Genomic DNA, 56,950 nt, shown 5'->3' with positions numbered 1-56,950 from the left:
ACCAAGATTGCCGGCAATCCTGTCGCGAATATCGGCAAACCATTGCGCGGATGCGACAGGCGACGGCGACGCCATGTCGATAAGGCGCGCGGCCTCGACCGCGGCCGCCTGAAAACCCTCGCGCGAGATGTTGTTTGCCGTTGTCGACGAAAACGAGATCTCGTCATCAGCCGGGGTCGTACGCGTCCCATAACGGTTACGCCGGGTGATCGCATCGAGCCATATGCGTCTGTCGCCACCCGTACCGAGCAGGAAGGAAACGGATGCCGGGGAACGGTGCTCATGGCTGCCCGTTTGCTGGTCCGGACCCGCCGGCATCGGTAGGGTCCCGCGCTGATTTGCAGGCATGATGGTCTCCGAAATCAGGGCGACGGCGAGCTGTTCGCGGTCAAAGCGGTTCATTGGCCGCCACGGCACCGGCCAGATAGGCGATCTGGATGTCGTGGCTGATCAGCGGTTGGAGATCACTGGCGCGCTGCGTGAATTCCAGCCCGCATCGGTCGACATAGGCACGATCGACGCGTTCGCAGAAGCCTGGATCGATGATCTTCTCGCCGTCCCAGAAGACGGCGTGACCGGTGTCGGGGACGGTCGGCGAAACCACGCCGATGATAGCCGGTTTGGCCCACAGCATGTAAATGCTGCTCAGCAGGACGAAGCCGCATTTGTTGGCAACGCCGCGCATGATCGAGTGGCTCATCGGCCCACCGAGCGGATAGGCGGGATCGCAACCGCGCGCGATGGCCTCGATCTCCTCGTAGGTTCGGCCCGTCAGCATCGCCAGGGCGCAAACCAGGCAGTCGTCATGGGTTCGCTGGTAGATGGCCGGCTTTCCCGTGTGGGCGCATGCTGTGGTCGGCGTCGGCAGCATGCGCGCCACGCGCCGCTCCAGCGCGTTTTCGAACGCAGCGAAGAGCTTGCGCATGGCGCCCTTCTTGTAGGGAAAGATACTCTCCCAATCCATGGAATGGACGATCATCGCCACATCCGCCTCGAACACCAGCAGGCGGCCGTCGGCGAGTTCGGCGCAATCGATGGCGAAATAGTCCAGCCCCAGACGCCGATGCAGCGCATCGAAGGATCGCGCGTGGCGCACCGCGAAATCATTGTCGAAATTGGCCATCCACAGCGCTTCCTCGGCACGCCTGTCTTCGTGCTGGGTCATGCCGGCGTTGAGATAATGGACCATCCAGTGCTCGGAGACCGCGAGATGGCTGGCATAGGGACGCGCATTGATGAAGGCGACACGCTGCTTGCGGAATTTGCCGTCAGTGCCGCTGTAGTCGATGAAGGGCGTGACGTAGAATTCGGTCTCGGCGTGCGAAGTCAGATAGGCTGAAAGCTCCGCACGGGTGGAGATTTTCTCCATTCCCTTGCCGGCATGCGTGCCGAGCGGGCGCACGATCACCGGAAACGAATTCCCCTCGAGGATCGCGCCGACCTCTATGTCCCCGCGAGCCAGTGTCTCGACCACGGCTCGATCGACGCGCGCGGCAGGCGGGGCAAGTATCGAAGGCTCGCTTTTCAACGCCTCCGCGACGCCGTCCCTGGACAGCGCCATGATCTGGCGCGGTGCGTTGTTCATGATCGGGCCGGTCCAGTCGCGCAGCAGCCGGTCGAGGTTCGCCAGCACCGCCAGATTTTCCGCCGACTCGCCGACCGCCACGAACGCGACATCGTGCGCTGGAATGTCCTTAAGGTCAGCGGTGTCGGCATCGACATAGTGGAGCAGCAGGTTCGCGTCGGATGTCTCGAGCAGGAACTCGATCGGCGTGTTGGCCATGAAGTCGCCTGCGGTCATGAAAACAAGCACGTTCGGCCCCGTGCCGCGACCGTTGCGGATGCGGTATTTGCGACTGATATCGAGTGCTGCCTTCTGGCTGAGCGCCGCCTTGTCTTCCTCGCCTATGGCGTGAAGCAGGATCGACACATCAAGAAACGCCGCCGCATCGGTTATATCGGCCGAAACGCGCCCGAACAGCTCGTTCCACAAGGGCGAAATATCTCGCCCCTCGAAGACCGCACGCACGATGGGCGCCTTGCCCATGATCAGATTCGGTTCGTCAAAGGCCTCAATTTGAACTGCCGCGCTTTTCAAGCCCTGAAGCCTTCTGCCACGCGGTGGTTACGGCCGGTTCAGCCTCCACGCCGCCTGCACAATGTGCGGCTTCACTGTGGCCCCCGGCGCTTGTGCGAGCCTTGTGGCGTCCTGATGCGGCATTGGGGCCAAATTTGCCCCTTTTCACGCAGCACGTTGGTGGTCCCGGTCGATGCCGAACTCCGCCTCCAGCCGGTGCGCGTCTTGACCCCGGTCTGACGTGGTCGAAAGTGCCAGGCGGGCGCGGGCACAGATTGCTGTGCCCGCCGCCATTTCATCAAATCAATTGCACTTCGGCTTCGCCGCATTGCAGGCGTCGACAAGTTCGGCCGGCGGGTCCTTGGATTTGGCATCTTACAGTGATTTTTGAATACACGATATCGGTATGGGAATGCATTGCTATTGTCGGTAATCAATGTTGAAACCATTCAATCTAGTACCAACGGGGTAGTCAATTGTCGGATGAATTGAATGCTAGGGTGCGCGCTCGGCCGTTGCGTATCGCCTTTCTTCTCAAACATTACGATGACAACGCGCATTTGGCATTAGATGGCATCTTCGCAGACTGCTACGGTCGGTGGGGTGGTCGATTCAGCCTTGTAGTTCCATGCGAGAACGGCCAGATTTCCTCTGCCTATTGGCCGTGGCTTGAAGAATATGATCCCGATATCATTTATTCTTACGTGGCGTTGTCGCGCGCGGATATTATTGAGATTCATCAGCGCCTTGGCCCTTCCGAGTACCACTATCACTTTGAGCGCGGTCAAGAACCACGACTAGATGTTCCTGGATTCAAGCCTAATCTGCAAATATCTACGCTGTCGTCTCTTTCGACGATCTTTCGTTTCGCCCGCCATGGTCAACGGCCGTGGGAAAGCGGCGCGACGAAGATCATTGACTGCTGGTACACTGAAACGCCTTCGCGACACCTCACAGACAATCTTGGTACGTACCATCGGAGCTGTGGGACTAGTATTTACCCAGCCGATGCGCGTTCCGCTGCAACGCTTCTAACCATTGTTGATCCGCACAAGCAATCTGACCGAAAGTATGCAATCCCCGACGATTTGGATGCAATTCCTGATGAGGCCACCGCTATACAAGAATTCGCGGGGCGACGCGCAACTGCACTGTCAATTTTATCAGCAATTGGTAGTACCCCGCGATTGGAAACTCGATCGCTTCGATGGAGCGATTCTCTCAACCTTGTCTTGGGAGAAAGCGTCCTTGACAGAATCCTCTTCTGGAATGCCAGGCTACTGATACCAGCGTGGCTAGATTCTGATGTATGCTGCTGGCGCTTGGAACTCGCCCAGCTAAGGGAGCCGCAGTTTTGTGCCGCCATCGCGCAACTCCTCAAAATGCGCAATCACGTAACCTCCGGGGGAGGTCAATCGCATATTACCGTCCGATCTATTTCGCATTCCGAGTCGGAATTATCGGAGGCAGTAGCCTTGTTACGTGCCCAAGGCCTCTGGGGATCAATTCGCTCGGAGGTGGTTGGCTCTCTAATTGAATTGGTCCCTGGCCCAAATGAATTAAAGCGCGCGGTAGAGACCCACAGGTTTGCATCCGGGCCGTTTTGGCATTCCAGTTGGAAACAATTCGTCTGGTCTCCGCCAAAAGCAAGGCCTCCAGCCTGCATACCAGATCACCTGTCAGATGCTCCTCCAAGACAATCATTCGCCCAAGGAAATTGGGCAATAGACTTCACTTTTCAAATGGACGCCCCCACACCCCGTTTTACTGAGGAAAACGCTTGGGTGCTATCGCGACAATGGCGCATGTCTGGCGCCTTTAGAATTGAATACGTGGCTAGCTCCAACAATCGGGACTTGCGTTTCAGGCCTCGGAGCAATCGGTACGGCAACCTAGTAACGTTCGTAAATCTAGATGCACCGGTTGCGTCGATTGTAGTGCCGACACCGCGCGAAGCTTTCTTGCATGCCTTCGTTGACGGCTCTCGGTCCCCCGAAGATGCCGAGCACGACAACGTTTGGCCGACCAACAAAGTTAGATGGCTGACCCCATCAAATGAGGCCGGATACCTAGAGGGGGTTCTTGGGATGGCTGGCGGGCTTCGGAGTGCCGCTGATTTCCTTCTTCACCCTTTCCTACGAGAAGTTTTCGCCCGAATGGGCGGTACTCCTACCGAGGACCCTAGGAAAGCGATGCCAACCATCAATCGGCTCATCAAGCGAGCAAAAAGGGCTTCTGTTTTTGACCTCAACGATGAGGCAGACATCAGGGCACTGGCATCGTTGACACTGAAGGCCGCAAAAGAACTCAAAGGCCGGATGGAGTATCTAAGCTTCGATACGCTCAAAGATGACTGGGCCTCTCACAGAGAAGCATTCTGGAAAGCCAACCCCACGCAGGGGGAAAGCGATCCTGACGTAGATTGGGACAAGCAGGAACAGAACTCCCTTGAGTCATGCCTCATTTCAATGCGACGTCAAAAAATGTTATTTCAAGGTCATCATTGGGTGTGTGAACGGTGCCACCACCGCAATTGGATCGATCTTGATAAATTGTCGGCGCAGTTATCCTGCGAGGTTTGCCATCAAGAAACAGATTCTCCTGTTAACTTGAAATGGCTATTTCGCCCTAGTGAGTTTCTTATAGAAAGCCTACGAGATCACAGCGTTCTTTCACTTATTTGGATGCTGTCAAATCTTCTGGGAACTGCACGAAAATCAATGCTCTATATAGGGCCAACATGGCTCTTCTACGATCATGAAAATTCAGAACCTGATGCGGAAGCCGACCTTCTCGCCATCGTCGATGGGGAGGCTGTAATATGCGAGGTCAAGTCCTCATGGCACTTTCCTCGATCGGAACTGAAAAAGTTCATCGATCTCACAAAACGTCTAATGCCGGCACGGGCAATCTTCGCGGTCATGGAGCATGGAACCGGTCACAAAGCAGACCTGGACGCCGCGAAGAAACTGCTGGCGACGATGGGGATCAACTTTGAGGTTGTGACGCCGGGTCCGCATTCGCTCTACGACGGGCCATACCTGCCTTCAATCTAGTTGATTGGGGCGGAACGTTCGCTACCCTTCAAAAACCAACAATGGGCGCGGGATCTCTCCCGCGCCCATGGCCTACCTCAATTGCATTTCGGCTTCGCCGCATTGCAGGCGTCGACCAGTTCGGCTGGCGGGTCCTTGTGGAAGACGGTCTTGTAGGATTCCAGCACGTTGGACTGCACCACCGGCAGCGACTGCACGCCAACCCAGGCGGGCGTGGGTTGCCCGATCAGCGCCTTCATCATCGCCAGCGCCTCGGCGACGCCCTGGTCATAGGGACGCTGCGAACCGGTTGCCTTGAGCGGGCCGCCCTTGGCGATCTCGATCGCCGACTGCAAGCCGAGATCGACCGTGGTGATCGGAATGTCGATGCCTTGCGCGCGCATCGATGACAGCGTGTCGAGCGCCGGCTGGTCCCAGACGGCGAACAGGCCCTTCACGTCAGGATTGCCGGTCAGGAAGTCGCCAGCGATCTGCGACACTTTCGAGGGATCGGTGAAGTCGACCTGCTTCATGACGATGTCGGGCCGGTTCTTCTTCATCCACTCGCTGACGCCCTTGGTGCGCTCATTGGTGCTGAAATAGTCGACGCCGAAATTCACCAGCCCGATCGTGCCGCCCTTGGGCATGCAGGACGCCAGGATCGTCGCCGCGATCTGGCCATTGCCCTGGCTGTCGGCCGAGATCATCGAGGCGAAATCCTTTGGCGATGAGAGGCCAACCGGGATAGAGTCCATGAACACCAGCTTGATGCCGGCCTCGCCCACCTTCTTGTAGGTCGGCGCTGTCGCGGTGAAGTCGACGGGGATGGAGATGATGCCGTCGGGATGCTGCTGGATGGTGTTTTCGATGTCGGCGATCTGCTTGTCGACCTGATATTCGGCCGAGGCCACGCCGGTGACGGTGACGCCATATTTGGCCAGTGTTTCGCTGATGCCCGCCACTTGCAACTGCGACCAGTCGAGGTTCACCGTCTGCATGGAAATGCCAACCTTGAACTTGCCGGCCTTGACCTTGGCGGCTTCGTCGTCAGTCAGTTTCAGCTCGTCGGGCGAAGCTGCTTTTTCACCATGCGGGCCCTGCCCGACAATGCCCTTGGGGCCGAGCGTGGCCATGTCGACGCCGGTAACGCAGGTGTCCGGCGTCTGCGCCAGGCTCAGGGATGTCGACAGCGCAAAGGCGCTGGCTGCGAGGCTCAATGTGCCGAATAGGATTCCTACCGAATGTTTCATGACTTTCCTCCGTTGATTTCTAGTGTTCGTTTGCCGTTTGGAGCCGGCGGTCTTCTGCTGATATCCGCGGATGCGCGCCTTACCTCCTCGTGAACGCGACCGCGGCGATGATGATTGCTCCCTTGATGACGAGTTGCAGCGACGAGCTGACGCCGAGCAGCACCAGCCCGTTGTTGAGCGTGCCGATGATCAGGCTGCCGAGCAGCGTGCCGAGCACGAAGCCGCGCCCGCCAAACAGGCTGCAGCCGCCGAGGATGACCGAGGCGATGACGTCGAGCTCCATGCCTTGCACGACGTCCGGCCGTGCCGCGTGAGAACGCGCCGACAGGATCAGCGATGCCAGCCCGGCAAGCGTTCCGGTCAGGACGAAGGCGAGCGTCGTGACCTGCTTGATATGGACCCCGGAATAAAGGGCCGCGGTCGGGTTGCCGCCGGCCGCGTAAACGCGCCGCCCGTAGACGCTGTAATGCAGCAGCAAGATGCCTGATATGGTGACGCCGAGCGTCCACAGGATCGGCGCCGGGATGCCCAGCACCGAGCCCTCGCCGAAGATCGCGAAATAGTATTCGTTGGTGATGATCACCGGCTTGGTGTTGGTGACCATCAGCGCCAGTCCGCGCGCACCGCTCAGCGTGCCCAGCGTCACCAGGAAGGACGGGATTTCGAGCCGCGTGGTCAAGACACCGTTGATGAGCCCGATCAGCGCACCGGTGCCCAGCCCCGCCACCGCGCCGACGACCCAGTTGTTGGCGACAAACGCCATGGCCAGCGACGCGCTCATGCCCGAGAGCGCCAGTGTCGAGGCGACGGACAGGTCGATCTGCCGGGAGATGATGACGAATGTCATGCCCACCGCGATGATCGAGACCAGCGTCGTCTGCCGGCCGATGTTGAGAAAATTGTCGATCGACAGGAACCAGGGCGATGCCAGGCTGAACACGACCAGCATGATGGCGAAGGCGACGTAGAGCATGTAGGGACGCTCGCCTTGCAAGAGATGCAGCAGCGCAAGGCGCCCGCCAGGCTGGTTGATGGCGGCTTTTGCCGGGCTTTGGGTTTCGGTCATGCCGCGTGCTCTTCCGATGGCTGCGAAATTTGAATGAGATGATGAAGGTCCTCGGCGCTGCCGAGATCTTGCCTGGCAATCGTCCTGATGATCCGGCCATCGACGACGATCGAAATGCGATCGCAGAGCTGTAGCAGCTCGGACAGATCAGACGACACCAGCAGCACACCGCTTCCCGCCGCTGCCGCCGTACGAATGACGCCGTAGATTTCCTCACGCGCGCCGACATCGACACCGACCGTCGGCTCGTCGAGCAACAGAACGCGCGGCCGTGGCTCGTTCCATTTCCCGAACACCACCTTCTGCTGGTTGCCGCCCGACAGGTTCTTCACCAGGGTCGATGCGCCCGGCGCCTTGACGCCCAGCCGGCGCATCGCCGCATTGGCGTGCTCGCTCGCCGCATGACGCTGCAGCCAGCCAAGGCGCGAGAAAGTCGGTAACCGAGGCAAGGTCAAATTGCGCTCGATCGAATGTTCGAGCACCAACCCCTGGACATGCCGGTCCTCCGGCACCAGCGCGATGCCCTGCCCTATCGCCGCCGCCGGGTCCGTGCCCTTCAGCGATACACTGTCGAGGCTGGCCTCGCCCGACTGGATGGGTCGCAGGCCGAAGATCGTCTGCAGGATTTCGGTGCGCCCGCTGCCGATCAGCCCGGCGAGCCCATGGATCTCGCCGCCGCGCAATGCGAGGTTGACGCGATCGAGCCTATCATTGCTGACATCCTGCAATTCGAGCACGGGCTTCTCAGAAGGACCGGGGGAAGCGGATGATGGCGTGCTTTGGCCGGCGCCGTCCGTCTTCAGAACCGCGTGATCCGGCCCGACGATCGCGCCGACCAGTTGCCGCATATTGGTTTGCGCGGTGACGAACGTTCCGGCGTTCTGCCCGTCACGGAACACCGTCACCCGGTTCGAAATCCGGAACACCTCGTTCAGGCGATGCGTCACGTAGATCACGCCCACGCCCCGCGCCGCGACCGCACGGATCGCCTCGAACAGGATTTTTTCCTCATCGTCGGTCAGCGCCGAGGTTGGCTCGTCCAAAATGAGCAGGCGGACATCCCCCATCAGCGCCTTGGCGATCTCGGTCATCTGGCGATAGGCGAAGGGCAGCGAGCCGACCATGGCGCGCGCATCGAGCGGGATGTTCTGCGATTTGAGGAAGGCTTCGGCCTGCGCCACCAGTTGGCGCTTTTTTAGGAAACCGAGCCGCGTCCTCGGCTCGCGCCCAAGCAGCAGATTGTCGGCGACCGAGAGCGATTCGACCAGGCTCAGATCCTGGTAGACGACCGCCACGCCGGCATCGCGCGACTGGGCGGGCGAAGAAAACGAGACAGGCTTGCCGTCGATCTCGATCGAGCCGCCATCATTGCACATGCACGCCGCTCAGGATCTTGATCAGCGTCGACTTGCCGGCGCCGTTTTCACCAAGCAAGGCGTGCACTTCACCGGACTGGATTTCGAGACTGACGCCGCGCAGCGCATTGACGCCGCCGAACCGCTTGCTGACGCCCTCGACGCGCAGCAAGGGGCTCCCGGACATCAGCGCAATCGAACCCTGTTCGACCATGGCGCCCGCACTTCCTCCCTTTGACGCGTCCCCTACCCCGGACTGTCGAGAGTCTCTTTTGAGACTTCTCTTACTTTTTTTGTGACTTTTCCATCAGCGGCAGGAAATGTCAAACGGAGTCAGACCGGCGGCTGGAATGAATCCGGTCCAACTTCACCGTGCTCGGTGACAATGGCATCGAAACCATCCATGGCTGAGAAGAAGGCGCGCTTGAGCTTGCCGATCTTGCTGGAGTCGATGACAAGGTAGTTCTCGCGCGCCAGGCTCATCACCTTCTGCTTCACCACCGCCTCGTGAAAATGCTCGCAGGTGGCGCCGCGCTTGGCATCGACGCCGGCGGCCGACAGGAAGGCGGCGTTGATGCCGACGCTGTTCAAGATGTCGAAATCATGCGTGCCCGAGAAAGACGCCGAGGCCGGGTGATAGACGCCGCCCAGCATGATGATCGTCACATTGGCCTTGCGGCTCAGCCGTTCCGCGACATTCATGGCGTAACATATTGCGGTTATTTGGTAATTGTCGGGAATGAGGTCGATCAGATGGATCAGCGTCGTGCCGCAGTCGACGAAGATCGTCTCATCGGGCCGTATCTTGCGCACCGCGTGCACGCAGGCTTCGCGCTTGGCCGCCGCATGGCTGTCGGCAGCGGTCGCCAGTTCGTAGGGAATATCGGCATCGATCTCGGCCGCGGCCAATATGTGCCCGCCGAGATAGGCGATCTGCCCCGGGTTGGTGGCGATATCGCGCCGCACGGTCATTTCGGAGACGCCAAGCAGCGCCGCCGCTTCGCTGAGATGGATCACGCGCCGCTGCGACAGCAGATCGATCAGCCGTGCCGTCCGTTGCGCTTTGCGAGCAGTCATGCGTGGGGCCTGTCGGTCACCTGAAATGTGAGGATTTTAACAACCGCTCTCATTCAGATGCAAGCGGCGTGTGTGGGCGCGTCCTGTGATGGCTAACGGACATGCCTGTTACAGGGCCGTCGCTTGCCTGCAACCGATCGTGCGAACCATCAGGCCGTGGCGGATTTTCCCGCCCCGAACCGCAGCCCATCCATCAAAAGCTTGACCAGCCGCCGCGAGCGGTCGCGCCATTCCGGCGTGTCGGGCGCGGAATAGATGCCCGACAGCGCATGCAAAACATCGGAGGCGTCGACATCGCCGCGAATGGTGCCATCGGCCACCGCCGCCTCGACCAGTTGCCGCAAGGCCTGCGACACCCTGCCCGACGTGTCGGAGAACAGCGTCGAATTGGTGCTGAGCAGGATGCGCAGGCTGGTCGCCAGGCCGCGCTTGGTGGCGATGTAGTCGACGAAGCGCCGCATCCATTCTTCCAGCGCGACATCGGAAGCATGTTTTGATGCAAGTTCGCCGGCGGCCGCGCACAGCCCCTCCGCCTCGCGCCGGTAGACCACCTCGACCAGATGCTCGCGCGTCGGGAAATGCCGGTAGAGCGTGCCGATGCCGACACCGGCGCGGCGCGCGATCTCCTCCAGCGAGGCATCGATGCCGCGTTCGGCAAAGACCGACGCTGCCACCTCGACCAGCCGGTCGCGGTTGCGGCGTGCGTCGGCGCGCAATGGTTTTTCCACTGCGGCCTTCTCTGCGGCGATGACGGCTTCTGCCAATTTTTTCTCCACGGACGAAATATGGGGGCTTGAACCCGGTCGGGCCAGCTCCCACCTAATAAACGGAGGCGCCTCCGCTTTAGTGGAGTGCTTTTATCATATAAGAAGGGGAACGGGTATGTCACGTCTTTCGAACCTGCAAGCCGACATCTCCCCTGCCCTCCTGTCTCTGGGGAGATCCGCTATCACCTCCACTCCCGCCAGCACCTGACCATAAGGTCACCTTGCCCTTCTCCGGCAAGGCACCAGTTCATTCCCATCCGCCCCATCCGCCCCATCCGCGTCAAGCAAACTTGGAGCCAGACGCCCATGACCAGCCTTCCCATCACGCTCACCATCAACGGCCATCGACACGAGCTGGAGGTCGATCCACGCGTCACCCTGCTCGACCTCTTGCGCGAGCGGCTTGATCTCACCGGCACCAAGAAGGGCTGTGACCGCGGCCAGTGCGGCGCCTGCACGGTGCTGGTCGACGGCAAGCGCATCAACTCCTGCCTGGCGCTGGCGGTCAGCCATGATGGCGCCAATGTCCTGACCATCGAAGGCGTCGCCCAGGGTGAAGAGCTGCATCCGGTGCAGGCCGCCTTCATCGCCCACGACGGCTTCCAGTGCGGTTTCTGCACGCCCGGCCAGATCATGAGCACGCTCGGCCTGATCGCCGAGGGCCAGGCCGGCGACGATCCCGAACGCATCCGCGAGGGGCTGAGCGGCAACATATGCCGCTGCGCCGCCTATGGCGGCATCGTCGAGGCCGTACTGGAAGCCCAGGAGCAACTTGCCAAATCCGACCGGAGGACCGCGGCATGAGAGACTTCGATTACATCAGGCCCGCCTCCATTCCCGACGCCATCGCGGCGGCGGCCGAGCCGGGTTCGGCCTATCTCGCCGGCGGCACCAATCTGCTCGACCTGATGAAGGGCGGCATCACCAGCCCCGAGCGCATCGTCGACATCTCGCGGCTGCCGGAACTCAACCGCATCGAAAGGCTGGAGGATGGCGGCCTGCGCATTGGCGCGCTGGTCCGCAACGCCGATCTCGCCCATGACGCGGCATTCGCCAAGGCCTACCCGATGGTGGCGGAAGCGCTGCTGTCGGGCGCCTCCGCGCAGCTTCGCAACGCCGCCACTGTCGGCGGCAATCTGCTGCAGCGCACGCGCTGCAGCTACTTCTACGACACCGCCAGCGCCTGCAACAAGCGTGTATCAGGCGCCGGCTGCGCGGCACTTGGGGGCGAGAACCGCCTGCACGCCGTGCTTGGCTGGAGCGATGCCTGCATCGCCACCCATCCCTCGGACTTCTGCGTGCCGCTGGTGGCGCTCGACGCCGTCGTCGAGATCGAGGGCAAGAAGGGCCGGCGTCATGTCACGCTGGAGGAATTCCACCTGCTTCCCGGCGAAACGCCGCAGCGGGAGAATGCGCTGGAGCCCGGCGACCTGATCGTCGCCGTGCGCCTGCCGGCGGAGGCCGCCTCCTTCGCCGCCAATGCCCGCTACCTGAAAATCCGCGAGCGCACCTCCTATGCTTTCGCCGTCGTCTCGGCCGCCGCGGCACTTGTCGTCGACGGCGGTAAGATCCGCGCCGCAAGGCTGGCGCTGGGCGGCGTCGCGGCCAAGCCGTGGCGGGCGCGTGCGGCCGAAGCCGTGCTGCTTGGTGCCGACGCCAATGAAACGACCTTCGCCGGCGCTGCCGATGCCGCATTGGCCGATGCCAGCCCCTCCGGCGACAATGCGTTCAAGATCGAGCTTGCACGCCGCATCGTGGTCCGAGCGCTGGCATCAGCGCAGGCGGGAACGCCCGAACGGCTGCCAGCCCTGCCTGCATCCCCCTTTTCCTCCATTCCCGGAGCGCGCCATGACGCTTGAACTCAGTCTCAACCAGCAACCCGCCCATACCAGGCAGGGCTCCAGCATTGGCCAGCCGCTGACCCGCCGCGATGGCTTCCTGAAAGTCACTGGAGCCGCCCGCTACGCGGCCGACAACCATCCGCCCGGCATGCTCTACGCCGTGCTCGCTGTCTCCAGCATCGCGCGTGGTCGCGTTGCCTCGCTCGATGTCGAGGCGGCCAAGGCGCACAAGGGCGTGGTCGAGGTGATGACGCCCAGGAACCGGCCGGCGCTCGCCGCCGACCCGGATGCCAAGGACCATCCCTTCATGTTCCGGCTCGACCTGCTGCAGAACGAAGAGGTTCGCTACCCCAACCAGAGCATCGCCGTGGTGATCGCCGAGACGCTGGAAGCGGCGACCGAAGGCGCGGCACTGCTCTCGCCGCGCTATGAGGCGCTGCCGGCACGCGTCGGTCTCGACGACGCCAAAAGCTTCGTGCCGCGTGGTGTCGGCGTCGGCAATCCGGCGGTGCAGCACAAGGGCGATGTCGAGGCCGGCCTCAAATCGGCAAGGACGCGGATCGAGGCCACCTACGAGACGCCGGCCCAATACCACAACGCCATGGAGCCGCATGCCATTGTCGCCGCCTGGGATGGCGACAAGCTGTCGATCGACACGCCAAGCCAGGGCCTTGCCATGGCGCAGGGCCGCATAGCCGGCCTGTTCGGCATCGCGCCGCAAAACATCCACATCCGCAGTCCCTTCCTCGGCGGCGGCTTCGGTTCGAAAGGCATGATTTCCGGGCCGCAGGTGCTGGGCGTCCTGGCGGCGCGCCTCGTTGGCCGCCCCGTAAAGCTGGTGCTGCGGCGCGAGCAGATGTACGGCCCGGTCGGCCACCGCGCGCCGACGCGCCAGACCTTGCGCATGGGCATGGATGGAGAGGGCCAGCTGACGGCCATCGACCATCACGCCAAGACCACGTCGAGCACCTTCGACGATTTCTTCGAACCGGCGGCTGACGCCTCGCACACGCTCTATGCCAGCCCAGCCATCACCACCTCGCATGAGGCGGTGCGGCTCGACACCGGGACGCCTCTGTTCATGCGCGCGCCCGGCGAAGCCACCGGCTCGATCGCGCTGGAAAGCGCCATCGATGAGGCCGCTCACGCCTGCGGCATGGACCCGCTGGAATTCCGGCTGAAGAACTATGCCGAGGTCGAGCCAATGACCGGCAAGCCGTTTTCGTCCAAGGCATTGCGTGAATGTTACAGCCAGGCTGCGAAGGCATTCGGCTGGGCGAGCCGCCCGCTGCAGCCCCGCTTGATGCGCGACGCCGACGGTTTCCTCACCGGCTGGGGCGTGGGCACGGCGACATTCCCGGCCCTCATGTTCCAGGCCGAGGCGCGTGCGGTGCTGAAGGCCGATGGCAGCGGCCTGATGGAGACCGGCGCGCAGGACATGGGGCAAGGCGCCTGGACCGCTTTTGCCCAGATCGCCGCCGACGGGCTGGGGCTCGACATCGACCAGGTCGATTTCAGGGCCGGCAGTTCGGATCTGCCCAACGCAGGCATTGCCGGCGGCTCCGGCCACACAGCGACGGCCGGCATGGCGATCCACAATGCGGGCGCCGCCGTCATCGCCAAGCTCGCCGAACTCGCCACCGGCAATGAGGCCTCGCCATTGTTCGGCGCCGGCAATGAGGGCGTTGTGGCGCGCGGCGGCCGGCTGTATCGCCGCGACGACGAGAACCGGAGCGAAAGCTATGCCGAGATCCTGACCCGCGCGGGCCTCACCGAGATCGAAGGCCATGGCAAGGGCGCTCCGGACGCAGCGTCCCAGGAGACCTACGCCAAGCACGCGCATGGCGCCGTCTTCGCCGAGGTGAAGGTCGATCCCGATTTCGGCCAGATCCGCGTCACGAGGCTGGTCGGCGCCTTCGCCGCCGGGCGGGTCATCAATCCCAGGCTGGTGCGCAGCCAGTATTATGGCGGCATGATCTGGGGCGTCTCCTTCGCGCTGCATGAGGAAGCCATCATCGACCGGCGCTCGGGCCGGATCCAGAATGCCAACCTCGCCGAATACCACGTCCCGGTGAATGCCGACGTGCCGTCGGTGGAGGCGATCCTGATCCATGAGGACGACCCTTACGTCAACGCGCTCGGCATCAAGGGCGTCGGCGAAATTGGCGTCACCGGCACGGCAGGCGCGGTCGCCAACGCCGTCTGGCATGCAACCGGCGTGCGGCCCCGCCGCTTTCCGATCCGCATCGAGGATCTGCTGGCCTGAGAAGTCGCGAACGCCCGGAGCGAAAGCACCGGACGGACAGGTGGGCCTCCACCTGTCCAAGATGAAATAATCCCACCAGCGTCAAGCAACTGGAGCCCGACGCCCATGACAAAAATCCCAGTACATCTCGACATCAACGGTCGCCATCACGACCTCCAAATTGAACCACGCGTCACCCTGCTCGACGCCTTGCGCGACCGGCTCGGCCTGACCGGCACCAAGAAGGGCTGCGACCATGGCCAGTGCGGTGCATGCACCGTTCACATCGACGGCGAGCGCGTGCTGGCCTGCCTGACGCTGGCAGCCCAGGCCGAAGGCCGCACCATCACCACCATAGAGGGGCTTGCACGGGAGGGCGAACTGCATCCCGTGCAAGCTGCCTTCCTCGAGCAGGACGCCTTCCAGTGCGGCTATTGCACGTCAGGCCAGATCATGTCGGCGGTGGCCTGCATCCGCGAGGGCCACGCCGGCTCGGACGAGGAAATCCGCGAATACATGGCCGGCAATCTCTGCCGCTGCGGCGCCTATCCGCACATTGTCGCCGCTGTCCGCCAGGCAGCGCTGGAGGTCGCATCATGAGGGATTTTTCCTATTTTCGCCCCGGCTCAGTCGATGCGGCACGCCAGGCGGCCGCCCTGCCCGGCGCCATGCTGCTGGCCGGCGGCACCACGCTGATCGACCTCGCCAAATGCGGCGTGGCCGAGCCAGACAGCCTGGTCGACATCACCCATCTCAAGGGGCTGGACCGGATCGAAGTGAATGAGCGCGGCGCCAACATCGGCGCGCTGGCCAAGATGGGCCACATCGCCGACCATGCCGACATCAAGAGCCATTTCCCCGCCATTTCCGAAGCACTGTGGCAAGCCGCCTCGGCGCAGATCCGCAACATGGCGACCATCGGCGGCAATCTGATGCAGCGCACGCGCTGCCCCTATTTCCGCGATCCCTCGAATTTTTCCGCTTGCAACAAGCGCTCCGGCTGTTCGGCGATCGGCGGCGTCACCAGGGGCCACGCCGTGCTCGGCACCAGCGAGGCCTGCATCGCCATGTATCCCGGCGACCTCGCCACCGCTTTGGTCGCCTTCGACGCAACAGTTCATCTCGGCGAACGCAAGCTCCTGGTCGACGACTTCTTCCTGCTGCCCGGCAGCACGCCCGACAGGGAACACGCCATCGAACCGGGTGAGATGATCACCTCGATTGAAATCCCCTCATCCGCCGCTGCCCGCCGCTCGACCTATCTGAAGATCCGCGATCGGCAATCCTATGAATTCGCCGCCGCAAGTGCCGCGGTCGGCATCGAGTTCGAAGCCGATGGCCGCACCATCCGCGACCTGTGTGTCGCGCTCGGCGGTGTCGCGACAAAACCATGGCGGGCACGGGCCGTGGAAGACGCCCTGAAAGGCAAGGTCCTGGAACCGGAAACAGTCCGCGCCGCCAGCCGGCTCGCCGTCGAAGGCGCCGTCGACCATGGCGCCAACCACTACAAGATCGAGCTCGCGCCGCGCGTCGTAGCTAGAGCCATCCTCAAATTGGGAGAGACGGCATGACCGTTCACAACATCAGAGTTGGTGAAACAAAACGGGGCGACGCCGCCGACGGCGCGCTGGCGGAAGCCGTTGGCGGCCGGCTGTCACGCGTCGACGGCCCGGCCAAGATCACCGGTGCCGCCAAATACGCCGTCGAGCAACAGCTTGAAGGCCTCGCCTATGCCGTGCTGGTCGAAAGCACGATCGCCTCAGGCAAGGTGCGCGCGATCGACACCAAAGCGGCCGAGGCAGCACCGGGCGTGCTCAAGGTGCTCACGCCGGACACCATCATCAGCCTCAAGGGCGCCTCCGACTGGTTCGGCACGCCGTCGCCCCACAAAACCTACTGCCCTCTGGCGCGCGACATCACCTTCTCGGGCCAGCATGTCGCCGCTGTCGTTGCCGAAACGTTCGAGCAGGCGGTCGCCGCCGCTGCCTTGGTCAAGGTCAGCTATGACGAGACGCCGGCAATCGTCGACCTCAGCGACGGCAAGGCCGGCGACGGCATTCCGATCGACGCCATGACCAAGGAATGGGGCGACGCGCCCGCCGCCTTCGCCTCAGCACCCGTGCGGATCTGCGCCGCCTACAACACGCCGCGCGAATACCAGGCGCCGATGGAGCCGCACGGCCTGATCGCCCGCTGGGAAGGCGATCATCTCACCGTGTGGGAGCCGAGCCAGTGGCTCGACGGCATGGCCCGCACCTATGCCGAATGGTTCGGCATACCGTTCGAAAATGTCCGGCTGGTCTCGCCCTATATTGGCGGCGGCTTCGGTTCCAAGGCGCTGGCGCTGAGCCACGGCGCGGTGGCCGCGAGTGCGGCCAAGATGCTCGGCCGGCCGGTCCGGCTGGTCATGACCCGGCCGCAAACCTTCACCGGCTATGGCGGCCGTGCCGCGACGCGGCAGACAGTGACGATCGGCGCCGGCCATGACGGCGTGATCCAGTCGATCGTGCATCGCGGCGTCAATGAAACATCGATCGACGGCATGTGGGTCGAGCCGCTGGGCTCGGTCACCTCGATCATGTACGCGACGCCGAATTTTTCCTCGAAACAGAATGTCGTGCGGGTGAATTCGGTGGTGCCGGGCGCCATGCGCGCGCCGGGCGAAAACCCCTCGGCCTTCGGCATCGAAAGCGCCATCGACGAGCTTGCCTATGAGGTCGGCATCGACCCGCTGGAGATCCGGCTGCGGAACTATGCCGAGCAGGACCCGCACGCCAAAAAAACCTGGTCGACCAGACAGTTGCGCGAGGCTTTTGCCGCAGGCGCTGAGCGTTTTGGCTGGGCCAGGCGCTCGCCCGAACCGCGCTCGATGCGCGACGGCAACCAGCTGATCGGCTGGGGTGTCGCCGCCGGCACCTATCCGGTGCGGCGCGCCTATGGCGAGGCGATCGTGCGCATCCTGGCCGACGGCTCGGTCGAGGTCGAAAGCTCCTCGATCGACATGGGCCAGGGCACCTACACCATCCTGGCGCAGACCGCCGCCGAGACGGTCGGCGTCCCGGCCGACAACGTGGTGGTGAAGCTGGGCGACTCCCGCTTTCCCCGCGCTGGCGTCACCGGTGGCTCGCGGCTGGCCGGCGTCATGACGGGAGCGGTTTACAAGGCCGCGACCTCGGCGCTCGACCAGTTGGTGGGCTTGGCGATCAATGACCAGCGCTCGCCCTTCCACGCGCTGCAGGCCAACACGCTGGTCGTCGCCAACGGCCGCATCGCCTCGCCGCGCGGCGATGGCCCCGATGTCTCGATCGCCGAACTGCTGAAGAGCGTCGGCCGCGACCATATCGAGGCGACTGGCGACACCATGCCGGCCAATTCGACAGCCGAGGACCGCTACAAGAACTACACCACCATCGCCATGTCGGTGCCGCACACCGAAGGCGACTATTCCCGCCACTCCTGGTGCGCGCATTTCATCGAGGTGCGCGTCGACGAGGATTTCGGCACGGTGCGTGTGTCGCGCGTGGTGTCGGCGCTGGATTCCGGCCGGCTCTACAACCCGAAACTCGCCGAAAGCCAGTGGAAGGGCGGCATCATCATGGGCATTGGCCAGGCGCTGCTGGAGGAAGGCATCATGGACCGCCGCCACGGCCGCATCGTCAACAACAACCTCGCCGATTACCTCGTGCCGACCAATGCCGACATTCCCGACATCGAGGTAATCTCGGTCGGCATTCCCGACCTGCATTCCTCGGTGCTCGGCGGCAAGGGTGTGGGCGAACTCGCCATTGTCGGTGTCGCTCCGGCCATCGCCAACGCGGTGTTCCACGCGACAGGCAAGCGGGTGCGGGATTTGCCGATCACGCTGGAAAAGCTGATCTGAGGATGCAGGGCCGAACTCCCCCTTTTTGGGGGTTGCCGAAGGAGACAGGAGGGGGCCGAGGTGTACAACACAACCGCTCCCCCATTGGGAAGCTGTTGCCTACAATCGATATGAACTGAGACGCACTGTGGGCCGATCTGCCTATAGGCGGGGTATTGGTCTTCAAATCTTGACAACGCCGCTTGCCGCTGCCATGGCCACAAAAAGTGCAGTAGCGGCTGCAGAATAAGCCGCATAACCGTTCCATCTCGCCTGGGCACGATAGGTTTCGTGCAAATCTATGATGGTTCCTTTCGCATTTCTCACCGTCAGGCCGCCGTCGAAAAGAGCACCAACACCGTATCCCTCGGGTGCGGGGATCTCTGAATTTGCCGCTTTTACCCAACAGAGGGCTGACACGATACCAGCAATGGCCGCTGCGCTGGAAAAGATGGTTTCGATCATTGGAATATACGCCTTTCCGCGTCGCGCCGAGGCGGCCACCAGATCACCAACCTTGAGGCAAGTCGAGCGGGGGCAAAAATCGGCGAAGGCTGGGCAGCGTTCAATCGCTAGCCGCCTTGCGTTGCCGCTGATTGGAGCCGATCAGCGCCGACCGCTCGAAAAATATGGTTTCACAAACTTCCCGGTTCCGCGGGTATCGCTGCTGACAGGACCAGGCTGTACAACTCCTGAACCACTCGCACCGTTGCCTGAATTATTGCCGTTCATCGGTTCAGACGGGATTTTGCCTTCTTGCCCTCTGAAATAAAGAGAAGAATAAATCTTCTGATTTTCGCCGGCCCCAAAGAAGACAAGAGACGGCCATTTACTATCGGCCTTTGATTGGTCACTGAACGCGGGAAAGCAGGCGCCGCAGAGTGTCGCCAGGACGAAAAGAGACTTTCGCACGTCAGCCAGGGCCTTCATAACAAGGCGACTGATAGCAAACATTGATCGTGGATGCGTTAAGCGGCACCCAAAGAATTTAACGACCGCTCGCCAATCGGTGCTAGCGTGAATTGGGCCGCCGCCAGGTTTCGCAGATGGTCGCGGGCCGCCTTTGACCGCGGAGCCACCCGATCACCCTACGATCTCCGCCAAATGACGATTGTCCTCCAAGAGGCGCAGTCATATTCGCTTCCACGGATTGCCGGCCAACGGTTCCCCGACGGAGCTGCGTAGCGCGCCTGAAGCCCGGCTGTGGTATGACTGCAAGTATCTTATCGGGCAGCGGGAGGAAGTACGATGAGGCATGCACGAAGCAAGATGGCATTTGCCGTTCTGGCCTTGGGATTGTTCCAGGGTCTCGGCGTGGCACAGGCCGAGCAGGTCAAAGCATCGGGTTGTGCAAGAGCCGGCACTGAAGCCGGCTGCATCATTTTGCAGGACGGCGACAAGACTTACCAGATTACCTCTGCCAAGCCGAAACCGGCCATCGACACCTATGGAACCGTGACCGGCACCATCAGCAGCAAAATGACCATCTGCATGGAGGGCAAGCCGCTCGAAGCCGCCGAATGGAAGCCGGATCCAACCAAGGCCTGCAACAACTAGAGCAATTCCAGGAAAAGTGTGAAACGGTTCTCCCGGCAAAAGCGCATCGCGCCTTGCCTAGGAAATTGCGTGAAAACAAAGAGTTAGAGCAGCCCGGTCCGCAGGGCTGCCCCTACTCCGGCGACGGCACTGGCGGCCTGGACGTCAGCGCGGTCCCGGCGGCAGCTATGATGACGGCGGCGATGCCGGCCAGTTGCGGCGCGGTCAGGCTCTCGTGCAGGAACAGGAAGCCGGCGAGCGCCCCCAGTCCCGGCTCCAGGCAGGTCAGCGTGCCGTAAATGCGGGCCGGCATGCGCGTCAGCGCCACCATCTCCAGGAAGAACGGCAGTGCGCTCGAAAACAGGCCGACGAGCAGCGCGCTGACCAGGATCGACGGCGCCAGCAGCGCCGTTCCCGCCTGCGCCACGCCAAAGGGCAGCACCAGCACGGCGGCGATCGCCATGCCATAGGCGGTGGTGCGGGTGCCAAGTTCGGCGCCCGCCTTCTGGGCAAGCACGATGTAGAGCGCCCAGAAGCCGCCGGCCGCCAGCGCCAGCATCACGCCCATCGGGTCGAGCGGCTGCAACGAATGGATGAAGGGCGACAACAACAAGATGCCGGCCACCGCGAGCGCGATCCAGGCAAAATCGCTGGCGCGCCGCGAGGTCAGCGTCGCCACCAGCAGCGGACCGGAAAACTCGAGCGCCACCGCGACGCCGAGCGGGATCCTGGCAAGGGCCGCATAAAACAGGAGGTTGAGCGCGCACAGCGTCACGCCATAGGCGACCAGCCACGGCAAGGTGGCGCGCGACGGCCGCATCTGCCAGGGCCGCAGCGCCGCGACCAGCATCAGCGCGCCGATGACCAGCCGCAGCGTCGTCGTGCCTTGCGCGCCGATCACCGGGAACAAAGTCTTGGCGAAAGTGGCGCCGATCTGGATCGACACCATGGCCCCCATCAGCGCCGCGACAGGCAAAGGCGCCGCTTCACGATGGGCAATTGGCGTCGATGTCACTTGGGGTTCATCCTTCCATGCCGGGCATCCGCGCGACCGGCGGCACGGCTGGCAGCTATGGCCTCCCCGGGCAGGCCTGTCGTGAGGCACGCCAAGCAGTCGGCTGGGGCAAGCGCTGGAATCGGTCCGGAAGTCGAGGAATGCCCTTCCGGCCATTCACGGCATTGGTTGGGGGCTGCCTGCCTAAGCGGTGGCGGCAACCGAGCGCTTGAAGGCGATGGTGACCCGCGTGCCCTCGCTGGCGCTCGAATTCACGTCGAATTCCGCCTTGGCGTTCTCGGTCAGCGAACGCGCGATCAGCGCGCCGAGCTTGCCGGGCTTGGGCCAGGTCTCGCCTTCCGGCAGGCCGATGCCGTCATCGGCGACGACAATACGGCAGCCATCGCCGTTAACGATGCTATGCAGCGTGATCGTGCCGCCGTCGCGCCCTTTGAAGGCATGTTTGAGCGCATTGGTCAAAAGCTCGTTCACCACCAGCCCGGTCGGCATGGCGACGTTGACCGACACCGGATAGGTATCGACCTTCATGTCGAGGCGAATGCCCTCGACCGCATGCGAGTTCATCACCGCCGACGCGATCTGGCTGAGATAGACGCCGAGATCGACCTCGTCCTTGTGATCGTCGCCCGACAGCGTCTGGTAGAGGATTGCCAGCGCGTCGACGCGGCCGGCCAGCCTCTCGAACCGCTTCTGGTCCGGCTCCATCGCGTTGCGCGTTTCCATCCGGATCAATGCGGTGATCATCTGCAGATTGTTCTTCACCCGGTGCTGCAATTCGCGCAGCAGCGTGTCCTTCTCCCGCACGCGTTCCTCGACCGACATCGCCTGCTCGGCCTCGCCATGGGCCGAAACGTCGACCAGCGCCACCAGCCGGAAGCAGACCTTGCCGTTGTCGTCCTCGATTACGTTGGAATAGGCGTCGACGATCGCCGGCGTGTCTTCGGCCCGCTCCAGCCGGAACGTGCCGACGAAATCGGTCTCCTCGACCACCGCCTCGGACAGCGCGCGGTCCTTGTGCTGGTGCAGACCGGTTCCAGCGAGTGCGGCCCAGTGCTTCTGGGCAAGCCTGGCTGCCTTCAGGCCTGACAGTTTCTCGAATTCCGGATTGGCATAGACGACGCGCTCCTTCGCACCGAGGTCCGAGACGGCAATGGCGATCGGCACCTGGTCGAGGAATTTCTTGAACTGTTCGCTTTCCAGCGCGTTGGCAAGGTCCGGCGTATCGAGCAACTGCCCGACCGCTTCGGCCTTCTGTGTGTCGGATGTCATCTGCGGCGCCTGTGCTATGCTTGGGCGCCATCAATATCAGCGATGCGATCAGGTCGCTATCGCCAAAGCGTGGCGCCGTCGCTGCCCAGCGACCAGCTCATGTCCCGCAGACCATGCGGCCGCGACGCGCATTGAACTCAACACGTTGGAGGCAAGTCCATGGAACGCCATGCCAAGTTGGGGCGTTTAGCCTGACGTCAGCAGGCCACGTGTTGGATTTGGTCAGCGACTGGCGCAATTGGAGATCGACCATGGATATTCCCAAAGGCGCGACCGTTGCAGTAGCGGACGGAGAAAAGCTCAATCTGTTTCGCAACTCAGGCGACGAAGCCAATCCAAAGCTGACAGCGTCGGAAGTGGAAGACGTGTCGAATGACAACAAGGGGTCCGGCGCGCGTCATCAAAGCAGCTCCGCCAATCCAGACAACAGTCAGATCGACGAAGACAGCTTCGCGGCAGGAACAGCCGAGCTTCTCAACCGGCAAGTGCTCGGCGGTCAAATCGCCAACCTGATCGTCATTGCTGCTCCCAGAACGCTTGGGGAACTGCGCAAGCACTACCATCAGAAACTGTCGGCGGTGCTCGTTGGCGAGATCGCAAAGGATCTCACCGGGCATTCGGCGCAGGAGATCGAGAAAGTCGTTGCCGCTGCCTGAATGGTCAATCTAACCGCGGACGATCCCTGCATAATCAATGCTTGAAAAGTCTCTCGCCGCGAGCAGTTGGCGAAAGCACTCCGCTTGATTGCTCGCGGCATGATGTCGTCGGTGGCGAACACGCTCGACGGCAATTCGTTATTGTCCCGTCATCTTCGCCAGGCGCGGCCCCGTCTTGACATCGACGATCTCGGGCTTGGCGCTGTCGACCGCGCCATCCCAACCGCCGCCCAGCGCCTTGTTGAGGGCGATGTAGTTGGTGGCCAAAAGGACGCGGCTTTGCAGCAGTGAATCCTCGGCCGAATAGAGCGAGCGCTGCGCGTCGAGCACATCGAGAAGGCTGGTCTCGCCGGCCTTGTAGAGCGTGCCTTCGAGACTTGCCGCCTCGCCATAGGATTTGGCCGACGAGGCGAGCTTGCTGATCCGGATGCGCTCCTGCGCCATCAGCACCAGCGCATTCTCCACATCCTCGAGCGCGGTCAGCACCGAGGCGCGATAGGCGATGAAATACTGGTCGCGTTGCGCGCGGGCGACATCGGCGGCCGCCTGCAATTGCCCGGCATTGAACAGCGGCACGCTGAGCGACGGCCCGAAGGACCAGCCGATGGACGAATTCTTGCCGAGATCGCCGAGATTGAGCGCCGCCGTTGAGATATTTCCCGTAAGGCTGACCGAGGGATAGCGCGCCGCCTCGGCCTGGCCGACCTTGGCGGTGTATTGCGCATATTGCCGCTCGGCCATGCGCACATCGGGGCGCGACAACAGGATGTCGGCCGGGATCCCGGTCGGCATCGGCAAACGCGGCGACGGGATCGGCTTGCCGCGCTTCAGCCGCTCGACGAGTGCGGCCGGCGGCCGGCCGGTAAGCACCGAGAGACGATGCACCGCCTCGGCATAGCTTGCTTCCAGCGTCGGCACCGCTGCCTCGGTGCTGGCCGCCTGCCCCATCGCCTTGGCGACATCGGCCGCCGTTGCCGACCCCGCCAGCAACATGGTGCGCGTGAGTTCGGCGGTCTGCCGCTGCGACACGGCCGAACGCCGCGCGAGCGCGATGCGGGCCTGGTCGCCGCGCGCCTGGGTGTAATAGGACGCGACATCGCCAACCAGGGTCAGCAGCGTCGAGCGCAACTCCTCTTGCGACGCATCCACGCCGTAGCGTGCGGCTTCCACACCCCTGCGGTTGGCGCCGAACAGGTCGAGTTCCCAGCTGGCGTCGAAGCCGGCCTGGTATTCGCTGTAGATGGAATTGGCGCCCGATGTGGTCTCGGCCGACTTGTTGCGCGTCACCGACCCGGAGCCGTCCAGGGACGGCAGCAATGTGCCGGCGCTCTGGCGGTAGCTGGCGCGCGCCTCGCGGATCTTGGCTTTCGCGGTGGCGACATCGAGATTGCCGGCAACCGCTTCCTCGACCAGCGTGTCGAGCGTGGGATCGCGCAGGCGCTGCCACCATTGCGACAGCTGCGCCGGCTGGGCGGATTTCGTCGGCTTCTGCCCGCTCCAGTTTGCCGGCATCGGCAGGATGGGCGTTTGATAATCCGGACCAACGACGCATCCGGTGAGAAAAACAGCCGTAATCATGGGCACAATGAGCCGCCCCGCGGCCACCGGGCCACGTTCAAAACCTGTCATGGAAAGTTTCCTTATTGCTGGTTGGCCGTCGCCGGCTTCTCGTCGGTGCCCTGCCCGGTATCCTGCCCAGAATCTTGCTTGGCCGCACCGCTCTTGAAGATGCGCCGCACCGTGACGAACAGCAGCGGCACCAGGAACACGCCGATCACGGTCGCCGCGATCATGCCGCCCATGACGCCGATGCCGACCGAGTTCTGCGCGCCCGAACCGGCGCCGCTGGCGATCGCCAGCGGCGTGACGCCAAGGATGAAGGCCAGAGACGTCATCAGGATCGGCCTGAGACGTTGTCGCGCCGCCTCCAGCGTCGCCTCGACCAGCCCCATGCCGGCCGCCTGCCGCTCGATGGCGAACTCGACGATGAGGATGGCGTTCTTGGCGGCCAGGCCGATCGTGGTCAGCAAGCCGACCTTGAAATAGACGTCGTTGGTCTGGCCGAATATCGTCGCCGCCAAAAGTGCGCCGAAGATGCCGATCGGCACCGACAGCATGACCGCGAACGGGATCGACCAGCTCTCATAGAGTGCTGCCAGGCACAGGAAGACGACCAGCGCCGAGATCGCGTAGAGCGACAGCGCCTGGTTGCCCGAAAGCCGTTCCTGATGCGACAGCCCGGTCCATTCGTGCGAATATCCGGCAGGCAGTTGCGCGACGAGCTTGTCGATCTCGTCCATGGCCGCACCGGAGCTCACGCCCGTGGCCGCCGCGCCCTGGATTTCGACCGCCGCCGAACCATTGTAGCGTTCAAGCCGGGGCGAACCGAATGTCCAGTGGCTGGAGGCGAAGGCCGAGAACGGCACCATGGCGCCGCTGGCATTGCGCACCTGCCATTTGTCCAGATCTTCCGGCTGCATGCGGAAATTCGCGTCCGACTGCATATAGACCGGCTTCACCCGCCCGCGATCGATGAAATCGTTGACATAGTCGCTGCCCCAGGCGCTCGACAGCGTGTTGTTGATGTCGGAGAGGCTGACGCCAAGCGCGCTGGCCTTTTCCTGGTCGATGTCGATGGAGAATTGCGGCTGGTCCTCCTGGCCGTTGGGGCGCGTGTTGGCCAGCACCTTGCTCTGCGCGGCCAGGCCCAGAAGCTGGTTGCGCGTCTGGATCAGCGCGTCATGGCCGGCGCCATTGACGTCCTGCAGGTAGAAATCAAAGCCGTTGGTGTTGCCAAAACCCTGGATCGCGGGCGGAGCAAGCGCGAAGACCTGCGCGTCCCTGATCTTGCGGAAGGCGCCCATGGCGCGGCCGGCGACCGCTTGCGCCGCCAGGGCCGGCGATGATCGCTGGCTGAATTCCTTCAGCGGCACGAAAGCAATGCCGACATTCTGCCCGGCGCCGCCGAAGCCGAAGCCGGAAGCGGTGAAGACGCCCTGGACAGCGTCCTTTTCCTCCTTGAGATAGTGGTCGGTCACCTGAGCCAGCACACGCTCTGTCCGGTCCTGCGTCGCACCGACCGGCAGCGACACGCTGGTGATCAGGATGCCCTGGTCCTCTTCCGGCAGGAACGAGCTCGGCAGCCGGGCAAACATCCAGCCCATGGCGACGACGATGGCGAGGAAGATGACGAGGAAGCGCCATGACCGGTTGATGATGCCGTGCGAGCCGTCGCGATAGGCCGTCGTGCCGCGATCGAAGACGCGGTTGAACCAGCCGAACGGGCCGGTCTGCGTGGCATGGTCCTTGGGCCGACGCAGGATGGTGGCGCACAGCGCCGGCGTCAGCACCAGCGCCACCAGCACGGACAGCACCATGGCGGAGACGATTGTCACCGAGAACTGCCGGTAGATGATGCCGGTCGAGCCGCCGAAGAAGGCCATCGGCACGAACACCGCCGACAAAACGGTGGCGATGCCGACCAGCGCGCCGGTGATCTCGTTCATCGATTTTCGCGTCGCCTCTTTCGGCGACAGGTCTTCCTCCTGCATCACGCGCTCGACATTCTCGACCACGACGATCGCGTCGTCGACCAGCAGGCCGATGGCCAGCACCATGGCGAACATGGTCAGCGTGTTGACCGAATAGCCGAAGAAGGAGAGCACGCCGAATGTGCCGAGCAGCACCACCGGCACGGCGATCGTCGGGATGATCGTTGCCCGCAGATTCTGCAAGAAGATGAACATCACCAGGAACACCAGCACGATCGCCTCGGCAAGCGTCTTGACCACCTCCTCGATCGACAGCCGCACGAAGGGCGAGGTGTCGTAGGGGTAGACGACCTCGACGCCTTGCGGGAAGGTCGAGCTCAGCCGGTTGATCGTCGTGCGCACGGCTTCCGCCGTGTTGATGGCGTTGGCGCCGGTCGCCAGGTTGACGGCGACGCCGGCCGCCGGTTGGCCATTATATCTGGCCTGCGTCGTATAGCTTTCGGCGCCGAGCTCGACGGTGGCGACGTCGTTGAGGCGAACCAGCGAACCGTCCGTCTGGCTCTTCAGGATGATGTTGCGGAACTGTTCGGCGGTCTGCAGCCGGCTCCTGGCTGTCACGGTGGCGTTAAGCTGTTGGCCCTTGCGCGCCGGCAGGCCGCCGAGCTGGCCGGCCGAAACCTGCGTGTTCTGTGCCTCGATCGCCGACGCCACGTCGCTCGGCATCAGCGTGTATTTGGCGAGCTTGTCGGGATCGAGCCAGATGCGCATGGCATAGCCAGAGCCAAAAAGCTGCGTCGAACCGACGCCTTCGACGCGCTTCAGCGTGTCGTTGATGGTTGAATCGACATAGTCGGCCAGATCGGTCGAGTTCATCTTGCCGTCGCTGGAGACGAAGCCGATGACCATCAGGAAGCCGGTCGAGGATTTTGAGACGGTGATGCCGTTGCTCTGCACCACCTGCGGCAGCTGCGACTGCACCAGCTGCAGCTTGTTCTGCGTCTGCACTTGGGCGGTGTCTGGATCGGCGGAGCTGGTGAAGGTCAGCGTGATCGACGCAGAGCCAGTCGAGGTCGAGGTCGCGGTCATGTAGTCGAGATTGTCGATGCCGGTCATGCCTTGCTCGATGACCTTGGTCACCGAATTCTCGACGGTCGATGCATCGGCGCCCGGATAGGTGGCGCTGATGTTGACCGTGGTCGGCGCGATCTGCGGATATTGCGAGATCGGCAGCGTGGTGAGCGCGAGCAGGCCGCCCAGCATGATCACGATGGCGATCACCCAGGCGAAGATCGGCCGGTTGATGAAGAATGCTGACATTGCTCAGTTCCCGGTCGAGGCGCCTTGCGCCGGTTTTTGGCCACTATCGGCCACTGCCGTGGAAGATGCGGACGAAGAGGTTTGCGCCCGATCCTTCACCTCGCCGGTCGTCTCGTCGATCGTCACTTCGGCGCCGGTCGCATCACCGCCGGGGCGCACGAGCTGCAAGCCCTCGACGATGACGCGGTCGCCGTCGCCGACGCCTGAATCCACCAGCCAGTTGTTGCCGACGCTGTTGCGCACCGCGAGCACGCGCGTCTCCACCTTGCCCTGCGCGTTGATGACCATGGCGGTCGCCTCGCCCTTGGTGTTGCGGGTGACGGCGCGCTGCGGCACCAGGAAGCTGTTCTGGGCGACGCCCTCTTCGACCAGGGCCCGCACATACATGCCCGGCAGAAGCAGGCGATCGGGATTGGGGAACTCGGCCCTGAGCGCAAAGGTGCCGGTCGTCTGGTCGACATTGGCGCCGGCGAATTCCAGCTTGCCGGTCTGTGTGTAGATGGTGCCGTTCTCGAGCTTCAGCTTGACGCTGACATTGGGACCGCTGAACTTCAGCCGGCCCTCGTTGATCGCCTGGCGCAGGTTGAGCAGATTGGTGCTCGATTGCGTGACGTCGACATTGATCGGATCGAGCGAACGGATGGTGGTGAGCAAGGTGTCCTGGTTGGCGGTGACCAGGGCGCCTGGCGTCAGCGACGACTTGTCGATGCGGCCGGCGATCGGCGCGGTGATCTTGGTGTAGTCGAGATTGATGCGCGCGGTTTCGACACTGGCCTTGGCCGACGCCACATCCGCATTGGCCTGGGCCAATGTTGCCGCGGCATCGTCATAATCCTGTTTCGAAACAACGTTCTGCTTCAACAAGCCGGCATAGCGGTCGAACTTGGCTTGCGCCGTCGGCACCGCCGCTTCGGCCTTCTGCTGGGCTGCCTGCGCGCTGTCATAGGATGCCTGGTAGCTCGCTGGATCGATGAGGTAGAGCGGTTGCCCGACCACGACCTCGCTGCCTTCCTTGAAGAGGCGCGCCTGGATGATGCCGTTGACCTGCGGGCGCACATCGGCGGTGAGCGAGGCAGACGTGCGTCCGGGCAGTTCGGCCGTGATCGCCACCGATTGCGGATGCAGCGTGACGACGCCGACTTCCGGCTTGGCGGCAGCGGCCATGCCGGCGGGAGCTTTCATTCCCTCCTGCGAACAGGCGGCCAGAAGAACCGCGGCCGTGAGCACTGCTGCCCAGGGCGCGAGCCGGCGGCGGGAAGACGGGCTAGACTGGATAGACATGGCCTGGATGATCTTTCGCTGGAGTTGCGGTCGCCGTCTGGCTGTCGAGGTTGGATCGTTCCACCAGGAGCCGGGCAAGGAAGCGCTGGATGTCGTTCATGAAAGTGTAGACGACCGGAACGTAGACGAGGCTGAGCACGGTCGAGGAGATGAGCCCGCCGATCACGGCGATCGCCATCGGCGCCCGCGTCTCGGCGTCGGCGCCGATGCCGAGCGCGATCGGCAGCATGCCGGCGCCCATGGCGATCGATGTCATGACGATGGGCCGTGCCCGCTTGCGGGCAGCATCGAGCAGTGCGTCGAAGCGGCTCATGCCACGCTCCTTCTGAGCGACCAAGGCGTACTCGACAAGCAAGATCGAGTTCTTGGTCGCAATGCCCATCAGCATCAATATCCCGATCAGCGGCGATATGCCAAGCGCCTTGCCGGTAATCAGCATGAAGCCGAGCGCACCGCCTATCGAAAGCGGCAGCGCGACCAGCACCCCGGCCAGGACAAGATGGGTCTTACGCGATCTTGCGGTCATGATGTCCGTGGCCGTTGGGGCGATCCGAGACCGGCAGCGACAGGCGCCAGGCGGCAAATTGCAAACGGATCGCGCCCTTCAGCATATCGGCCGGCAAGGCCGGCTGCGTGACGGCATGGTCCGCGCGCTGGCTAAGCGAGAGTCTCGGGCTCAACGATGCGATCAGCCGCAGCATCATCATGGCTTCCCACATTGCCGTGCTTACATTCCAGGATTTGAACAAGGGGGCGTGAATTGGATTGAACGGTGGGATGGCGGACATGGCCCGCCATCCCACAAACCGGCCGGCCCGAGAACGGGTTGAGTACCGGGCCGGCCGGTGCAGCCGGTCGGAGTTATCAGCCATTCCAGGGCTGGGGTGGCGGAAGCTGTCCGCCCTGGTCGGGCGGACCTCCGGGTCCGGCCGCATCCGGCGGGCCGCCCCAGGGACCGGGGGGTGGTCCGTGGGGGCGTTCCGCCGAAGCGAGGATTTCGAGCTGTTCGGGCGACAGCTTGGTGCGCAGTTCGACGATCGCTTCCTTCAATTTAGCAGCCGAAGCGGCGCGCGCGGTAACCTCGTCGGCCAGCCTTTCCTGGAACGCGAAGGGGTCGCCGCCGGGACCAGCATCCGGACCCTTGGCCTCGGGCCCGGCAGGACCAGCGAGGCCTCCAGTGCCACCGGGACCGCGATCATGCCGTGGCGGCGAAAGCACCGCCTGCAATGCGCTGGTGTAGTCGCGCCAGGCGTCGAGCTGTTCGCTGCGGATGCCGACCTGCGTCTCGAGCGCCGCCAGCCGGGCGGCCAGCACGAACTCTGGCGGCGGCCCCATGCGGTGCGGGCCGAAGCCTTGCGGGCCAAAGCCTTGCGGGCCAAAGGCTTGCGGACCAAGCCGCATCGGTCCATGCGGACCAGGAATCGGCCCATCCTGAAGTGCCATCACCGGCGGCGCATCGCCGGGACCGGCATCGGGCTGTGCCGCCAGCACGGGATGGATCGCGGCGACGGAAAACAGGCCGAGCGCAAGAAGTCTGCTTCGCATGACGGGGTTCCTTTCTCTTATGCATCGGACAGCCCTGAGGATAGGAAGCCTGTTTGTCTGCTTCGCGTCGGCATGTTGCCGAAGGTTTCCGCAAAGCGGCAATTTGTTTCCGAACGTATCCCACCCCCGGCCAGAAACATTGCGTTGCAATTTTCCATGCCGCTTGCGCGTGCTCTCCCTATAATCAGCGCCAAGCAAAGGGCACCGCATCATGCAGTCACAACCCCATATCCTCGTCGTTGACGACGACCGCGAGATCAGGACGCTGCTCGGTCGCTATCTCGACGGCCAGGGTTTTCGCGTCTCGGTGGCGGCCGACCGGCGCGAATGCGAGCAGAAGCTCGGCGCCGGCCAGTTCGATCTCGTCGTGCTCGACGTCATGCTGCCGGACGGTTCGGGGCTGGACATCTGCCTTGCCTTGCGCGACCGCAAGCCGCATATCCCTGTCATCCTGCTGACGGCGCTGAAGGAAGATGTCGATCGCATCATCGGGCTGGAGCTCGGCGCCGACGACTATCTCGGCAAGCCGTTCAACCCGCGAGAGCTCACCGCCCGCATCCGCGCCGTGCTGCGGCGCGCCGCCCCCGAAGAGGCGCCGGCGCCCCGCGTGCGCATCTACCGCTTCGCCAGCTACCGGCTGGAGCCGGACACCCGCAAGGTGATGGATGCACACGGCGAGCTTGTCGACCTCACCGGCGCCGAGTTCGACCTGTTGCAGGTATTCCTCGACCGTCCCGGCCGCTTGCTGTCGCGCGACCAGCTGCTCGAGCTGACGCAAGGCCGCGAGCGCGACCCGCTCGAACGCTCTGTCGACGTGCTGATGAGCCGGCTGCGCCGCAAATTCTCCGACACCGGCGACGGGCCGCTGTTCAAGACCGTGCGCAATGGCGGCTACCAGCTGACCGCGCGTGTCGAAGCGGTGGAGGCGCAGGCGTGAATTCGCTGCGCCGCCGCCTCATCCTGCTGCTGATCCTTTCCATCGTCGGCGTCGTCGGCCTGGCGACCGCCGCCGTCATCAGCGTGCGTGGCGGCGGGCCGCCGCCGGAACTGACCGTGCCCTGGATCGCCCAGCAGATGGAACTGGTGGTGCGGCTGCTGCCGGGGCCGATCCCGGATGTGCTGCGGGTGCAATTCTCGGACCATCCGGCCGCCGGCAAGGTCGCCCGTGCGGAAACGGCGATGCTCAACGACATCCTGCAGCGCCGCGGCTTCGACCTCCTGGCGATCATCAGCGAGAAGCCCGACGGACCCGGCCAGACCGCATCGGTGCAAATGCCCGATCACCGCTGGGCGATCATCGAGGTGCCGCACCTCGACCCGCCCGGGCGCGAATGGCTGATCCTCGCCGGCTGGATCACGCTGATCGTTGCCGGCGCCACCGCCGTCTCGGTCTATTTCACCTCGGTGCTGATCCGGCCGCTGGAAATGCTGGAGGCCGCCGTGTCCAAGATCGGCTCGGACGGCGTGCTGGCCGCGGTGCCGGAAGTGGGCTCGGCCGAGGTCAAGGCCACCGCGCATGCGCTGAACCAGCTGTCGTCGCGGTTGCGCACCGCCATGGAAAGCCGCATGCGCCTCGTCGCCGCCGCCGGCCATGATTTGCGCACGCCGATGACACGCATGCGGCTGCGCGCCGAGTTCCTCGACGAGGACCGCGACAAATGGCTTCACGACCTCGACGAGCTCGACCGCATCGCCGACAGCGCCATCCGCCTGGTGCGCGAGGAGGTCAACCAGGACGCCGTCGAGCCGCTGGACCTGCGCAAGATGGTGGAGGATATCGAAGCCGAGATGGTCTCGCTCGGCCATGGCGTCTCGATCGGCCATCTCGACAATGTGTCGGTACGCGCCGGCGCGCTCGGCCTGCGCCGCGCGCTGCGCAATTTGATCGTCAACGCCGCCACCCACGGCAAGGCCTGCAGCATCGATCTCGCCTTGGCCGACAGGCGCGCCGTGCTGACCATTTCCGACAAGGGCCCGGGCATTCCGCCCGACCTCATCAACAAGGCCTTCGAACCCTTCTTCCGCGTCGACCCCGGCCGCCAGCAATTCATCCCCGGCGCCGGCCTGGGTCTGGCCATCGCCAAGGAAATCATCGAGCGCTATGGCGGCACGGTGACACTGGAGAACCGCCAGGGGGGCGGGCTGGCGCAGACGGTGGTGTTTGACGCGGTGTGAGGGGGAGTGAAAGGCAACGTCGGCGGGACAGCGCCCCCCTCTGTCCTGCCGGACATCTCCCCCTCAAGGGGGGAGATTGGCTGCTTCTACGACAGCTCATTCCTTGCAAGGTTGGCGATCTCCCCCCCTTGAGGGGGAGATGCCCGGCAGGGCAGAGGGGGGTGCCTGGCACTGGCCTTGCAGGCAAATCTTGCAGCGTCGCGCTGCCCCACCCCGTCTCGCAATCTCCGCTTCGCTGCGACTGCGAGCCGACCCACCCCACAAGGGGGAGGGTAAAGATCACCCCGCCATCGCCAACGGCACGGCGCTCTTGTTCGGTATCTGGATATCGATCTCCAGCGTCGACATGGTCTCGCCCCTGTCCATCGACACCTGCAGGTAATCCTGGTCGATCTGCACATGCTTGGCGATGACGGCCATGATCTCCTCGCGCAGGATGGAGACGAGGTCGGGCTGGTTGCGGTTGCGGCGCTCATAGGCGAGCAGCACTTGCAGCCGCTCGCGCGCCACCGGCGCGCTGGAGCGCCGCTTGAAGATGTCGAGCAGGTTCATGCCGCCCTCCTTCCCAGGAGACGATCGAGGAAGCCCTTGCGCTCGAATGGCACGATGACAGGCAATTGCTCGCCTTCGAGCCGCCTTGCGGCATCGAGATAGGCCTTGGCCGCCGCATTGAGCGGCTCCGACAGCGTCACCGGCGAACCGAGGTTGGAGGCGCGCAGCACGTCCTGGCTCTCGGGAATGATGCCGAGCAACGGCACCGACAGGATTTCCAGCACGTCATCGATGCTGAGCATTTCACCCCGCGCGGCCCGCGCCGCGTCATAGCGGGTGACCAGCACGTGCTTGGCGATCTGCTCGCCCTGTTCGGCGCGCATGGTGCGGGCGTCGAGCAGGCCGATGATGCGGTCGGAATCGCGCACCGACGACACTTCCGGATTGGTGACGATGACCGCTTCGTCGGCAAAGCGCATGGCGAGCTGCGCGCCGCGCTCGATGCCGGCCGGGCTGTCGCAGAACACATAGTCGAACACCGAGCGCAGCTTGTCGATGACTTCGCCGACGCCCTCCTCGGTCAGCGCATCCTTGTCGCGCGTCTGCGAAGCCGGCAGCAGGAACAGCGTGTCGACCCGCTTGTCGCGGATCAGCGCCTGCGAAAGCTTGGCGGTACCCTGGATGACGTTGACGAGGTCGAACACCACGCGCCGCTCGGCGCCCATGATCAGGTCGAGATTCCTGAGGCCGACGTCGAAATCGACGAGCGCCACCTTCTTGCCGGTCTTGGCCACGGCCGCACCCAGTGCCGCCGTCGAGGTGGTCTTGCCGACGCCCCCCTTGCCCGAAGTGACCACCACTACCTTGCCCATGAAAAAAGCCTCCGTCGTTGTTTATCGGTTGTTGTCCCGGTCAGCCGCCCTGACGGCTGTTGTCTCAGTCCGGCCCTTCGTGGGCCCTCGTCTCAATTCTCAGCTCAGTGTCTCGACGCGCAGGCCCTCGCCATCGAGGAAGGCCTGCACCGGCTTGCCGCGCGACACCCCTTCCATCTCCTCGGCGGTGATGTACCAGCCGTCGACCGACAGAAGCTCCGCCTCGTTGCGGCGGCAAAAGATGCGCGCCCCGGTGTTGCCCAGCGCGCCCGCCGAAGCCCGCCCGCGCAGCGTGCCATAGACATGGATCGAGCCCGCCGCGACGATCTCCGAACCGGACGCGACCGAGCCCAGCACGATGACATCGCCATGCGGATGCATGATCGCCTGGCCGGAGCGGATCGGCGCCTTGATCATCAGCGTGCCCCAGCCAGCGGCTCGCTTTCATCGCTCTTGCTTGCGCCAGCCTTGCCCTTCGCACCGGCATCCGCGCGCGCATCCAGGCCGCGCTCCGGCGCCCTGCCCTCCGGCTTGCCCTCTTGCCCACGGCCCGGCAGCAGCCCATCCGCCGTCGCCTCCTTGGCGCCGACCAGCATCGGCGGCAATTCGGGGCCGAGCGCAGCCCCCTCAAGCTCGATGGCATAGATGCGGATGCCGCGCGTAAAAAGCTCCGCCACCAGTGCCGCGATCTCGCTGGCCTGCGGCTTCAACACGTTCAGATCCAGCAGCACCGGCCGCCCGGCAAAATAGCCCGGCGAATTGCCGATCCAGTGATCCAGCCCCTCCAGCCAAGCCGCCATGGGCGCTTCCGGGGTCAAGGTGAAAGCGACAAAAGAGCGGGCACGAAAGCGAATGGATTTGGCCTCGAGGGGAGCGGCAAAGGTCACGGCTGGCGAATCCTTACTGAGAGGTAAACGCTAGCGGGGAGATGGTTAACGAATGGTTAATGGGAGGTGGGTGGGATGAGGTGGGAGGAGCTTGTCGTCGTTGGAGCGACCACCCCGCGCTGGCCTACTCGGCATGTAAGAAAGTCGCCACCATGAAGCGGGTACGACACGTAGAGAGCGCTGAGCGCTGTCGACCATGGATACCGCGCCTCCGCATCAGCTACTGGGTTACCACTATCGGCAAATCGAAAATGTCACACCTTGATCCTGCAACTTGGTCAAATATCGAAGTGGACTCTTCTTTGCCACTTCACGCGCTTTGCTCCAATTTTCGAATCCCCGAAAAACCAGCGCAATCACGAAGCCAGCGCCGGCGCTAACTAAAACAGATGCACCGCTAAGACTGCCTGCGGCTACCGCGCTAATGACGTTCTGCCTGGTCTGAGGGTCTATGGCTGTCTCAACTATCTTTTCGATCAACTTCTCCGGTTCTTTAAGAAAGCCGTCGCCAAAGAATTTGCGCGCAAGAGAACTCATATTAACCTGATCTCTATGCCACTTGCGGAACATATCGCTGAGAAGGTCATCAACCACTTCCCGCCGCCGCACCTCACTAAATATCGTGGGCGGCAGCGTCTTGGCAAGATCTTCAATCTCCGCACGAAACTCAGCGAGCGCGTCGCGCTCGCTCTTGCAGGCTGTTGAAAAACTGTTTTGTTCACGGAACGTATCAGAATCAGACCGAGCACAAACCAGATTCAAAACGGGTATCTCCGATCCTTTTTCCACAGCCTGCTTGAGCGCGATAATGTTTTGCACGTTTAACATGTCGACATTGCAGTGTCTGTAGACCAAGAACTCCACTATCTCCTGCCCTGACGTTTCGCCATTTGGCTTAACTCCATCGATGCACGCATTAAGTATCTTTTCGCGCGGGATGCCGAGGAGCTTACTATGGAGCTTTGGGAATTCGGTAACCACCTGCAGCCCCTCGTTCTCAGCGCAAGCCATAGCTAGTGTCGCCATCACCGCTTCGCCGAGTTGCGGGTGCATTTCGAGATATTCCGGACCGTCCGTGTATGCACTGTCTGGCCTCCAAGCCAACCTTTCCGTGCGCAGGAACTGGGTCAGCTCTTCGAATAGTTTGTAAGCATGAATTTGGAAGGTCGCGTTTGGCGAAAGCCGCCGTTCCCACACGGCTGAGGTGCTTCCGAGGCTGTTGGTCGTACGCTGCGCAATTGTCGCCTCTCGTCCGAAACGCTTACGGAACATAGCTCCTTCATCACCCAGCTTTTGCCGAAGTTCTGCAATGAGTTCAATCTGCGCCGTATGAACATGGTTCGCATCGACGTTCGCCGCACGCAACAAAGGCTTTCCTTGGCCGCTACGCTTGGTAAATGCCGAAATCTCAGGATCGTCGTCCGGAGCCCCCATACGCGGAATCATGCGCACCACATGGGGAAATATAAGCAAAGTTCGCTTTAACCAATCGACATCGCGCACACGAATATATGGGTAGTTGAGCGCGTCGATATCTGCAGGCATTTCTCCCCCATTTTTATACATATTATTACAGATTACACCGCGCAAATCCATGGAAAACAAATTACCTCACCTTCGATGGATCGCGCCTCTTTGTCAGAACTCGCCGGGTTGGAAGTAGGCGTCTAACAGACCGATATTTGTGCAGCATGCAATTCGGCATTGTTAGCGCGGAAGCCAGAGCGCCCACTGGGCGAAACAATAAACCTACGCGATTTTTCTGCCAGGTCCACAATAATAACCTAACAAAAAACATTTGGGCGTACTGCTAGTTTTGTATTTCGAAATTTTGTATCAAAATCCCCTTGGGTGACCCGCACTTTCTGCACGACAGGAGGGATCGTGCCACGACTTACAAAATCCGATATCGAAACGGCGCTTCTTACTGGCGCGGCTGTTCCTTGGACGGATGGCAGTGGCAAAACCGCAAACATTCAACTTGTGACGGCCAGACATCGGCGCTTGTTTGCCTACTTGTTAAAATCGAATATCCGCGACGTGAAGGGGCTGGCGCAAGATTTTATTGACGAACTAGCGGCTGCGTACGTCGCGGTCGGCGATCCCGGTGCGGCGAACGTGCAGCAAACAGTCAACCCGAGCGCTTCTGGACCGTGGAAGATTCAGGCGCTCAAAATTGAAGGCTTCGGCGGCGTCAATATCTGGAGCCGCAAACCGTTCGAGTTAGCCGTCGATGGCGAAAGCGTCCTGATGGAGGGGCCGAACGGAAGCGGAAAATCGTCGCTGAACGCTGCGATAATTTGGGCACTTACCGGCGAGCGCCCCCGCGATCAGGGCAATAGCTCGCTCGACGAAGCGAAGCCTGTTTTCGACGCCACCGGCAAGGCCGCCGGAACATGGCCACCGGTAGCTTCATATCCGCCCAACCTCGCATCTCTCAAAACGCCACCCAACGTGAGCGTAGAAATCGTGTTCTCGAACCCCGTGGGGAAACAGGTGTCCGCGCGACGTCATTTCGACGGTAAGAATGTCACCTACGCCGTTGATCCCGCACTGCAGATACCGAGCATCCTGCTCGAAGCAGGTCTCCTCATGCCCGCGCGTATGCCGCATCTACGACTAGATGAGGGCAGAAGCAGACTCACAGATGCGGTCCAGAAACTCACAGGCCTCGATGAACTCGTTGAGCTTGGCACTTTCATCCAAGGGTTATGTCATAGCAGTCGTGATTATCTCGCATACAAAAAGGCCGAATTGGCCTCTTCGAAAACCGAGTTTGACAAGCAGATCGAGCGCGCACGAACGGCGCTCTCGCCGGTTTCTGTCGATGTACCGAATTTTAAGGCTTCGGACACAGGCGAAAATAACGGCGACATGGCGAAGTTCGGCAAGCTGCTAAACAAGGAAGCTGCCGACCTGATCGCGACGATCTTTGGCGATCTAGCGCCGAATTTGGTGCTCTCTGATCCAAAAGTACAGCAGCGGATCATTGTCGCACTGGATGCCACCGAAAGGGCTTTGGGTGAAGGTATGTCGAGCCTTCCAACTTGGAAGCAGGTCGAAACCATCGCCACCGCGCTCCCTAACGAACCGCGCGCTTCCGCTCGCGCTGCGGTGACGGCAGCTAGAAATGCTCTCGATAGAGACCTGTGCGCGGGAAGCATTTAGCGTTGATTTTGTTTGATCTTTTCCGCTTCCGAGGTAAACGGTGCAAAGATATCAGCGCCGACGTCGACGGCTGTGTCTTCTGACGCTCTCGTGTGAGCGTCAGTGGTGTTTTTGCCCGCTATCCAGCCATAGTGATGACCTTCAAACTGCGTTTCATATTGTAGGCGATGGCAGTGAGGCGAATTTGAACGCCTGCCTTTGCAAGCCCTCGCCATCGCATCCGGCGAAGGCCGTAGCTTCGTTTCCACGTGCCAAAGATCTTCTCGATCCGGCCACGAATGCGATGGATCGGTTGGTTCCAGGCCTCAAGGCGTGCCAGTGTTTCGGCTTCGTCCCGTCCCCACATGCCGGTGGCGACGATGCGTGGCGTTCCACCCTTGGCACGCACCGCGTCGCCGAAATGATTGCCGCGATAGGCGCTATCGGCAAACACCTGGCCGGGATTGTCAGGCAGAGCATCGGGACCGGCCTTGCCGTCGTTGATGTTGGCGGGTGTGACGGCGATCTCCTCGACCAGAGCTGTATCGGCGTCGGCACCGACATGGGCCTTGAAGCCATGAACCGCTGGTCGGCCCTTATGCTTGACCCAATGGCCCTCTTCGTCATCCTCACTGGCCGAGGCGATGATCGTCGCATCGACAAGCGTGCCGGTCTTCACCTGAATCGCTTTGGCCTTGAGCTGGCCGGTGATCTCGTCGAACAGCGTCTTGTCCAGACCATGGGCCACAAGAGCCTTTCGAAAACGCACGAAAGCCGTTCGCTCAGGTGTCTGCTCTTGAGCCGAAAACCCGCAGAACCGTCGGAACGATCCTCTGTCGTCCAACGCCTCGGCAAGCTTGACGTCGGACAAGTCGTACCAGATCGACAGCAGCATCGCCTTGAACAACGCCTCTGGCGGCCAGGCAGGCTCGCCCTTCGAAGAGCAGGAAATCACACAAAGGGCCTGATCGATCGGCACCCAGTCAATCAGTCTGGCAAGCGCATCCAAAGACGAATGCTGGCCGCGATCAACGGCAAAACCAAACTTTTCCTGACCAATGCGCCGACGTGACATCGCATCCCTCAATCCATTGTACTGATTGAGAGAATCACACATCAACACGCCAGTCCAGACACCCGCGCACAGGTCTCCGATATTGCCATTGCATATTTCCAGAATCAGCAGGCTGATTCAAAACTTCGCCTGAAGGCCGCCGGCGCTCACTGGCACAACGAAAACAAAGCCGGCCCCATCAAGGACTGCCCGCTGTGCGATGCCTCGCTCAAAGAAAATCCTGCTTTGCAAGAGGAGCTTGAGGCCCTGAAGTCCGCCGGAGAGGCCGCGACCCGCAGCCTTCAAGATAACGTCAATGCGATTCTATCAGTGGTCAAAGAAGCAATGCCCCAAAACCTGCGGCGTCTCCTTGATGATGCACTGACGTCACAACCTCGCGCTGATACGGAGAGAGACTATCTGCACAAATTCGCAAAAGACGAGCGCTACATCAACTACCTAGTAAAATTCAAAGCGCTAGCGGAAGCAGCTGTGGTCGGTATGCCAACCGTCGATCTAGTTGATCCGTCACCACAGTTTGTGCTTTTGCCCGAGGTCGCGCCGGTCGTCAGAGTACTAGGCAATATCGAGCGAATGTGCCAACTCGCCGAATGGCACGAAGCCCAGGGGAAGCAGTGGTCCGACTGGTGGGCAAAGTTGACGCCCGCTCAGGATTCCGGCGGCGAAAGCCTCTCGTCACATCTGCGCCATCTGAGCAAGTCGCTGGCGGAAGCCGAACCTTATCGCATCGGCGCGGATGCTATGCGGTTAGCGTGGGTGCAGGGCAGGACAGCTGCAGCTATCGAGAAAGAGCAGCAGAAACGTCAAGAGATCGCAAACGATCTCGCGCCGCTGAAGCAACTCGGCAACCTCGCCGAGGCTCAGGCACGTAACGCCATAACAGAGCTCTCTAGCCGAATCTCAACCATCCATAGTGCAACTTACATCGTTGACCGGCTGAAATTTCAGGGAGCTTCGCTCGACAAGAAAACCGGCCTAGTCGTGCGCGGCCAGCTTGCTGACGATATGCGCATAGACGCGACGCTCATTGCCAATACCTCTTGGCTACGCGGTATTCTGTGGGCCTTCATCCATGCACTACGCGAAGAAGCCGTCGAGCAGATCGGCGGCGACGTGTTTCCGGTCATCCTGCTGGACGATCCGCAGCAGACTTTCGACAGCGAACACCGCTCGCGCTGGGCCGAACAGATCGCAAAGCTCCAGAAAACGGCCCCGGGAGCGCAAATTCTACTGACGACCCACGACGATCAGTTTTTGACTTTGCTCGGTCTGCTCGGCATCACAGGTCGCAACGCCTATATTTGCTCGGCGGGCGAAGAATTCGGCCATATCGCGATTTTAGAGGGCGACCAACTTGACCGCAAATGGGCGAAAGCGAATACGGCGAAGACGCCGACTGTAGCCAAGGACTATATAGCAGCCGTTCGCGAGTTCGTTGAAGGCATGCTGAAGCTCATGCTACGCGGCATCGATCCGAGCGTTTCGACATCCGTTATGGGCGCCTGTCGCGAAAAAATCGCTGAACTCCAAGCTCAGAGAATCGAGCCGTGGAACCGCTCCGCCTTTGGTAATTTGGTTTCCGCGCTAGCTAAGGGCCGCAAGGAGATCAAATGGATGGAGCAGGCGCATCACTCCGGCCAAGTCTTCAGTATGAGCGAAGCGACTGACGTAGAAAGGCACTGGAACGAGACACTTAGACCTGCGCTCGAACGTTGTTTTCGGATCATTCGAGATCATCGTGCGCTTCACGGTGGCCTTATCGCACTCCATGCCTTTCCACCGTCCGTGACGCTCCCGGATGGTCACAAGGCGAAGGTCCGGCAATTTCCGCTTCCTCTACTGGGCACCGCCGCCGCGTTGACCGACGGGCGTGTTGCCGACGGCCGTTTAGATCTGACATTTGGTGCGGGCAGTTCCCTACCTGTCGAGTTGAAGGATCATTTTATTTTCCGGCTGACGACTCCGACGCTCGAACCTGTAGCTCGTCCGGGCAGCCTTCTGCTGGTGCGGGACCATGCGGAGGTATCACCGTTGTCGCTTGTAGTCGCCCTGTACGAAAGCCAGCTTCTTGCGCGTCGCCTCCAGGTCGCGGACAATCACACCGATGTCGCGGTGCTCACAGCGAGTGCCATCAACCCGCGCGCCACAGCGGCGCCGATTGTCGCGAAGCTCTCAACCCTAACCATGAAAAAGGTTGTCGGCGTGCTTTACGACACCGGAAAGACGGTCGGGACACTCTCAGCTGAAATGGAGGTCGTCGAATGCGGTGGTGAGGCCACCATAAATGCAATCATGTCGAGGGCTAGAGGCCTTGTCGAGGTTAGCGGCCACAGTGCAGAGCCACTGGCTCTGGACAAGCAATTCCTGATCATCGGCGACCCAATGTCGCTCAAGGACGCGGAGAGGACTCTCAATGGGCGCCCAGTGATCGCCGAGGATTCAGATCAGGCTCGCTATTTTAAGCGCCTCCGCGTCGATACCAACAACGTTATTCTCGAGAGCTTGGAAATCGGCGGCGATTTCCCGCCGGTTCTGCTTGCCAAGGCACCAGGGTTACTAACGCATCTTACAAACGTGTGGCCAGTCCTTGGCGTTCTGTTCGAAAAACCATAAGAAGACCGCCGAATCGAGGTGGCCATGCTGGTGATCTTCCTCCCCACCCTAAGCAGAGTAGGTCCACCCGCCAATCTCCCCTCCCCCTCAATGCCGCTTGAAATACTGCACCTCGCGCTCATGCTTCTCAGCCGCCTCGCGCGTCTCAAATGTCCCCAGGCTCCGCCTTTTTCCGGTCGTCTCATCCTTTTTGCGCGAATAAAGCCGGTATTTGCCTTCCTTGAGTTTGCGGATCATTTCGCTCCCCGGTCAGGGTTTGGCTCGATCAGAATTTCCGCTTGGCTATCGACCTTCCCCGGGAAGGTGCGCCCCTCATGTCATCCGCCGATCCACAGGTCTCGATTGTTGCCCGGCGCCACCAGGCCGCAAAATCCCGAACCTGTCGTCAAAACGGCAACTTCCCGCTCAGCTCTCTCGCCCCGTGGAGTTCGAGAACGCAGCTATGCTAGCCTCTATCGGGCCGGCTGAAGCTCGGACATGAGGGGGCAAGTCATGTTGGATCAATGGACCAATTTCTTCGTCATGGTGGGCGGCGGCGCGGCGGGGCTGGCCGGGTTGATCTTCGTCGCCATCTCGATCAATCCCGAACGCATTGTCCGCAACACGACGCACAAGAACCGGGCCATCAACATGCTGTCGGGCTTCAGCGCGATTTTCATGGCCTGCAGCCTGGCGCTTCTGGGCGGTCAATACCTTCCGGCACTCGGCCTCGAATGGCTTTTGCTGTGGGTCGTCGCGACATTCATCTTTGTCAGAGGCTATGTCGTCGCCATCAAGACGGGGATGAGTTCCATCGGGCTCACCGTGCCGCGGCTCGCGGGCGGCACGGTGTGTTACCTTGCCGAGGTCGCGGGCGCGTTTCTGCTGGTTCTCGGACGCGGCGTGGGGCTTTACATCGCGGCCCTTGGAACCATCGTTCTGTTCGCCTTCCTCATTTCGGGCGCGTGGCTGCTGATCATCGGCATCTACGAGGAGCCGGCCAAGGAATAGCTGTACGCCCGGCGCTGCAGAGGCCCTCAATGCCGCTTGAAATACTGCACCTCGCGCTCATGCTTCTCCGCAGCCTCGCGGTTGTCGAACGTGCCGAGGTTTCGCCGTTTCCCGGTCTTCTCGTCCTTCTTGCGCGAATAAAGCCGGTATTTTCCGTCCTTAAGTTTGCGGATCATCTCGCTCTCCCTTGTCCAGCATCGATCAGGATTTGCGCCTGGTCTTGAGGCTGCGGGCGGCTTGCTCGGTGGCGGCGCGGTCGGAGCCCAGACGGTCGATCAGCTCCTGCGCCTCGTCGCCCGATATGCCGGTACGCACGGCCAGCTGCTCGACCTCCAGCACGTCGGTGCTGGCGATTTCCCGGGTTTCCGGCAGCGCGTCGTCCGCTGTCAGCGGTAATGCGGATTCGCGGTCGATCTCCATCGCGGCCTGGTGCCAGTGGCGGTCGTGGTCGCCATGGGCGCCGCCTTCGCGTTGCCAGATGGCGTAGGCGCGGTCGCGGATCTTGTCGTTGCGGTCGTCGGTCATGTCGGTTTCTCCCTTGTGTGGGGGATGAACGCCGGGCTGGTGGGATTGATCCAAAAAATTTGCGTGATTGGTGGAGTGGGATGTGAACAGAGACGCCAGAGCACGGGTGCCGGCCTTTCTTCGAAAAGTTGGCGCTGCCCCTCATTGCCCTGCCGGGCATTTCTCCCCGTATAGTGACGGGGAGAAAGAGGCCTGCGGCGAAGCCGGCGCCCGTCTTGCAAAGCTGGAGATTGGCGAAAGCGGCGATGGCCGCGCCCCTCTCCCCGTCACTATACGGGGAGAGGATGCCGGCAGGCAGGTGAGGGGCAGCGCCAACTTGGGATTGGTGACCGTCCAAGTTTGAAGCGCTGCACAATCATCAAACCGGCAACCTTACCTCCAGCGTGAACTCGTTCTCCACGGCCAGCAGCGCCGCCACCATCTCCTTGTCGCGTTGGCGCTGTTGCAGGTAGCAGGCGATCAGCCAGTCCAGCGAAATCCTCCCGGCACCCGCGACGGCCAGCACGAACATGCCGCCTGATATCGCCAGATCCTTCTCGAAATTCAACAGCTCGCTCTGGCTGGCGAAGTTGGTGTGGAACAGCGTGGCCGTTGCCAGGCAGAAGCAGCCGAGCCCGATGGCGCCCAGCCGCGTCAGCACGCCTGACGCCACCGAGAGCCCTGCCCCCAACTGCAACGCGATGGTGGCGACGAACAGCGGCAGGCCGACGCCTTGCGCGGCCATCGCCTTGGCGGCGCCGTCGAAATGGATGGTCAGCGTCACGCCCTCATGCAGGAAGATGAAGGACATCAGCAGGCGGCCGGCAAGCAGGGTCACATCCCTGATGTGGTATTGCGTGGCGAGGCCGGTGAGCTTCGCGTCGATTTCGGTGAGTGTCATGGGTCAGCCTCCAATTTTCTAGCACAGGCAGGCGCCACGCGCCGGTCGGGCGCGCGCGGATGGCGCTGCGATGTCGATTGTCTGAAAAGGCCGGAGCCGGCTCGAGGGAGAGGTGCCGGCTCCGGCAATGGGGCGCCAGCCACGAGCGCCCTGACTTTGGTTCACTTCGGGTTGAGGTTGGCGCCAAGGCCCCCCACTCCGTCTCGGCTTCGCCGAGCCACCTCTCCCCCGCTTTGCGGAGGGAGAGGAAATGGGTCACGGCTACTGCGTCACCTTGGTGTCGATGGCCTTCTGCAGGTCGGCAAGCTCGTCGCAGCCGGCCGGGCAGAGCTTTTGCAGCGACGCCAGCTGTTCCCTAGCCTTGTCCATGTCGCCGGTCTCGACATAGAGCTCGCCCAGATATTCGCGGGCCGCCTTGTGGTCTGGCTTCAGCTCCAGCGCCTTGTTGTAGTATGTTAGCGCGGTGGCGGTGTCGCCGGTCTTGCGCAGCGTGAAGCCGAGCAGGTTGTAGACGTCGGCCTGCTGGTTGTCCTGCGCGAGATCACGCAGATCCGCCAGCGCGCCCTTGTAGTCCTTGGCCGCGATCTTGGCCTGGACGGCGGTGAGGTCGGGCGCGTCGGCACCCTCGATGTCATCAACCGCATAGGCCGGCATGATGGTCGCGACGGGAACCACGGTCAGCACGGCAATGGCGCCGAGCAGGCCGTAGAGGGCGTGCTTGCCCAGATAGGATTGCTTCATTGTCTTTCTCGCTTGGGTTTGGGTGACCCGTTCAAATCTGAACTGGGGTGAAGCCGTAGGCGCTGCCGTCTTTCACGAAGACGCCGGTGCCGGGGAACGGGAAGTGCGAACCGGAAATGCGGATGTTGTCCGCGATCACCCGGTCGATGATCTTGTGGCGCGTGGTGATCGCCGTCGGCCCATCCTGGTCGTAGCTGCCCTGCCACTCCGGATGCGGCGCCAGAAGCGCCGGCACATACATGGTGTCGGCCGAAATCATCAGTTGCTCCTTGCCGGAATTGGCGAGGTACACCGAATGCCCCGGCGTGTGGCCGGGGGCGGCGATGATCTGGATGCCGGGCGCCACTTCCGCGCCGTCCTGAACCAGCTTCCAGTTCTTCCATTTCGGGAAGTTTTCGGCGATGCGCTTGCCTGCCGGTTTGCGGCCCTCGGGCAGCTTGGCGAGGCGGCTGGGGTCGGTCCACCAATTGTATTCGGTGGCGTTGACGATCAGCTCGGCATTGGGGAACACCGGCGTGTTAGTGCCCTTCTCCATCAGGCCCCAGACATGGTCGGGGTGGAAATGCGAGATCATGATGGTGTCGATCGCCTTGTAGTCGATGCCGGCGGCGGCCATGTTGGCCGGCAGATGGGTGGCGTTAGCCTGCCACTGGCCGACGCCCGAGCCCGCATCCATCATGATCAGCTTGCCGCCCATCTTCAGCACCACGACGGTGAGCGGAATGGGCATGAAGTCGGTGGTCAGCCCTGCCTTGGCGAGCGCCGCCTTGGTGTCGTCGACCGAGACATCCTTGATGAAGGCCGGGTCGTGCGGCTTCTTCCAGATGCCGTCATAGATGGCGGTCACCTCGATATCGCCGACTGTGTATTTGTAGAAGCCAACGGTCGGCTCCACCAGCAGCCCTGCGAGAGCGGGGCGGGTGAATTCAAGCTTGCCGGCAAGGCCGAAAGCGGCGGCGGCGGCGGCTGATCCAAGCAGTGTGCGGCGTGTCATGCTGAACATGGTGTGGTCTCCTGTGGGTTGCGGGTGGTGGCAAAAAAAAGCGGAAGGCGAGACATTCGGGGGATGACGGAGGGCCACGCCACATGGCCCTCCGTCCTGATGGCGGATGGGGTCGGGACTCGAGGGAGGTCGCGACCCCCGAACTCAGTTGCCCGGAACAGGCGGGCCGACGAATTCGCCCGCATCAGTCTGGGGAGCGGTCTGGCTGGAACCGGTCGTCACTTTGGTGTCGAGCTTGTTGTGACGCGCCGTGTAGGGGATCGAAGCAGTGGCGTTGCTGTCGACAGCGGCAAAGGGCTGGTTGTCGGCGTTGAAATGGTCGCTGCCGGCAAAGGCGCTGGTGGTGGCCAACAGAATGGCCGCAGCCGTAAGAGCGAGGTTTTTCATGGCGATGGATCCTGTTTGTTGAGAGACGCGTTGAAGGCCGGCAGTGCGCTTATCGGCCCCAGAGGCTGTCGCGATTGTGCTGGTCGATGATGTCCTGCACCGAGGTCTGATCCTGTCCGGTCTGGACCTGTGCATCGGCGCCGCTCTGGGTTGCCGTATAGGGGATAGAGGCCGTGACATTGGTGTCGACGGAAGGCTGGTTGATGCCTTCGAAATGGTCGCTGCCGGCAAAGGCAGCACTCGAGGCAAGCAACATCGCAGCCACGCTGAGAGCGAGCTTGGTCATTTCCAAAAATCCTTGTTTCGTTTCTTCGGGACGCGGGCCATTTTGGCCCCGCTGATGACAAGACCCGGACCGACCCTGCTTTATTCCCGGGGGTCGTGAGATTTTTTTGAAAAAGCGGAAATTCGCGGTCGCGGGCTCCCGAAACAGCCAATGGGCGGGAGCGCCCAGACACACTTCAGAAACAATATTCAACAGTTCGGAAAAACTGGTGAAAAGATCGCATGGCATAAGCACCCTGCGACAGTTCCGGAATATGTGAAGACGGCGCGGTCGAGATTGTGTTGAGCGCCCGGCCAAAACGGGTCAGGCGGTCAGGAATTGCCGGTCGCGGTTGCGGATTCTTCCGTTTTGGAAGCGTCAGTCATTCCGCCTCCATCAACAACGGCTAACAGCGGCAGAACAGCCGGCAATGCATGCTTAAGCGGCGGCACGATGTGCCTGTCGCAGTATCGATAGGACGGGAAGTTTTGGAAATGGATCACGGTCTCGATATATCAGCCCTCGACAGGGACACGGCACGACCAGGCGAAGAGCCTGAAACCGGGCTGGCCGGAAATGGCCGAGCAGACACCGGATTGGCAACCGTCGATGCGCTGATAAGGAGCGCCCAGCGTTCCCTGGTTGCGCACGGCCAGGTCCTGACCGGCACCGATTTCGCCCACGCGGGTCAGCCGGGCGAGCGGCTGGACAAGGTCTTCGAGCAGCTCGCCCAGACATACGCCACCTTGCCGGCGGTGATCTCCGAAGGCCGCAACTGGACCTATCAGGAGCTGGACCGCAGAGCCAACCAGTTCGCCCGTCTGCTGGCCAAGCGCGGCGTGAAGCCTGGCGACCGGGTCGGGCTCATTCTCGACCGCTCGGCGGAAACCTATGTCGCCCTGCTCGCCGTGGTGAAGGCGGGTGCTGCCTTCGTGCCGCTGGCCACCGCATTCCCCGAAGAGCGCATGGCGCTCATCATCGACGACGCCAGCGTCAGCCTGATCGTCACCATCGCCACCTATGCCTCGCGCGCCGGCCAGCTGCCGGTTCCACATCTGTTGATCGACAGCGCCGCCGCCGAAATCTCGGCCCAGTCCGACGCCCCGCTGAAGCCGCACAAGGGGCCGGCTGACGACATCTGCTACATCCTCTACACGTCGGGCACCACGGGCCGGCCGAAGGGCGTTGCCGTCCGCCACCAGAGCTTCGTCAACTTCATCCGCGTCGCCGCCGCGTCCTACGGCTACAAGCCTGGCGATCGCGTCTACCAGGGCATGACCATCGCCTTCGACTTCTCCTCCGAGGAGATCTGGGTGCCTTTCGTCGCCGGCGCGACCGTGGTGCCCGCACCCGGCCAGATGCCGCTGGTCGGCGAAGAGCTCGCCGATTTCCTGCGCCATCACGCCATCACCTGCATGGCCTGCAGCCCGACCCTGCTGTCGTCGATGACATCGGATGTGCCCAGCCTGCGCACGCTGCTGGTCGGCGGCGAAGCCTGCCCGCACAATCTGGTGGTGCGCTGGTCCAGGCCCGGCCGCAAGATCCTCAACACCTATGGCCCGACCGAAGCGACGGTGACGGCAACGATGGGCGAATTGACGCCGGATCGTCCCGTGACCATCGGCGCGCCATTGCCGACCTATTCGATCGTCATCCTCGACGCTTCGCTGCCGCAGCTTGCCGAACCTGGCGAACTGGGCGAGATCGGCATTGCCGGCATTGGCCTCGCCGTCGGCTACCTCAACCGGCAAGACCTGACGGAGCAGAAATTCATCGCCGATTTCGTCGGCCTGCCCAACAACCCGTCGAAGCGCATCTACCGAACCGGCGACCTGGGCCGCATTAACGATGACGGCGAGATCGAATATGCCGGGCGCATCGACACGCAGGTGAAGATCCGCGGCTATCGCATTGAACTGGGTGAGATCGAAGCCGTGCTGCTCGACCAGCCGGCAATCGCGCAGGCCGCCGTCACCACCTGGGAGATCGAGCCCGGCCGCGTCGAGCTCGTCGCCTATTACGCGGCGAAGGCAGGCCAGCCGGCGATCTCGCGCGCCGACATTGCCCAGGTGATGAAGCGCCGCCTGCCCGACTACATGGTGCCCTCCTATCTGGAGGAACTGCCGGCAATCCCGATGACGGTGTCCAACAAGGTCGACCTGCGTCAGTTGCCGACACCGACCAGCACCAGGCTGTCGGCCGACCGCGCCATGGTGGCGCCCGCCAATGACGACGAGCGTTTCCTGGCCGACGCGCTGGCCGCGGTGCTGAAATTCGAGGAGGTGTCGGTCGAGGACAATTTCTTCGACGACCTCGGCGCCAATTCGCTGCTGATGGCGCATTTCTGCGCCCGTGTGCGCACCCGCAAGGAATGGGCGACGACGTCCATGCGCGACATCTATCTCTATCCGACGGTCGCGCGCCTGGCCAAGCATCTGGCCGTAGCCGACGAGATGACGACGGCCACGGCAGAGCCGGTGCTGACCCGCCGGGCCTCGAACCTTGTCTACTGGACCTGCGGCATGGCCCAGCTTTCGTTCTACCTCGCCTACAGCTATGTCGCGCTGTGGGCGATCAACACCGGCCTCAACTGGGTCTATGACGCGCTCGACGAGCCGCTGCAGCTCTATGTCAGGTGCGTGGCGCTGTCGGCCGGCGTGTTCTTCGGCATGTCGGGCTTTGCCGTTGCCGCCAAATGGGTGCTTATCGGCCGCTGGAAGGCCGAGGCGTTTCCCATCTGGGGATGGCACTACTATCGCTTCTGGGTGGTCAAGACGCTGATCCGCTCGGCCCCTGTCGTGCTGTTCCGCGGCAGCCCGCTCTACAGCATGTATCTGCGGCTGCTCGGCACCAAGCTCGGCCACAACGCCGTCATCGAATCGCGGTCCGTGCCCGTCTGCACGGACCTGATTTCGATCGGCGACAACACCATCCTGCGCAAGGAATCGATGATCCTCGGCTATCGCGCGCAGGCCGGCTATATCCACACCGGGCCGCTGTCCATCGGCCGCGATGCCTTTGTCGGCGTCGGCTCCACGCTCGACATCGACACCTCGATCGGTGACGGCGGCCAGCTCGGCCATTCCTCCTCGCTGCAGCGCGGGCAGAGCATTCCGGACGGCGAGCACTGGCATGGATCGCCGGCCGTGCCGACCACGGCGGATTATTGCAAGGTGCGCAATGTGAACGCCTACGAGATGCGCCGCTTCCTCTACGAAGCCGTCCAGCTGGTGCTGCTGTTCGCTGTCATCACCCCGCTGCCCCTCTTGTTCCACAGCTATTGGGAATATGTCGGCGACGACTATCAGGAGACGATCGGCCTGGTCGCCATCGGCACGACGGTCACGCTTTTCGGCTATGTCGCGCTGGCCTTTTTCGCCGCCACCGTGGTGCCGCGCGTCTTCAGCCTGATCCTGAAGCCCGGCCGCACCTACACGCTCTACGGCTTCCGCTACTGGCTGCAGACCGTCTCCGAATTCTCCAGCAACTCGCGTGTGCTGGGCCTGCTGTTCGGCGACAGCTCGGCCATCGTCCATTACATGCGCGCCATCGGCTGGAACCTCAACAAGGTGGTGCAGACCGGTTCCAATTTCGGCTCCAACCAGCAGCACGAAAACCCGCTTCTGTGCGAGATCGGCACCGAGACGATGGTGTCCGACGGCCTGTTCATGATCAACGTCCACAAATCCGCCTCCGCGTTCCGGCTCGAGCCGACGCGGATCGGCGAGCGCAACTATCTCGGCAACAACATCTACTATCCGCCGGATGGACGCACGGGCGACAACGTCCTGCTCGGCACCAAGGTGATGATCCCGATCGACGGACCGGTGCGCGAGAATGTCGGGCTTCTGGGTTCCCCATCCTTTGAGATTCCGCGCATGGTCAACCGCGACAAGGAGCTCATCGCCGGCGTCGACGAGGCCGACCGGCGCAAGCGCATCCCGTTCAAGAACCGCCACAATCTGGTGACGATCCTTCTGTTCATCGCCACGCAATGGGTCATGCTGTTCGTCACGCTGGCGATCTGGGACCGCGCGTTGAACTATTATACCGAATGGGCCGAGGTCGCGCTCTTCGTGGCGGTGATCCTGACCTCGATCATCACCATTCCGTTCTACATCTTCGTCGAGCGGGCAAGCCTTGGTTTTCGCCGGCTGAAGCCGCGGATAACGACGATCTACGACGTCGACTTCTGGCGCCACGAACGCCACTGGAAGCTGGCGGATTCACCGATCGTGAACCTGTTCGCCGGCACGCCTTTCCGGCCGATGATCCTGCGCCTGCTGGGCGTCAAGGTCGGCAGCAGAAGTCTATGACGGCGGCGCCAACCTGACCGAGCGTTCCCTGGTGGAAATCGGCGACGACGTCACGCTCAACGAGGGCTCGGTCATCCAGGCCCATTCGCTGGAAGAAGGCGCCTTCAAGTCCGACTACATCCGCATCGGCGATGGCTGCACGCTTGGACCGTCGGCCTTCATCCACTACGGTGTCGTGATGGGCAAGGGATCGATGGTCGATGCCGATTCCTTCGTCATGAAGGGCGAAGAGCTGGAGCCCAATACGATCTGGCGCGGCAACCCGGCCAAGCTGCACCGCTTCGTCGAGCCGATCACCGAGAACGGCGCCAAGGCTTCGTCCTGACGTGACAGATCGATCCGGAAGCACATTGGACATCCGGATCGGCCCAGTGACCCCGGCCAACCGTGCCTTGGTCACCGCATTGCAGCTGGCGCCGGAGCAGGTGGATTTCGTCGCCAGCAATGCCGACTCGCTGCGCGAAGCCAAGTCCGACAAGGACGCGCGGCCGCGCGTCGTCATGGCCGGCGATAACGTCGTCGGCTTCCTGATGTACGAGGCGCCACGCGACGACGACGAGGCGCGCATCTACCGCTTCATGATCGACCGCGCCTGGCAAGGCAGAGGCTACGGCAAGGCCGCCTTGCGTGAAGTGCTGAACGAAATCCGGGGGCTCGGCCACATCAGGCACGTTTCCACCTGCTATGAACCCGAAAATGAAGCGGCACGGCAGCTCTATCGCACCGCCGGTTTCGTCGAGGAAGGGCTCGACGAGGACGGCGAAATGATCGCCGACCTGGTCCTGCCGGCATCGACCAGCCGATGACACCTGCCGCAAATCCTTCGCCCCCGGCTTTGCCCGAGGAAACCGCGCTGGCGCAGGCGCTGGCCGCCATTGCCCCACATGGGGTCCGCACCGGATGCCGGCTCATACGCGAAGGGGATGATGCTCACTTGCTGCCCGAGGAGGCGCGCTCCATTCCCGCGCGTCGGCCAGCCATGCGCAGGGCGAGCGGCGCGGCGCGCTGGATCGCGCACCTTCTGCTGACCGATATCGGTGTCGACAATTTCGCCCTCCTGCGCACCCCATCCGGCGCGCCTGCATGGCCCGGCGGGATTACGGGTTCGCTCGCGCATGATGACGACATGGCCGTGGCGGCGGTTGCCGCGGTCGGCCAAATCCGCTCGCTCGGCATCGACGTCGAGCCCGCCCTGCCCCTGCCCGACGACATCTTCGCGCTCGTTGCAACCCCGGCGGATCGGACAGAGACGGTCGACCGGCATCTTGCCGGCCGCATCCTGTTTGCCGCCAAGGAAGCGGTCTACAAGGCAGCCTATCCCATGGACCGCCAGGTACTGGGCTATGAGGACATCACCGTCGACCTGAACACAGGCCGCGCGACCACCAGGAGCGGCCGCGAGGCGAGGCTCGCATACTGCGTTACTCCGCGTGTCGTGGTGTTGGCATGTTTCGCGGAATAGCGCCTATTCGCTCACCACTTCAGTATAATCCCTCACCTGCCCATCCAGCCCGCGAATGCGCCAGTTTTCCCCGTCGCGAGCCTCGACATGGCAAGGCCCAAGCGGCACCTTGCCGCCGCCTTCCGGCAGGTCGAGCACATAGACCGGGTTGCAGATGCCCGACAGCCGTGCGCGCAGCGCTTCCACCAGCGCCTGGCCCTGCGCGATGGTGGTGCGCCGGTGCGCCATGCCGCGCGCGAGGTCGCCATGGTGGAGGTAATAGGGTTTTATCCCCAGCCGGTACATCAGCTCGCGGCAGAGCTCCTCCAGCACCTCGACGCTGTCATTGACGCCCTTGAGCAGGACGCTCTGGTTGAGCAGCACGAAGCCCGCTTGCCGCATGGTCCGGCAGGCCGCCCCGGCGGCATCGGTGATCTCGCGCGCATGGTTGAAATGGGTAACGACGGTGACCATCAGCCGACCCTGCAACGCCGCGACCAGCCCCGACGTGATGCGCGACGGCAGCGCCACCGGCACGCGCGTGTGGATGCGCAACAGCCGCACATGCGCGATCGCCTCGATGCGCGCGACGATTTCGGCCAGCGCCTTGTCGGGCAGCGACAATGGATCGCCGCCGGTCAGGATCACCTCGCGGATTTCGGGATGAGCCGCGATATAGGCCAGCGCCGGCTCCAGCGCCTCGCGGGTATAGCCGCGCCCGATCGAGGTCAGCGATTCCTTGCGGAAGCAGAACCGGCAATAGACCGCGCATTGATAGGTCGGGAACAGCAGCACCCGGTCGGCATGGCGATGCGTCAGGCGCGGCACCGGGCTGAAGTCATGGTCGGCGATCGGATCGCCAAGCTCGCCCTCTGTTTCCACCAATTCGCCCAGTGACGGGATCACCTGTGCCCGGATCGGATCAGCCGGATCGTTCCAGTCGATCAGGTCGAGATAGGCTTTCGGCGCCCGCACCTTGTGGTGCGCGGCGGCAGCTTGAGCGGCGGCGCGCTCGGCTGGCGACAGCGGCAGGCGATCGAGGTCGCGCACATGGCGCACGCCCTGGCGAATATCGTCCTGCCAGTCGGGGGCACGGATTGCATCTTTGAGGTCGGTCATTGCAGGTCTCGGCTGTTCGCGCGGACCTATCGGCCGGATGGGCGGTTGGGTCAACCGCAATGGAGGCCAATCATGCCCGCCGCGCTCTACGAGGCCCCTCTCTGTCCTGCCGGACATCTCCCCCTTAAGGGGGGAGATCGGATGTTACGACGGCCTTCGCCGATCTCCGAAGTCATAAGGGAAGAGCCGGCGCCCGGGCTGCCAATCTCCCCACTTGAGGGGGAGATGTCCGGCAGGACAGAGGGGGGGCGTCGTAGAGCACCAGCCTTTGCCAAGAAGCCCAATCTTCACCCAGTCCGCCCACCCTTCCCGCCATCCCCACAAAAGCACTCTCAATGCTCTCAAACCGCAGCTCCGGATAAAGCGCAGCCGCCCCCGGAGTGTCCGTCTCGAGCGCGGTCTCGCCGCGGATCCAGAATGCCCTGAGCAAACCGAGGCCGGGCGCCACCTGGACCATCGCGTCCAACTCTTCGGCACTCATCCTCGCGATGCGCGGCGAGCGACCCTTCGACCTCGCGCTGAAATCGGCGGCCAGCTACTACCTCGTCTATCCCGAAGGCGCGTTGCGCCAGAAGAAGATCAGGGCGTTCCGCGACTGGCTGTTTGCCGAGGTGGCGGCTGACTGGGTTGGGATGTCCGGGAAGGACCAAAACGGTGCTTAGGCCGCGCGGCTGGAGCGGAGCTGTTGGCTCCGCGCGGTTTCGCACACCAATGTCCGCACACATTGGGTGGGGACCTTCCATGAAGAGAGCTTACGTCAAACCGGTGCTGGCAAAGCACCAGAAACTTTCGGCCGTAACGGCAGCGACAACCAACTCGAACGACTCCCAGGCGCCCGAGTAAACCTGAACGCAGGCTGTGGAGACGCGAAAAACTGGGGTTCCTACCTTCCCCTTGTGGGGGTCCGAAGGACGGGCGAGACCCGTGGCTCGCCCCGGCGGAGGACCGGGTGGGGGTGCTAGCGCAGACGTTGCAGAAGCTGGTTCCCTCCCACTGCGGCCCGATGAGCAGGCGAGCGAGACAGGTGGACAACTCCGGGCTGCCCACCTGGCCCCCGCCTGATGCATGTCGCCCCAAGGGGGCATCGGATTTCAGGGAACCGACATGCATCGAAAGGACACCGGCAAGCAAAGTGAACGTTACGGCAAGCAGGGACCAGTCGTCATATGACGACTGTCGCGAGGAAGGTCGGCTCCGGAGCTAATCCTTGGCGCGGTAGGCTTCCGGTATCACGAACACCTCGTCGGCGCGGCCATAGCCGCCGTCGGCGACTTCCTCCACCAGCACCATTGTGTAGGGCCGCACACCCTCGCCGAAAAAGTCGACGAACATGGCTGTGGTTCGATGGATGAGGTCTTCCTTCTGCGCCTTGGAGAGCGCCGCCTGCGGCATCTTGATGTTGGCGAATGGCATGATCGTTTCCTTTCTGTTGAGGGTCGGGTTTCAGGCTTTGGGATGGAGCAGGTCGGCAAGGCCGATCCGTTCCATGAGTTGCGCGCGCACGCGGTCGGCAACGCCGTTGACGATGGTGGCGCCGTCATCCGACGGGTCGATGTGGACGCGAAACGGGCGGCTGCCGTGGGGCATGGCCACGAGGTCGACGATTGCCGCCGCGATCTCGGCCGGATCGGCATCCGCCGGTTCGAGGGACGCCAGCCCCTTCAGCACCTGCTGGTCGGCACCGGCATAGGGGCCGGACCAATAGGCGTCGGCGCGCACCGCATCGGCCGGTGCCGCCGCGTGATGAAAATGCTCCGTGCCCTTGGTGAAGGCACCGGGCACGACGATCGTCGTTTCGATGCCGAAGCGGGCGAGTTCCAGCGCATAGCTCTGCGCCAACGCATCCATGCCCGCCTTGGCCGCGAAATAGGGTGCCAGGAATGGTGGCGTGCCGCCGCGCGTGCTGCTCGAACCGACCCATATCATCTGCGCCCGGCCGAGAGACCGCATTTGCGGCAGGGCGGCGAGGTTGACGCGCTGCGTGCCGACGACGTTGACGTCATAGAGCTGCGCCAGCTGTTCGGGCGAGAAGGACTCGGCCGGGCCGAACCCCATATGGCCAGCATTGTGGATCAGCACGTCGAGCTGGCCGGCCTCAGTGACGATCTGCCGGATTGCCGCTTGCGCCGATGCGTCCGAGGTGACGTCGAGCGCGATGGTCTTCAGCGCCACGCCCTCGTCACGAGCGAAGTTTTCCATTTCGGCCACCGCCGCGCCACGCGCCGAGGGGTCGCGCATCGAGGCATAGACCGTGTGGCCTTCTCTCGCCAGCGCACGCGCCGTCATCGCGCCGAAGCCTGAGGAAGCGCCGGTGATCAGGATTGTCTTGTTCATGGTCATATCCTCAGATCACGCCGCCATTGGCGCGGATGATTTGTCCGTTGACCCAGAAGCTGTCCGGCCCGGCCAGGAACGCGACCACGCCGGCAATGTCGTCGGGCTGGCCAAGCCGGCCGAGCGGGATCATCTTGGCCGTAGCCTCGATCTGCGCCGCGCTCTTGCCGTCCGTGAACAGCGCCGTCTCGACCGGTCCTGGCGCCACCGCGTTGACCGTGACGCGACGTGCGCCAAGCTCCTTGGCCAGGATATGCGTCATTGCCTCGACCGCTGCCTTGGTGGCGGCATAGACGCCGTAACCCGGCTGGTAGAGGCCGACGACGCTTGAGGAGAAATTGACGATGCGGCCGCCATCGCGCAGGCGTTTTGCACCTTCGCGCATGCCCCTGAACACGCCGCCGAGATTGATGGCGATCTGTGTGTCGAAGGCGGCATCGCCGGTCCCGGCGATCGGCGACAGCTTCATGACGCCGGCATTGTTGACCAGGATATCGACGCCACCGAACGCCTTCTCGCCGGCATCGAACAGCGTGGCCATGCCGGTGGGATCGGCGATATCGGCCTGCACGGCGATTGCCTTGCCGCCTTCGGCTTTGATCGCGCCGACGACCGCTTCAGCTTCGGCGCGGCCCCGTGCATAGTTGACGACGACGGCGATGCCGTCGCGGGCGAGCCGCCGGGCGATCGCCGCTCCGATGCCCTTGGAGGCGCCGGTCACGATCGCGGTTCTGGTTGGGTTACCCGTACTTGTCTGCTGGTTTGTCATGGAAGTCTCTCCGTGTTGTCAGTGACACGGATATAGGCCAAGCCAACTTCCGGATAATCAGCCGCCTCTTGACATCACTATTCGGAAATTGCGAACAAAGAGCATGGATCGCCTGGATACGATGCGGCTCTTCGTCCGCGTGCTGGAGCGGCGCAGTTTTACCGCTGCCGCCGCCGATCTCGGCCTGCCCAGGTCAACCGCGACGGAGGCGATCCGGCGGCTCGAAGAACATCTCGG

50 protein-coding genes and 3 pseudogenes (2 of these 53 cut by a window edge) are annotated in these 56,950 nt (G+C 62.7%); 19 read left to right on the top strand and 34 right to left on the bottom strand.

What is annotated here, in order from left to right; all coding sequences use genetic code 11:
* Both ACZYHG_RS17450 and ACZYHG_RS17445 read right to left on the bottom strand, forming a co-directional pair.
* Positions 1–402, bottom strand: the beginning of a protein-coding gene (locus tag ACZYHG_RS17450; RefSeq protein ID WP_464609610.1) for a hypothetical protein. The gene continues 1,191 nt to the left of window position 1, outside the view; only the first 402 of its 1,593 coding nucleotides appear in the window; the start codon lies at positions 400–402; the stop codon falls past the left edge of the window.
* Positions 389–2,047: an ATP-grasp domain-containing protein gene (locus ACZYHG_RS17445; protein ID WP_464609609.1), complete on the bottom strand. Its 1,659-nt coding sequence runs from the start codon at positions 2,045–2,047 to the stop codon at positions 389–391. Before ACZYHG_RS17445 ends, ACZYHG_RS17450 begins: the two co-directional genes overlap by 14 nt.
* A 506-nt stretch (positions 2,048–2,553) precedes the next feature.
* Here ACZYHG_RS17445 and ACZYHG_RS17440 point away from each other — a divergent pair.
* Positions 2,554–5,133, top strand: coding sequence for a hypothetical protein (locus ACZYHG_RS17440; RefSeq protein ID WP_464609608.1), 2,580 nt, complete (start codon positions 2,554–2,556; stop codon positions 5,131–5,133).
* A gap of 77 nt (positions 5,134–5,210) precedes the next feature.
* Here the strand turns inward: ACZYHG_RS17440 and ACZYHG_RS17435 are convergent, their stop codons facing one another.
* The 6 genes from ACZYHG_RS17435 to ACZYHG_RS17410 form a co-directional block, all read right to left on the bottom strand.
* Positions 5,211–6,362, bottom strand: coding sequence for a substrate-binding domain-containing protein (locus tag ACZYHG_RS17435; protein WP_464609607.1), 1,152 nt, complete (start codon positions 6,360–6,362; stop codon positions 5,211–5,213).
* Positions 6,363–6,441: 79 nt separating this feature from the next.
* Entirely contained in the window at positions 6,442–7,428 is a 987-nt protein-coding gene (locus ACZYHG_RS17430; protein WP_464609606.1) for an ABC transporter permease, read from the bottom strand.
* Positions 7,425–8,804 carry a sugar ABC transporter ATP-binding protein gene (locus ACZYHG_RS17425; protein ID WP_464609605.1) on the bottom strand — a complete coding sequence of 460 codons (1,380 nt, stop codon included), beginning with the start codon at positions 8,802–8,804 and terminating at the stop codon, positions 7,425–7,427. The genes ACZYHG_RS17430 and ACZYHG_RS17425 overlap by 4 nt, the downstream gene beginning before the upstream one ends.
* Positions 8,794–8,997, bottom strand: coding sequence for an ATP-binding cassette domain-containing protein (locus ACZYHG_RS17420; protein ID WP_464609604.1), 204 nt, complete (start codon positions 8,995–8,997; stop codon positions 8,794–8,796). The genes ACZYHG_RS17425 and ACZYHG_RS17420 overlap by 11 nt, the downstream gene beginning before the upstream one ends.
* 119 nt (positions 8,998–9,116) lie before the next feature.
* Positions 9,117–9,860 carry a DeoR family transcriptional regulator gene (locus tag ACZYHG_RS17415; protein WP_464609603.1) on the bottom strand — a complete coding sequence of 248 codons (744 nt, stop codon included), beginning with the start codon at positions 9,858–9,860 and terminating at the stop codon, positions 9,117–9,119.
* 149 nt (positions 9,861–10,009) lie between these two features.
* Positions 10,010–10,636: a TetR/AcrR family transcriptional regulator gene (locus ACZYHG_RS17410; protein WP_464609602.1), complete on the bottom strand. Its 627-nt coding sequence runs from the start codon at positions 10,634–10,636 to the stop codon at positions 10,010–10,012.
* A gap of 297 nt (positions 10,637–10,933) precedes the next feature.
* Here ACZYHG_RS17410 and ACZYHG_RS17405 point away from each other — a divergent pair, with 297 nt between their 5' ends.
* From ACZYHG_RS17405 to ACZYHG_RS17380, 6 genes are all read left to right on the top strand, one after another.
* Positions 10,934–11,431, top strand: coding sequence for a (2Fe-2S)-binding protein (locus tag ACZYHG_RS17405; RefSeq protein ID WP_464609601.1), 498 nt, complete (start codon positions 10,934–10,936; stop codon positions 11,429–11,431).
* Positions 11,428–12,486 carry an FAD binding domain-containing protein gene (locus tag ACZYHG_RS17400; protein ID WP_464609600.1) on the top strand — a complete coding sequence of 353 codons (1,059 nt, stop codon included), beginning with the start codon at positions 11,428–11,430 and terminating at the stop codon, positions 12,484–12,486. Before ACZYHG_RS17405 ends, ACZYHG_RS17400 begins: the two co-directional genes overlap by 4 nt.
* Positions 12,476–14,734: a xanthine dehydrogenase family protein molybdopterin-binding subunit gene (locus ACZYHG_RS17395; RefSeq protein ID WP_464609599.1), complete on the top strand. Its 2,259-nt coding sequence runs from the start codon at positions 12,476–12,478 to the stop codon at positions 14,732–14,734. The genes ACZYHG_RS17400 and ACZYHG_RS17395 overlap by 11 nt, the downstream gene beginning before the upstream one ends.
* Positions 14,735–14,839: 105 nt before the next feature.
* Positions 14,840–15,313, top strand: coding sequence for a (2Fe-2S)-binding protein (locus ACZYHG_RS17390; RefSeq protein WP_464609598.1), 474 nt, complete (start codon positions 14,840–14,842; stop codon positions 15,311–15,313).
* Positions 15,310–16,284 carry an FAD binding domain-containing protein gene (locus tag ACZYHG_RS17385; protein WP_464609597.1) on the top strand — a complete coding sequence of 325 codons (975 nt, stop codon included), beginning with the start codon at positions 15,310–15,312 and terminating at the stop codon, positions 16,282–16,284. Before ACZYHG_RS17390 ends, ACZYHG_RS17385 begins: the two co-directional genes overlap by 4 nt.
* A complete protein-coding gene (locus ACZYHG_RS17380) occupies positions 16,281–18,593 on the top strand; it encodes a xanthine dehydrogenase family protein molybdopterin-binding subunit (protein WP_464609596.1) in 2,313 nt (770 codons plus the stop codon). The genes ACZYHG_RS17385 and ACZYHG_RS17380 overlap by 4 nt, the downstream gene beginning before the upstream one ends.
* Before the next feature lie 162 nt (positions 18,594–18,755).
* Here the strand turns inward: ACZYHG_RS17380 and ACZYHG_RS17375 are convergent, their stop codons facing one another.
* Positions 18,756–19,037: a hypothetical protein gene (locus tag ACZYHG_RS17375; protein WP_464609595.1), complete on the bottom strand. Its 282-nt coding sequence runs from the start codon at positions 19,035–19,037 to the stop codon at positions 18,756–18,758.
* 804 nt (positions 19,038–19,841) lie between these two features.
* Here ACZYHG_RS17375 and ACZYHG_RS17370 point away from each other — a divergent pair.
* Entirely contained in the window at positions 19,842–20,129 is a 288-nt protein-coding gene (locus ACZYHG_RS17370) for a hypothetical protein (protein WP_464609594.1), read from the top strand.
* A 112-nt stretch (positions 20,130–20,241) separates the two neighbouring features.
* Here the strand turns inward: ACZYHG_RS17370 and ACZYHG_RS17365 are convergent, their stop codons facing one another.
* Positions 20,242–21,123: an EamA family transporter gene (locus ACZYHG_RS17365; RefSeq protein ID WP_464609593.1), complete on the bottom strand. Its 882-nt coding sequence runs from the start codon at positions 21,121–21,123 to the stop codon at positions 20,242–20,244.
* 183 nt (positions 21,124–21,306) lie between these two features.
* Complete coding sequence (locus ACZYHG_RS17360; protein ID WP_464609592.1) at positions 21,307–22,392, bottom strand: sensor histidine kinase; 1,086 nt, start codon at positions 22,390–22,392, stop codon at positions 21,307–21,309.
* Between the two features lie 251 nt (positions 22,393–22,643).
* Between ACZYHG_RS17360 and ACZYHG_RS17355 the strand changes: the two genes are divergently transcribed.
* The gene (locus tag ACZYHG_RS17355; protein ID WP_464609591.1) at positions 22,644–23,048 is read left to right on the top strand and encodes a host attachment family protein; all 405 of its coding nucleotides are present in this window, start codon (positions 22,644–22,646) and stop codon (positions 23,046–23,048) included.
* A gap of 138 nt (positions 23,049–23,186) precedes the next feature.
* Here ACZYHG_RS17355 and ACZYHG_RS17350 read toward each other — a convergent pair whose 3' ends face one another.
* The 6 genes from ACZYHG_RS17350 to ACZYHG_RS17325 form a co-directional block, all read right to left on the bottom strand.
* Positions 23,187–24,677 (bottom strand): efflux transporter outer membrane subunit, encoded by a 1,491-nt coding sequence (locus tag ACZYHG_RS17350; RefSeq protein ID WP_464609590.1) that lies wholly within the window; start codon positions 24,675–24,677, stop codon positions 23,187–23,189.
* Between the two features lie 11 nt (positions 24,678–24,688).
* Complete coding sequence (locus ACZYHG_RS17345; protein ID WP_464609589.1) at positions 24,689–27,856, bottom strand: efflux RND transporter permease subunit; 3,168 nt, start codon at positions 27,854–27,856, stop codon at positions 24,689–24,691.
* Between the two features lie 3 nt (positions 27,857–27,859).
* Complete coding sequence (locus ACZYHG_RS17340) at positions 27,860–29,137, bottom strand: efflux RND transporter periplasmic adaptor subunit (protein WP_464609588.1); 1,278 nt, start codon at positions 29,135–29,137, stop codon at positions 27,860–27,862.
* Positions 29,121–29,663, bottom strand: a complete 543-nt coding sequence (locus tag ACZYHG_RS17335; RefSeq protein ID WP_464609587.1) for an efflux RND transporter permease subunit — start codon at positions 29,661–29,663, stop codon at positions 29,121–29,123. The genes ACZYHG_RS17340 and ACZYHG_RS17335 overlap by 17 nt, the downstream gene beginning before the upstream one ends.
* Positions 29,644–29,841, bottom strand: a complete 198-nt coding sequence (locus tag ACZYHG_RS17330; RefSeq protein ID WP_464609586.1) for a hypothetical protein — start codon at positions 29,839–29,841, stop codon at positions 29,644–29,646. The genes ACZYHG_RS17335 and ACZYHG_RS17330 overlap by 20 nt, the downstream gene beginning before the upstream one ends.
* Positions 29,842–30,001: 160 nt before the next feature.
* Positions 30,002–30,682, bottom strand: a complete 681-nt coding sequence (locus tag ACZYHG_RS17325) for a hypothetical protein (protein ID WP_464609585.1) — start codon at positions 30,680–30,682, stop codon at positions 30,002–30,004.
* Positions 30,683–30,893: 211 nt separating this feature from the next.
* Between ACZYHG_RS17325 and ACZYHG_RS17320 the strand changes: the two genes are divergently transcribed.
* Together ACZYHG_RS17320 and ACZYHG_RS17315 are read left to right on the top strand one after the other, a co-directional pair.
* The gene (locus tag ACZYHG_RS17320) at positions 30,894–31,619 is read left to right on the top strand and encodes a response regulator (protein ID WP_464609584.1); all 726 of its coding nucleotides are present in this window, start codon (positions 30,894–30,896) and stop codon (positions 31,617–31,619) included.
* Positions 31,616–32,857: an ATP-binding protein gene (locus ACZYHG_RS17315; protein WP_464609583.1), complete on the top strand. Its 1,242-nt coding sequence runs from the start codon at positions 31,616–31,618 to the stop codon at positions 32,855–32,857. The genes ACZYHG_RS17320 and ACZYHG_RS17315 overlap by 4 nt, the downstream gene beginning before the upstream one ends.
* 279 nt (positions 32,858–33,136) lie before the next feature.
* Here the strand turns inward: ACZYHG_RS17315 and minE are convergent, their stop codons facing one another.
* The 4 genes and pseudogenes from minE to ACZYHG_RS17295 all read right to left on the bottom strand — a co-directional run bounded on the left by minE (position 33,137) and on the right by ACZYHG_RS17295 (position 36,704).
* Positions 33,137–33,409, bottom strand: a complete 273-nt coding sequence (minE, locus tag ACZYHG_RS17310) for a cell division topological specificity factor MinE (protein WP_027030066.1) — start codon at positions 33,407–33,409, stop codon at positions 33,137–33,139.
* Positions 33,406–34,221: a septum site-determining protein MinD gene (minD, locus tag ACZYHG_RS17305; RefSeq protein WP_027030067.1), complete on the bottom strand. Its 816-nt coding sequence runs from the start codon at positions 34,219–34,221 to the stop codon at positions 33,406–33,408. Before minD ends, minE begins: the two co-directional genes overlap by 4 nt.
* Before the next feature lie 99 nt (positions 34,222–34,320).
* A pseudogene (minC, locus tag ACZYHG_RS17300) lies at positions 34,321–35,108 on the bottom strand (septum site-determining protein MinC).
* 234 nt (positions 35,109–35,342) lie between these two features.
* Positions 35,343–36,704, bottom strand: coding sequence for a hypothetical protein (locus ACZYHG_RS17295; RefSeq protein ID WP_464609582.1), 1,362 nt, complete (start codon positions 36,702–36,704; stop codon positions 35,343–35,345).
* A 288-nt stretch (positions 36,705–36,992) separates the two neighbouring features.
* Between ACZYHG_RS17295 and ACZYHG_RS17290 the strand changes: the two genes are divergently transcribed.
* Positions 36,993–38,276 (top strand): ATP-binding protein, encoded by a 1,284-nt coding sequence (locus ACZYHG_RS17290; RefSeq protein ID WP_464609581.1) that lies wholly within the window; start codon positions 36,993–36,995, stop codon positions 38,274–38,276.
* A 118-nt stretch (positions 38,277–38,394) separates the two neighbouring features.
* Here the strand turns inward: ACZYHG_RS17290 and ACZYHG_RS17285 are convergent, their stop codons facing one another.
* Positions 38,395–39,330, bottom strand: coding sequence for an IS5 family transposase (locus tag ACZYHG_RS17285; RefSeq protein ID WP_464609580.1), 936 nt, complete (start codon positions 39,328–39,330; stop codon positions 38,395–38,397).
* Between the two features lie 225 nt (positions 39,331–39,555).
* Between ACZYHG_RS17285 and ACZYHG_RS17280 the strand changes: the two genes are divergently transcribed.
* Positions 39,556–41,943, top strand: a complete 2,388-nt coding sequence (locus ACZYHG_RS17280; RefSeq protein WP_464609579.1) for a hypothetical protein — start codon at positions 39,556–39,558, stop codon at positions 41,941–41,943.
* An 87-nt stretch (positions 41,944–42,030) separates the two neighbouring features.
* Here the strand turns inward: ACZYHG_RS17280 and ACZYHG_RS17275 are convergent, their stop codons facing one another.
* Positions 42,031–42,180: a hypothetical protein gene (locus ACZYHG_RS17275; protein ID WP_464609578.1), complete on the bottom strand. Its 150-nt coding sequence runs from the start codon at positions 42,178–42,180 to the stop codon at positions 42,031–42,033.
* Positions 42,181–42,435: 255 nt separating this feature from the next.
* Here ACZYHG_RS17275 and ACZYHG_RS17270 point away from each other — a divergent pair, with 255 nt between their 5' ends.
* Positions 42,436–42,933 (top strand): hypothetical protein, encoded by a 498-nt coding sequence (locus ACZYHG_RS17270; protein ID WP_464609577.1) that lies wholly within the window; start codon positions 42,436–42,438, stop codon positions 42,931–42,933.
* 26 nt (positions 42,934–42,959) lie between these two features.
* Here ACZYHG_RS17270 and ACZYHG_RS17265 read toward each other — a convergent pair whose 3' ends face one another.
* The 7 genes from ACZYHG_RS17265 to ACZYHG_RS17235 all read right to left on the bottom strand — a co-directional run bounded on the left by ACZYHG_RS17265 (position 42,960) and on the right by ACZYHG_RS17235 (position 46,755).
* Entirely contained in the window at positions 42,960–43,109 is a 150-nt protein-coding gene (locus ACZYHG_RS17265; protein ID WP_140708733.1) for a hypothetical protein, read from the bottom strand.
* 25 nt (positions 43,110–43,134) lie between these two features.
* A complete protein-coding gene (locus tag ACZYHG_RS17260; RefSeq protein WP_464609576.1) occupies positions 43,135–43,458 on the bottom strand; it encodes a DUF2934 domain-containing protein in 324 nt (107 codons plus the stop codon).
* A gap of 358 nt (positions 43,459–43,816) precedes the next feature.
* Positions 43,817–44,338: a DoxX family protein gene (locus ACZYHG_RS17255; RefSeq protein WP_464609575.1), complete on the bottom strand. Its 522-nt coding sequence runs from the start codon at positions 44,336–44,338 to the stop codon at positions 43,817–43,819.
* A 261-nt stretch (positions 44,339–44,599) separates the two neighbouring features.
* Entirely contained in the window at positions 44,600–45,079 is a 480-nt protein-coding gene (locus ACZYHG_RS17250; protein WP_464609574.1) for a tetratricopeptide repeat protein, read from the bottom strand.
* 31 nt (positions 45,080–45,110) lie between these two features.
* A complete protein-coding gene (locus ACZYHG_RS17245; protein ID WP_464609573.1) occupies positions 45,111–46,082 on the bottom strand; it encodes an MBL fold metallo-hydrolase in 972 nt (323 codons plus the stop codon).
* A gap of 144 nt (positions 46,083–46,226) precedes the next feature.
* A complete protein-coding gene (locus ACZYHG_RS17240; protein ID WP_464609572.1) occupies positions 46,227–46,469 on the bottom strand; it encodes a DUF680 domain-containing protein in 243 nt (80 codons plus the stop codon).
* Between the two features lie 49 nt (positions 46,470–46,518).
* Complete coding sequence (locus ACZYHG_RS17235; protein ID WP_464609571.1) at positions 46,519–46,755, bottom strand: DUF680 domain-containing protein; 237 nt, start codon at positions 46,753–46,755, stop codon at positions 46,519–46,521.
* 473 nt (positions 46,756–47,228) lie between these two features.
* Between ACZYHG_RS17235 and ACZYHG_RS17230 the strand changes: the two are divergent.
* From ACZYHG_RS17230 to ACZYHG_RS17220, 3 genes and pseudogenes are all read left to right on the top strand, one after another.
* Positions 47,229–51,375 (top strand): annotated as a pseudogene (locus tag ACZYHG_RS17230) (Pls/PosA family non-ribosomal peptide synthetase).
* Between the two features lie 46 nt (positions 51,376–51,421).
* Positions 51,422–51,856 (top strand): GNAT family N-acetyltransferase, encoded by a 435-nt coding sequence (locus ACZYHG_RS17225; RefSeq protein WP_464609570.1) that lies wholly within the window; start codon positions 51,422–51,424, stop codon positions 51,854–51,856.
* Positions 51,853–52,512: a 4'-phosphopantetheinyl transferase family protein gene (locus ACZYHG_RS17220; protein ID WP_464609569.1), complete on the top strand. Its 660-nt coding sequence runs from the start codon at positions 51,853–51,855 to the stop codon at positions 52,510–52,512. The genes ACZYHG_RS17225 and ACZYHG_RS17220 overlap by 4 nt, the downstream gene beginning before the upstream one ends.
* Before the next feature lie 3 nt (positions 52,513–52,515).
* Here the strand turns inward: ACZYHG_RS17220 and ACZYHG_RS17215 are convergent, their stop codons facing one another.
* Positions 52,516–53,610 (bottom strand): KamA family radical SAM protein, encoded by a 1,095-nt coding sequence (locus tag ACZYHG_RS17215; RefSeq protein ID WP_464609568.1) that lies wholly within the window; start codon positions 53,608–53,610, stop codon positions 52,516–52,518.
* A 380-nt stretch (positions 53,611–53,990) separates the two neighbouring features.
* Here ACZYHG_RS17215 and ACZYHG_RS17210 point away from each other — a divergent pair, with 380 nt between their 5' ends.
* Positions 53,991–54,272 (top strand): hypothetical protein, encoded by a 282-nt coding sequence (locus tag ACZYHG_RS17210; protein ID WP_464609567.1) that lies wholly within the window; start codon positions 53,991–53,993, stop codon positions 54,270–54,272.
* 538 nt (positions 54,273–54,810) lie between these two features.
* On the opposite strand, the gene ACZYHG_RS17205 is transcribed toward ACZYHG_RS17210, so the two are convergent.
* Genes ACZYHG_RS17205 through ACZYHG_RS17195 form a run of 3 tightly spaced genes read right to left on the bottom strand, consistent with a single transcriptional unit; the run spans position 54,811 to position 56,713 of the window.
* Positions 54,811–55,023, bottom strand: coding sequence for a tautomerase family protein (locus ACZYHG_RS17205; RefSeq protein ID WP_464609566.1), 213 nt, complete (start codon positions 55,021–55,023; stop codon positions 54,811–54,813).
* A 30-nt stretch (positions 55,024–55,053) separates the two neighbouring features.
* The gene (locus tag ACZYHG_RS17200; RefSeq protein ID WP_464609565.1) at positions 55,054–55,944 is read right to left on the bottom strand and encodes an SDR family oxidoreductase; all 891 of its coding nucleotides are present in this window, start codon (positions 55,942–55,944) and stop codon (positions 55,054–55,056) included.
* Positions 55,945–55,954: 10 nt separating this feature from the next.
* Positions 55,955–56,713 (bottom strand): SDR family oxidoreductase, encoded by a 759-nt coding sequence (locus ACZYHG_RS17195; protein WP_464609564.1) that lies wholly within the window; start codon positions 56,711–56,713, stop codon positions 55,955–55,957.
* 103 nt (positions 56,714–56,816) lie between these two features.
* Between ACZYHG_RS17195 and ACZYHG_RS17190 the strand changes: the two are divergent.
* A pseudogene (locus ACZYHG_RS17190) lies at positions 56,817–56,950 on the top strand (LysR family transcriptional regulator); it runs 761 nt beyond the window's last position.

It is taken from the genome of Mesorhizobium subarcticum (assembly GCF_055456085.1).
Note: the sequence above shows the minus strand (reverse complement) of the source record. Positions and strands in the feature narration are given on the sequence as shown.

Coding starts and splice junctions, on each gene's coding strand:
- ACZYHG_RS17370 (WP_464609594.1), top strand. CDS start 19,842: ATGGCATTTGCCGTTCTGGCCTTGGGATTGTTCCAGGGTCTCGGCGTG.
- ACZYHG_RS17195 (WP_464609564.1), bottom strand. CDS start 56,713: ATGACAAACCAGCAGACAAGTACGGGTAACCCAACCAGAACCGCGATC.
- minE (WP_027030066.1), bottom strand. CDS start 33,409: ATGAACCTGCTCGACATCTTCAAGCGGCGCTCCAGCGCGCCGGTGGCG.
- ACZYHG_RS17215 (WP_464609568.1), bottom strand. CDS start 53,610: ATGACCGACCTCAAAGATGCAATCCGTGCCCCCGACTGGCAGGACGAT.
- ACZYHG_RS17335 (WP_464609587.1), bottom strand. CDS start 29,663: ATGACCGCAAGATCGCGTAAGACCCATCTTGTCCTGGCCGGGGTGCTG.
- ACZYHG_RS17420 (WP_464609604.1), bottom strand. CDS start 8,997: ATGGTCGAACAGGGTTCGATTGCGCTGATGTCCGGGAGCCCCTTGCTG.
- ACZYHG_RS17200 (WP_464609565.1), bottom strand. CDS start 55,944: ATGAACAAGACAATCCTGATCACCGGCGCTTCCTCAGGCTTCGGCGCG.
- ACZYHG_RS17415 (WP_464609603.1), bottom strand. CDS start 9,860: ATGACTGCTCGCAAAGCGCAACGGACGGCACGGCTGATCGATCTGCTG.
- ACZYHG_RS17250 (WP_464609574.1), bottom strand. CDS start 45,079: ATGAAGCAATCCTATCTGGGCAAGCACGCCCTCTACGGCCTGCTCGGC.
- ACZYHG_RS17350 (WP_464609590.1), bottom strand. CDS start 24,677: ATGACAGGTTTTGAACGTGGCCCGGTGGCCGCGGGGCGGCTCATTGTG.
- ACZYHG_RS17345 (WP_464609589.1), bottom strand. CDS start 27,856: ATGTCAGCATTCTTCATCAACCGGCCGATCTTCGCCTGGGTGATCGCC.
- ACZYHG_RS17385 (WP_464609597.1), top strand. CDS start 15,310: ATGAGGGATTTTTCCTATTTTCGCCCCGGCTCAGTCGATGCGGCACGC.
- ACZYHG_RS17355 (WP_464609591.1), top strand. CDS start 22,644: ATGGATATTCCCAAAGGCGCGACCGTTGCAGTAGCGGACGGAGAAAAG.
- ACZYHG_RS17430 (WP_464609606.1), bottom strand. CDS start 7,428: ATGACCGAAACCCAAAGCCCGGCAAAAGCCGCCATCAACCAGCCTGGC.
- ACZYHG_RS17325 (WP_464609585.1), bottom strand. CDS start 30,682: ATGCGAAGCAGACTTCTTGCGCTCGGCCTGTTTTCCGTCGCCGCGATC.
- ACZYHG_RS17285 (WP_464609580.1), bottom strand. CDS start 39,330: ATGTCACGTCGGCGCATTGGTCAGGAAAAGTTTGGTTTTGCCGTTGAT.
- ACZYHG_RS17260 (WP_464609576.1), bottom strand. CDS start 43,458: ATGACCGACGACCGCAACGACAAGATCCGCGACCGCGCCTACGCCATC.
- ACZYHG_RS17375 (WP_464609595.1), bottom strand. CDS start 19,037: ATGATCGAAACCATCTTTTCCAGCGCAGCGGCCATTGCTGGTATCGTG.
- ACZYHG_RS17265 (WP_140708733.1), bottom strand. CDS start 43,109: ATGATCCGCAAACTTAAGGACGGAAAATACCGGCTTTATTCGCGCAAG.
- ACZYHG_RS17330 (WP_464609586.1), bottom strand. CDS start 29,841: ATGATGCTGCGGCTGATCGCATCGTTGAGCCCGAGACTCTCGCTTAGC.
- ACZYHG_RS17245 (WP_464609573.1), bottom strand. CDS start 46,082: ATGTTCAGCATGACACGCCGCACACTGCTTGGATCAGCCGCCGCCGCC.
- ACZYHG_RS17395 (WP_464609599.1), top strand. CDS start 12,476: ATGACGCTTGAACTCAGTCTCAACCAGCAACCCGCCCATACCAGGCAG.
- ACZYHG_RS17435 (WP_464609607.1), bottom strand. CDS start 6,362: ATGAAACATTCGGTAGGAATCCTATTCGGCACATTGAGCCTCGCAGCC.
- ACZYHG_RS17380 (WP_464609596.1), top strand. CDS start 16,281: ATGACCGTTCACAACATCAGAGTTGGTGAAACAAAACGGGGCGACGCC.
- ACZYHG_RS17320 (WP_464609584.1), top strand. CDS start 30,894: ATGCAGTCACAACCCCATATCCTCGTCGTTGACGACGACCGCGAGATC.
- ACZYHG_RS17445 (WP_464609609.1), bottom strand. CDS start 2,047: ATGGGCAAGGCGCCCATCGTGCGTGCGGTCTTCGAGGGGCGAGATATT.
- ACZYHG_RS17275 (WP_464609578.1), bottom strand. CDS start 42,180: ATGATCCGCAAACTCAAGGAAGGCAAATACCGGCTTTATTCGCGCAAA.
- ACZYHG_RS17220 (WP_464609569.1), top strand. CDS start 51,853: ATGACACCTGCCGCAAATCCTTCGCCCCCGGCTTTGCCCGAGGAAACC.
- ACZYHG_RS17360 (WP_464609592.1), bottom strand. CDS start 22,392: ATGACATCCGACACACAGAAGGCCGAAGCGGTCGGGCAGTTGCTCGAT.
- minD (WP_027030067.1), bottom strand. CDS start 34,221: ATGGGCAAGGTAGTGGTGGTCACTTCGGGCAAGGGGGGCGTCGGCAAG.
- ACZYHG_RS17340 (WP_464609588.1), bottom strand. CDS start 29,137: ATGTCTATCCAGTCTAGCCCGTCTTCCCGCCGCCGGCTCGCGCCCTGG.
- ACZYHG_RS17425 (WP_464609605.1), bottom strand. CDS start 8,804: ATGTGCAATGATGGCGGCTCGATCGAGATCGACGGCAAGCCTGTCTCG.
- ACZYHG_RS17205 (WP_464609566.1), bottom strand. CDS start 55,023: ATGCCATTCGCCAACATCAAGATGCCGCAGGCGGCGCTCTCCAAGGCG.
- ACZYHG_RS17405 (WP_464609601.1), top strand. CDS start 10,934: ATGACCAGCCTTCCCATCACGCTCACCATCAACGGCCATCGACACGAG.
- ACZYHG_RS17390 (WP_464609598.1), top strand. CDS start 14,840: ATGACAAAAATCCCAGTACATCTCGACATCAACGGTCGCCATCACGAC.
- ACZYHG_RS17255 (WP_464609575.1), bottom strand. CDS start 44,338: ATGACACTCACCGAAATCGACGCGAAGCTCACCGGCCTCGCCACGCAA.
- ACZYHG_RS17295 (WP_464609582.1), bottom strand. CDS start 36,704: ATGGATTTGCGCGGTGTAATCTGTAATAATATGTATAAAAATGGGGGA.
- ACZYHG_RS17400 (WP_464609600.1), top strand. CDS start 11,428: ATGAGAGACTTCGATTACATCAGGCCCGCCTCCATTCCCGACGCCATC.
- ACZYHG_RS17270 (WP_464609577.1), top strand. CDS start 42,436: ATGTTGGATCAATGGACCAATTTCTTCGTCATGGTGGGCGGCGGCGCG.
- ACZYHG_RS17240 (WP_464609572.1), bottom strand. CDS start 46,469: ATGAAAAACCTCGCTCTTACGGCTGCGGCCATTCTGTTGGCCACCACC.
- ACZYHG_RS17235 (WP_464609571.1), bottom strand. CDS start 46,755: ATGACCAAGCTCGCTCTCAGCGTGGCTGCGATGTTGCTTGCCTCGAGT.